The organism is Streptomyces iranensis, from assembly GCF_017874715.1.
GTDB lineage: Bacteria > Actinomycetota > Actinomycetes > Streptomycetales > Streptomycetaceae > Streptomyces > Streptomyces iranensis.
This window is the reverse complement of sequence record NZ_JAGGLR010000005.1, coordinates 112,818-170,488: the sequence shown is the minus strand read 5'-3', so window position 1 is coordinate 170,488 and position 57,671 is coordinate 112,818. Positions and strand designations below refer to the sequence as shown.

48 protein-coding genes (2 of these 48 cut by a window edge) are annotated in these 57,671 nt (G+C 71.9%); 27 read left to right on the top strand and 21 right to left on the bottom strand.

Annotated features, from left to right (window positions below):
- Positions 1 to 427, bottom strand: partial view of a succinate--CoA ligase subunit alpha gene (gene sucD / locus J2Z30_RS10925; protein ID WP_044568916.1) — the 5' portion only. 470 nt of this gene lie to the left of the window's left edge; only the first 427 of its 897 coding nucleotides appear in the window; its start codon is at positions 425 to 427; its stop codon lies beyond the left edge, outside the window.
- Between the two features lie 13 nt (positions 428 to 440).
- Entirely contained in the window at positions 441 to 1,631 is a 1,191-nt protein-coding gene (gene sucC / locus J2Z30_RS10920) for an ADP-forming succinate--CoA ligase subunit beta (RefSeq protein ID WP_044568917.1), read from the bottom strand.
- A gap of 183 nt (positions 1,632 to 1,814) precedes the next feature.
- Between sucC and J2Z30_RS10915 the strand changes: the two genes are divergently transcribed.
- From J2Z30_RS10915 to J2Z30_RS10900, 4 genes are all read left to right on the top strand, one after another.
- Positions 1,815 to 3,497 carry a thiamine pyrophosphate-binding protein gene (locus J2Z30_RS10915; RefSeq protein WP_044568918.1) on the top strand — a complete coding sequence of 561 codons (1,683 nt, stop codon included), beginning with the start codon at positions 1,815 to 1,817 and terminating at the stop codon, positions 3,495 to 3,497.
- A gap of 12 nt (positions 3,498 to 3,509) precedes the next feature.
- The gene (frc, locus tag J2Z30_RS10910; RefSeq protein WP_044568919.1) at positions 3,510 to 4,766 is read left to right on the top strand and encodes a formyl-CoA transferase; all 1,257 of its coding nucleotides are present in this window, start codon (positions 3,510 to 3,512) and stop codon (positions 4,764 to 4,766) included.
- 2 nt (positions 4,767 to 4,768) lie between these two features.
- Positions 4,769 to 6,904 (top strand): acetate--CoA ligase family protein, encoded by a 2,136-nt coding sequence (locus J2Z30_RS10905; RefSeq protein ID WP_044568920.1) that lies wholly within the window; start codon positions 4,769 to 4,771, stop codon positions 6,902 to 6,904.
- Positions 6,905 to 7,132: 228 nt separating this feature from the next.
- Positions 7,133 to 8,524: an OFA family MFS transporter gene (locus J2Z30_RS10900; protein WP_044568921.1), complete on the top strand. Its 1,392-nt coding sequence runs from the start codon at positions 7,133 to 7,135 to the stop codon at positions 8,522 to 8,524.
- A gap of 22 nt (positions 8,525 to 8,546) precedes the next feature.
- Here J2Z30_RS10900 and J2Z30_RS10895 read toward each other — a convergent pair whose 3' ends face one another.
- The 16 genes from J2Z30_RS10895 to J2Z30_RS10820 form a co-directional block, all read right to left on the bottom strand.
- A complete protein-coding gene (locus J2Z30_RS10895; protein WP_044568922.1) occupies positions 8,547 to 9,593 on the bottom strand; it encodes a sugar phosphate isomerase/epimerase family protein in 1,047 nt (348 codons plus the stop codon).
- Positions 9,590 to 11,029 carry an alkaline phosphatase family protein gene (locus J2Z30_RS10890; protein ID WP_044568923.1) on the bottom strand — a complete coding sequence of 480 codons (1,440 nt, stop codon included), beginning with the start codon at positions 11,027 to 11,029 and terminating at the stop codon, positions 9,590 to 9,592. Before J2Z30_RS10890 ends, J2Z30_RS10895 begins: the two co-directional genes overlap by 4 nt.
- The gene (gene eboE, locus J2Z30_RS10885) at positions 11,026 to 12,204 is read right to left on the bottom strand and encodes a metabolite traffic protein EboE (protein WP_044568924.1); all 1,179 of its coding nucleotides are present in this window, start codon (positions 12,202 to 12,204) and stop codon (positions 11,026 to 11,028) included. Before eboE ends, J2Z30_RS10890 begins: the two co-directional genes overlap by 4 nt.
- Positions 12,205 to 12,214: 10 nt before the next feature.
- On the bottom strand, positions 12,215 to 13,099 hold the full coding sequence (locus tag J2Z30_RS10880; protein ID WP_044568925.1) for a TatD family hydrolase: 885 nt from the start codon (positions 13,097 to 13,099) through the stop codon (positions 12,215 to 12,217).
- Positions 13,099 to 13,815: an EboA domain-containing protein gene (locus tag J2Z30_RS10875; RefSeq protein ID WP_078957278.1), complete on the bottom strand. Its 717-nt coding sequence runs from the start codon at positions 13,813 to 13,815 to the stop codon at positions 13,099 to 13,101. The genes J2Z30_RS10880 and J2Z30_RS10875 overlap by 1 nt, the downstream gene beginning before the upstream one ends.
- Positions 13,816 to 14,024: 209 nt before the next feature.
- Entirely contained in the window at positions 14,025 to 14,927 is a 903-nt protein-coding gene (locus J2Z30_RS10870; RefSeq protein WP_044568926.1) for a sugar phosphate isomerase/epimerase family protein, read from the bottom strand.
- Complete coding sequence (locus tag J2Z30_RS10865; protein ID WP_044568927.1) at positions 14,924 to 16,225, bottom strand: SCO3242 family prenyltransferase; 1,302 nt, start codon at positions 16,223 to 16,225, stop codon at positions 14,924 to 14,926. Before J2Z30_RS10865 ends, J2Z30_RS10870 begins: the two co-directional genes overlap by 4 nt.
- A complete protein-coding gene (locus tag J2Z30_RS10860) occupies positions 16,222 to 17,427 on the bottom strand; it encodes an inositol-3-phosphate synthase (protein ID WP_372453260.1) in 1,206 nt (401 codons plus the stop codon). Before J2Z30_RS10860 ends, J2Z30_RS10865 begins: the two co-directional genes overlap by 4 nt.
- Positions 17,428 to 17,711: 284 nt before the next feature.
- On the bottom strand, positions 17,712 to 19,241 hold the full coding sequence (locus tag J2Z30_RS10855; RefSeq protein ID WP_245387853.1) for a ThuA domain-containing protein: 1,530 nt from the start codon (positions 19,239 to 19,241) through the stop codon (positions 17,712 to 17,714).
- Positions 19,242 to 19,333: 92 nt separating this feature from the next.
- Positions 19,334 to 21,787, bottom strand: coding sequence for a carbohydrate-binding protein (locus J2Z30_RS10850; RefSeq protein WP_044568929.1), 2,454 nt, complete (start codon positions 21,785 to 21,787; stop codon positions 19,334 to 19,336).
- 337 nt (positions 21,788 to 22,124) lie between these two features.
- Positions 22,125 to 23,132, bottom strand: a complete 1,008-nt coding sequence (locus tag J2Z30_RS10845) for a sugar phosphate isomerase/epimerase family protein (protein WP_044568930.1) — start codon at positions 23,130 to 23,132, stop codon at positions 22,125 to 22,127.
- Positions 23,133 to 23,145: 13 nt separating this feature from the next.
- Complete coding sequence (locus tag J2Z30_RS10840) at positions 23,146 to 24,336, bottom strand: Gfo/Idh/MocA family protein (protein WP_044568931.1); 1,191 nt, start codon at positions 24,334 to 24,336, stop codon at positions 23,146 to 23,148.
- A 60-nt stretch (positions 24,337 to 24,396) separates the two neighbouring features.
- Positions 24,397 to 25,455 (bottom strand): substrate-binding domain-containing protein, encoded by a 1,059-nt coding sequence (locus tag J2Z30_RS10835; RefSeq protein ID WP_044568932.1) that lies wholly within the window; start codon positions 25,453 to 25,455, stop codon positions 24,397 to 24,399.
- Positions 25,452 to 26,453: an ABC transporter permease gene (locus J2Z30_RS10830; protein WP_044581214.1), complete on the bottom strand. Its 1,002-nt coding sequence runs from the start codon at positions 26,451 to 26,453 to the stop codon at positions 25,452 to 25,454. Before J2Z30_RS10830 ends, J2Z30_RS10835 begins: the two co-directional genes overlap by 4 nt.
- 71 nt (positions 26,454 to 26,524) lie before the next feature.
- Complete coding sequence (locus J2Z30_RS10825; RefSeq protein WP_044568933.1) at positions 26,525 to 28,054, bottom strand: sugar ABC transporter ATP-binding protein; 1,530 nt, start codon at positions 28,052 to 28,054, stop codon at positions 26,525 to 26,527.
- A 381-nt stretch (positions 28,055 to 28,435) separates the two neighbouring features.
- Positions 28,436 to 29,617 (bottom strand): ROK family transcriptional regulator, encoded by a 1,182-nt coding sequence (locus tag J2Z30_RS10820; RefSeq protein WP_044568935.1) that lies wholly within the window; start codon positions 29,615 to 29,617, stop codon positions 28,436 to 28,438.
- A gap of 222 nt (positions 29,618 to 29,839) precedes the next feature.
- Between J2Z30_RS10820 and J2Z30_RS10815 the strand changes: the two genes are divergently transcribed.
- The gene (locus J2Z30_RS10815; RefSeq protein ID WP_044568937.1) at positions 29,840 to 30,121 is read left to right on the top strand and encodes a ribosomal protein L7/L12; all 282 of its coding nucleotides are present in this window, start codon (positions 29,840 to 29,842) and stop codon (positions 30,119 to 30,121) included.
- A 49-nt stretch (positions 30,122 to 30,170) separates the two neighbouring features.
- Here the strand turns inward: J2Z30_RS10815 and J2Z30_RS10810 are convergent, their stop codons facing one another.
- Positions 30,171 to 30,848 carry a GntR family transcriptional regulator gene (locus J2Z30_RS10810; RefSeq protein WP_044568938.1) on the bottom strand — a complete coding sequence of 226 codons (678 nt, stop codon included), beginning with the start codon at positions 30,846 to 30,848 and terminating at the stop codon, positions 30,171 to 30,173.
- A gap of 158 nt (positions 30,849 to 31,006) precedes the next feature.
- On the opposite strand from J2Z30_RS10810, the gene J2Z30_RS10805 reads away from it, so the two are divergent.
- From J2Z30_RS10805 to J2Z30_RS10750, 13 genes are all read left to right on the top strand, one after another.
- On the top strand, positions 31,007 to 32,395 hold the full coding sequence (locus tag J2Z30_RS10805; protein ID WP_044568939.1) for an L-lactate MFS transporter: 1,389 nt from the start codon (positions 31,007 to 31,009) through the stop codon (positions 32,393 to 32,395).
- Positions 32,392 to 32,514, top strand: a complete 123-nt coding sequence (locus J2Z30_RS50845) for an MFS transporter small subunit (protein WP_268981280.1) — start codon at positions 32,392 to 32,394, stop codon at positions 32,512 to 32,514. The genes J2Z30_RS10805 and J2Z30_RS50845 overlap by 4 nt, the downstream gene beginning before the upstream one ends.
- Positions 32,515 to 32,668: 154 nt before the next feature.
- Positions 32,669 to 33,667 carry a 2-dehydropantoate 2-reductase gene (locus tag J2Z30_RS10800; RefSeq protein ID WP_044568940.1) on the top strand — a complete coding sequence of 333 codons (999 nt, stop codon included), beginning with the start codon at positions 32,669 to 32,671 and terminating at the stop codon, positions 33,665 to 33,667.
- A gap of 27 nt (positions 33,668 to 33,694) precedes the next feature.
- Entirely contained in the window at positions 33,695 to 35,644 is a 1,950-nt protein-coding gene (locus tag J2Z30_RS10795) for a molybdopterin oxidoreductase family protein (protein ID WP_044568942.1), read from the top strand.
- A 2-nt stretch (positions 35,645 to 35,646) separates the two neighbouring features.
- The gene (locus J2Z30_RS10790) at positions 35,647 to 37,509 is read left to right on the top strand and encodes an NADH-ubiquinone oxidoreductase-F iron-sulfur binding region domain-containing protein (RefSeq protein ID WP_044568943.1); all 1,863 of its coding nucleotides are present in this window, start codon (positions 35,647 to 35,649) and stop codon (positions 37,507 to 37,509) included.
- On the top strand, positions 37,506 to 38,378 hold the full coding sequence (locus tag J2Z30_RS10785; RefSeq protein ID WP_044568944.1) for a 2Fe-2S iron-sulfur cluster-binding protein: 873 nt from the start codon (positions 37,506 to 37,508) through the stop codon (positions 38,376 to 38,378). Before J2Z30_RS10790 ends, J2Z30_RS10785 begins: the two co-directional genes overlap by 4 nt.
- A gap of 5 nt (positions 38,379 to 38,383) precedes the next feature.
- Positions 38,384 to 39,250, top strand: coding sequence for a formate dehydrogenase accessory sulfurtransferase FdhD (gene fdhD, locus J2Z30_RS10780; RefSeq protein WP_044568946.1), 867 nt, complete (start codon positions 38,384 to 38,386; stop codon positions 39,248 to 39,250).
- 167 nt (positions 39,251 to 39,417) lie between these two features.
- Complete coding sequence (locus tag J2Z30_RS10775) at positions 39,418 to 40,002, top strand: TetR/AcrR family transcriptional regulator (protein WP_044568947.1); 585 nt, start codon at positions 39,418 to 39,420, stop codon at positions 40,000 to 40,002.
- Between the two features lie 80 nt (positions 40,003 to 40,082).
- A complete protein-coding gene (locus J2Z30_RS10770) occupies positions 40,083 to 41,558 on the top strand; it encodes an MFS transporter (protein WP_078956560.1) in 1,476 nt (491 codons plus the stop codon).
- Positions 41,555 to 42,313, top strand: a complete 759-nt coding sequence (locus J2Z30_RS10765) for an SDR family NAD(P)-dependent oxidoreductase (RefSeq protein WP_044568948.1) — start codon at positions 41,555 to 41,557, stop codon at positions 42,311 to 42,313. Before J2Z30_RS10770 ends, J2Z30_RS10765 begins: the two co-directional genes overlap by 4 nt.
- Positions 42,314 to 42,464: 151 nt before the next feature.
- Positions 42,465 to 43,748, top strand: coding sequence for a serine hydrolase domain-containing protein (locus J2Z30_RS10760; protein WP_372453259.1), 1,284 nt, complete (start codon positions 42,465 to 42,467; stop codon positions 43,746 to 43,748).
- Between the two features lie 61 nt (positions 43,749 to 43,809).
- Positions 43,810 to 44,172, top strand: a complete 363-nt coding sequence (locus tag J2Z30_RS10755; protein ID WP_044568950.1) for a MerR family transcriptional regulator — start codon at positions 43,810 to 43,812, stop codon at positions 44,170 to 44,172.
- Positions 44,173 to 44,434: 262 nt separating this feature from the next.
- The gene (locus J2Z30_RS10750) at positions 44,435 to 46,408 is read left to right on the top strand and encodes a sialidase family protein (protein ID WP_245387852.1); all 1,974 of its coding nucleotides are present in this window, start codon (positions 44,435 to 44,437) and stop codon (positions 46,406 to 46,408) included.
- Here the strand turns inward: J2Z30_RS10750 and J2Z30_RS10745 are convergent.
- Positions 46,405 to 46,863: a VOC family protein gene (locus J2Z30_RS10745; protein WP_044568952.1), complete on the bottom strand. Its 459-nt coding sequence runs from the start codon at positions 46,861 to 46,863 to the stop codon at positions 46,405 to 46,407. The two genes, J2Z30_RS10750 and J2Z30_RS10745, sit on opposite strands and share 4 nt — an antisense overlap.
- 529 nt (positions 46,864 to 47,392) lie before the next feature.
- Between J2Z30_RS10745 and J2Z30_RS10740 the strand changes: the two genes are divergently transcribed.
- On the top strand, positions 47,393 to 48,085 hold the full coding sequence (locus J2Z30_RS10740) for a class I SAM-dependent DNA methyltransferase (RefSeq protein WP_044568953.1): 693 nt from the start codon (positions 47,393 to 47,395) through the stop codon (positions 48,083 to 48,085).
- Positions 48,086 to 48,087: 2 nt separating this feature from the next.
- Here the strand turns inward: J2Z30_RS10740 and J2Z30_RS10735 are convergent, their stop codons facing one another.
- Positions 48,088 to 49,179: a bile acid:sodium symporter family protein gene (locus J2Z30_RS10735; RefSeq protein ID WP_044568954.1), complete on the bottom strand. Its 1,092-nt coding sequence runs from the start codon at positions 49,177 to 49,179 to the stop codon at positions 48,088 to 48,090.
- Positions 49,180 to 49,390: 211 nt separating this feature from the next.
- Between J2Z30_RS10735 and J2Z30_RS10730 the strand changes: the two genes are divergently transcribed.
- From J2Z30_RS10730 to J2Z30_RS10695, 8 genes are all read left to right on the top strand, one after another.
- Positions 49,391 to 50,284, top strand: coding sequence for a LysR substrate-binding domain-containing protein (locus tag J2Z30_RS10730; protein ID WP_044568955.1), 894 nt, complete (start codon positions 49,391 to 49,393; stop codon positions 50,282 to 50,284).
- 186 nt (positions 50,285 to 50,470) lie between these two features.
- Positions 50,471 to 52,297: an AMP-dependent synthetase/ligase gene (locus J2Z30_RS10725; protein WP_107073264.1), complete on the top strand. Its 1,827-nt coding sequence runs from the start codon at positions 50,471 to 50,473 to the stop codon at positions 52,295 to 52,297.
- Between the two features lie 19 nt (positions 52,298 to 52,316).
- The gene (locus tag J2Z30_RS10720) at positions 52,317 to 52,991 is read left to right on the top strand and encodes a hypothetical protein (RefSeq protein WP_044568957.1); all 675 of its coding nucleotides are present in this window, start codon (positions 52,317 to 52,319) and stop codon (positions 52,989 to 52,991) included.
- Between the two features lie 57 nt (positions 52,992 to 53,048).
- Entirely contained in the window at positions 53,049 to 53,870 is an 822-nt protein-coding gene (locus J2Z30_RS10715) for an effector-associated domain EAD1-containing protein (protein WP_044568958.1), read from the top strand.
- A gap of 79 nt (positions 53,871 to 53,949) precedes the next feature.
- The gene (locus tag J2Z30_RS10710; RefSeq protein ID WP_044568959.1) at positions 53,950 to 54,780 is read left to right on the top strand and encodes an aldo/keto reductase; all 831 of its coding nucleotides are present in this window, start codon (positions 53,950 to 53,952) and stop codon (positions 54,778 to 54,780) included.
- A 296-nt stretch (positions 54,781 to 55,076) separates the two neighbouring features.
- The gene (locus tag J2Z30_RS10705; protein WP_044568961.1) at positions 55,077 to 56,252 is read left to right on the top strand and encodes a S1 family peptidase; all 1,176 of its coding nucleotides are present in this window, start codon (positions 55,077 to 55,079) and stop codon (positions 56,250 to 56,252) included.
- A 203-nt stretch (positions 56,253 to 56,455) separates the two neighbouring features.
- Positions 56,456 to 57,040, top strand: a complete 585-nt coding sequence (locus J2Z30_RS10700; RefSeq protein ID WP_044568962.1) for a sigma-70 family RNA polymerase sigma factor — start codon at positions 56,456 to 56,458, stop codon at positions 57,038 to 57,040.
- Positions 57,037 to 57,671 carry the 5' portion of an anti-sigma factor gene (locus tag J2Z30_RS10695; protein ID WP_044568963.1) on the top strand. It continues 142 nt past the right edge of the window, so 635 of the gene's 777 nt are visible here — the first part of the coding sequence; it begins with the start codon at positions 57,037 to 57,039; its stop codon lies off the right edge, out of view. Before J2Z30_RS10700 ends, J2Z30_RS10695 begins: the two co-directional genes overlap by 4 nt.

Below are 57,671 nucleotides of genomic sequence, written 5' to 3'. Positions count from 1 at the left end.
GGATGATCCCGGCGTTGGACTGGCCCGGGGAGATCAGCCCGGGGCAGTTCGGGCCGATGACCCTGGTGGCGCGGGCTCGGGCGTACGCCTGGAAGGCGACCGCGTCATGGACCGGGATGCCCTCGGTGATGACGACGGCGAGCGGGATCCGGGCGTCGGCGGCCTCGGTGACGGCGGCCTTGGCGTGGGGCGGCGGGACGAAGAGGACGCTCACATCGGCGCCGGTGGTGTCCATGGCCTCGCGTACGGAGCCGAAGACGGGCACCGTACGGCCGTCGATGTCGACCCGGGTCCCGGCCTTGCGCGGATTGACACCGCCGACGACGTCGGTGCCCGCGGCGAGCATCCGCCGGGTGTGCTTCATGCCTTCCGCGCCGGTCATGCCCTGGACGATGACCTTGCTGTCCTTGGTGAGGAAGATGGCCATGCGAGGAGCCCCCTTATGCGGCTGACGTATCGGACGACGCGGCGGATGTATCGGCCGCGGCGGACGCAGCGGACACCGCGAGTTCGGCGGCGCGCGCGGCCGCCCCGTCCATGGTGTCGGCCTGGTGGACGAGTGGATGAGCCAATTGGCCAAGGATGGCCCGGCCACGTGCGGCGTTGTTGCCGTCGAGCCGGACCACGAGCGGTTTGGTGAGGGTCACTGTGTCCAGGGCGCGCACGATGCCGTCGGCCACCGCGTCACAGGCGGTGATGCCGCCGAAGACGTTGACCAGGACGGAGCGCACATCCGGGTCGTCGAGGACGAGGCCGAGACCGTCGGCCATCACCTGGGCGGAGGCGCCGCCGCCGATGTCGAGGAAGTCGGCGGGGCGGGCGCCGCAGCCCGCGACGACGTCCAGCGTGGACATCACCAGGCCCGCGCCGTTGCCGATGACGCCCACCTGGCCGTCCAGCTTCACATAGCCGAGCCCGGCGGCCGCGGCCCGGGTCTCCAGCGGGTCCCGGGCGCGGTCGTCGGCGGCGTCCCATGACGGCTGTGACGGCTGCCGGAAGCGGGCGTTGTCGTCCAGGGTGACCTTTCCGTCCAGGGCCACGATCGCGCCGCTACGGGTCACCACCAGCGGGTTGACCTCGACGAGGAGGGCGTCGTGCGCGGTCAGGACGGTCCACAGCCGGCGGATGGTCTCGGTCGTCTCGCGCGGCAGTCCCCCGGCGACGGCGATCTCGGCGGCCTTCGCCTCGGTCACCCCCTCGGCCGGGTCGACGGCGATCCGGGCCACCGCCTCGGGGCGGCGCGCCGCGACCTCCTCGATCTCCATACCGCCCTCGGCGGAGGCGATGGCCAGGAAGCGGCCCGCGGCCCGGTCCAGGGTGAAGCCGAGGTACATCTCCCGTGCCACCTCGACGGGTTCGGCCACCATCACCCGGTGGACGGTGTGGCCCTTGATGTCCATGCCGAGGATCCGGCGTGCGGTCAGCTCGGCCGCGGCCGGGTCGTCGGCGAGCTTCACCCCGCCCGCCTTGCCCCGGCCTCCGGTCTTCACCTGGGCCTTGATGACGACGCGGCCGCCGAGCCGTTCGGCGGCCGCGCGGGCGGCTTCGGCCGTGTCCACGACCTCCGCTCTCGGCACCAAGACGCCGTTGTCATGAAGGAGTTCCCGTGCCTGATGTTCGTACAGGTCCATGTGTCAGCTCCCTGATGGCCCGTCAACAGTGCTTGATCCAGCACTGGTTCGAACGAGTGGCGCACGCCCCCTGGACATCGCTCGGCCGATGGTGGGATAACAAAGTTCATACCGCATAACGTCGACTGTATGCAATCTACCCGCGAGGCAGCACCGAACCCCTACGAAGGGACGCGATTCGCCATGCCCGACGACAGCCAGGAACTCATCTCCGGCGGGCACTTGGTCGCCAAAGCACTCAAGGCAGAAGGCGTCGAGGTCATCTACACCCTCTGCGGCGGCCACATCATCGACATCTACGACGGCTGCGTCGACGAGGGCATCGATGTCATCGACGTACGCCATGAACAGGTCGCCGCCCACGCCGCCGACGGCTACGCCCGGATCACCGGCAAGCCCGGCTGCGCCGTCGTCACCGCCGGCCCCGGCACCACCGACGCGGTCACCGGTGTCGCCAACGCCTTCCGCGCCGAGTCACCCATGCTGCTCATCGGCGGCCAGGGCGCCCACAACCAGCACAAGATGGGCTCCCTCCAAGACCTTCCGCACGTGGACATGATGGCGCCGATCACCAAGTTCGCCGCCACCGTCCCGGACACCGCCCGCGCCGCCGACATGGTCTCCATGGCCTTCCGCGAGTGCTTCCACGGCGCCCCCGGCCCCTCCTTCCTGGAGATCCCGCGCGATGTGCTGGACGCCAAGGTGCCGGTGGACAAGGCCCGCGTCCCGCAGGCCGGGCACTACCGTGCCTCCACCCGCAACGCCGGCGACCCCGAATCCGTCCAGAAGCTGGCCGATCTGCTGGTCCAGGCCGAGAAGCCGGCGATCCTGCTGGGCAGTCAGGTGTGGACCACCCGCGCCACCGGTGCGGCCACCGAGCTGGTGCGCACCCTGAACGTGCCCGCGTACATGAACGGCGCGGGGCGCGGCACCCTGCCGCCCGGCGATCCGCACCACTTCCAGCTCTCCCGCCGCTACGCGTTCTCCAATGCCGACCTCATCGTCATCGTCGGCACACCCTTCGACTTCCGGATGGGCTACGGCAAGCGGCTCTCCCCCGATGCCACCGTGGTCCAGATCGACCTCGACTACCGCACGGTCGGCAAGAACCGGGACGTCGACCTCGGCATCGTGGGCGACGCGGGGCTGATCCTCTCCGCCGTCACCCAGGCCGCCTCCGGCCGCATCAACGGGGGAGCGGCCAAGCGCAAGGAGTGGCTGGACGAGCTGCGCGCCGCCGAGCAGGCGGCGATCGAGAAGCGGCTGCCCAACCTCCGGTCCGACGCCTCCCCCATCCACCCCTACCGCCTGGTCAGCGAGATCAACGACTTCCTCACCGAGGACTCGATCTACATCGGTGACGGCGGCGACATCGTCACCTTCTCCGGCCAGGTGGTCCAGCCCAAGTCGCCGGGCCACTGGATGGACCCGGGCCCGCTGGGGACGCTCGGCGTCGGGGTGCCGTTCGTGATGGCCGCCAAGCAGGCCCGCCCGGACAAGGAGGTGGTGGCACTCTTCGGCGACGGCGCGTTCTCCCTGACCGGCTGGGACTTCGAGACGCTGGTCCGCTTCGACCTGCCGTTCGTCGGCATCGTCGGCAACAACTCCTCGATGAACCAGATCCGTTACGGCCAGAAGGCCAAGTACGGCGAGGAACGCGAGCGGGTCGGCAACACCCTCGGCGATGTGCCCTACGACCAGTTCGCGCGGATGCTCGGCGGCCACGGCGAGGAGGTCCGCGACCCGGCGGACATCGGCCCGGCGCTGCGCCGCGCCCGGGAGTCCGGCAAGCCGTCGCTGATCAACGTCTGGGTGGACCCGGACGCGTACGCCCCCGGAACCATGAACCAGACCATGTACAAGTAGGGAGGCGCCACCATGTCCCAGGCTCTCGAGGCCAATCAGGCTCTGTCGGGCATTCGCGTCCTCGACATGACGCATGTGCAGTCCGGTCCCTCCGCCACCCAGTTGCTCGCCTGGCTCGGCGCGGATGTGATCAAGCTGGAGAACGTCACCGGCGACATCACCCGCAAGCAGCTGCGCGACCTCCCGGACGTGGACTCGCTCTACTTCACGATGCTCAACTGCAACAAGCGGAGCATCACCCTGAACACCAAGAGCGAGCGCGGCAAGGAGCTCCTGACCGAGCTGATCCGCCGCAGCGACGTCCTGGTGGAGAACTTCGGTCCGGGCGCGGTGGACCGCATGGGGTTCTCCTGGGAGCGCATCCAGGAGATCAACCCCCGGCTGGTCTACGCCTCGATCAAGGGGTTCGGCGACGGCCCGTACACCAAGTTCAAGGCGTACGAGGTGGTCGCGCAGGCCATGGGCGGGTCGATGTCCACGACCGGCTTCGAGGACGGTCCGCCGCTGGCCACCGGTGCCCAGATCGGCGACTCCGGCACCGGGGTGCACTGTGTGGCGGGCATCCTCGCCGCGCTCTACCAGCGCACCCACACCGGGCGCGGTCAGCGGGTCAACGTGGCGATGCAGCACGCGGTGCTCAACCTGTGCCGGGTGAAGCTGCGCGACCAGCAGCGGCTGACGCACGGGCCGCTCGCGGAGTATCCCAACGCGGAAAACACGTCTGAGGCCGACGAGGTGCCGCGCAGTGGCAACGCCAGCGGTGGCGGCCAGCCCGGCTGGGCGGTCAAGTGCGCGCCCGGCGGGCCCAACGACTACGTCTACGTCATCGTGCAGCCGGTCGGCTGGGAGCCGATCACCCGGCTGATCGGCCGCCCCGAGCTGGCCGATGACCCGGAGTGGGCCTCGCCCGAGGCGCGGCTGCCGAAGCTGGCCAAGATGTTCCAGCTGATCGAGGAGTGGTCCAGCACGCTGCCGAAGTGGGAGGTGCTGGAGCAGCTCAACGCCCACAACATCCCGTGTGGGCCGATCCTGTCCACCAAGGAGATCGTCGAGGACGCGTCGCTCGCGGCCAACGAGATGATCGTCGAGGTCGACCACCCCGAGCGCGGCGCCTTCACCACGGTCGGCTCCCCGCTGAAGCTCTCCGACTCCCCGGTCCGGGTCGAGCGCTCCCCGCTGCTGGGTGAGCACAACGAAGAGGTGTACGTCGGGGAGCTGGGGCTCGGCGACGAGGAAGTGCGGCTGCTCAAAACGGACGGAGTGATCTGACGGTGACGTATGACAACGATGCCGTGCGCGCGGTGCTGGACGCCGCCCGCGCCGAGGGGCGCACGGCGCTGACCGCCCCCGAGGGGAAACGGATCACCGACGCGTACTCCATCCCGACCCCGGCCGAGGGGCTGGCGGAGACCGCGGACGAGGCGGTGGCGCTCGCCGACCGGATCGGCTTCCCCGTCGTCCTCAAGATCGTGTCCCCGGACATCCTGCACAAGACCGACGCGGGCGGGGTGCGGGTGGGGCTGACGTCCTGCGCCGAGGTGCGGAGCGCGTTCAGCGCGATCGTCGGCAACGCCCGTGGCTACGACGCGAAGGCCCGGATCCAGGGCGTCCAGGTGCAGCAGATGGTCCCGGACGGCGGGCAGGAGGTCATCGTCGGCGCGGTCACCGACCCCACCTTCGGGAAGGTCGTGGCGTTCGGGCTCGGCGGGGTGCTGGTGGAGGTGCTGAAGGACATCACCTTCCGGCTGGCCCCGGCGACCGAGGACGAGGCGCTGTCGATGCTGGACGGGATCCGCGCCGCCGAGGTGCTGCGCGGGGTGCGCGGCGGGGAGGCGGTGGACCGCGCGGCGCTCGCCGATCTGATCGTGCGGGTCTCCCGGCTGGTGGCGGACTTCCCCGAGATCACCGAGGTCGACCTCAACCCGGTGTTCGCCACCGCGAGCGGGGTGCTCGCCGCCGATGTGCGGCTGCTGATCGGGGATCCGGCCCCGCGGACGCGCCGCCGCTACTCGCGCGAGGAGATCCTGGGCTCGATGCGCCGGCTGATGCAGCCGCGCTCGGTGGCGGTGGTGGGCGCCTCCAACGAGCCGGGCAAGATCGGCAATTCGGTGATGCGCAACCTCATCGACGGCGGCTTCCCCGGCGAGATCCACCCGGTGAACCCCAAGGCCGACGACATCCTGGGCCGCAAGGCGTACAAGACCGTCACGGACGTCCCCGGCGAGGTGGATGTGGCGGTCTTCGCGATCCCCGCGAAGTTCGTGCCCGCCGCGCTGGAGGAGGTCGGCCGCAAGGGCATCCCGAACGCGGTGCTGATCCCGTCCGGCTTCGCCGAGACCGGTGAACACGAGCTCCAGGACCGGATCGTGGCCATCGCCGAGGAGCACGGGGTGCGGCTGCTGGGGCCCAACATCTACGGCTACTACTCCACCTGGCAGGATCTGTGCGCCACCTTCTGCACCCCGTACGACGTCAAGGGGCCGGTGGCCCTCACCTCGCAGTCCGGTGGCATCGGGATGGCCATCCTCGGCTTCGCCCGGACGACCAAGACCGGTGTCTCGGCCATCGTCGGCCTCGGCAACAAGTCGGACCTGGACGAGGACGATCTGCTGACCTGGTTCGGTGAGGACGACCGCACCCAGTGCATCGCGATGCACCTGGAGGACCTCAAGGACGGCCGGGCCTTCGTGGAGGCGGCACGGGCCACGGTGCCCCGGAAGCCGGTGGTGGTCCTCAAGGCGGGCCGTACGGCCGCGGGTGCCAAGGCGGCCGGGTCCCACACCGGCGCGCTGGCCGGGGACGACGCGGTCTACGACGACATCCTGCGGCAGGCGGGAGTCATCCGGGCGCCGGGCCTCAACGAGATGCTGGAGTACGCGCGGGCGCTGCCCGTGCTGCCCGCACCCCAGGGTGACAACGTCGTCATCATCACCGGCGCCGGGGGCTCGGGCGTGCTGCTGTCGGACGCGATCGTCGACAACGGGCTGTCCCTGATGGAGATCCCGGACGACCTGGACGCCGCCTTCCGCCGCTTCATCCCGCCGTTCGGCGCGGCCGGGAACCCGGTGGACATCACCGGCGGCGAACCGCCGTCCACCTACGAGGCGACCATCCGGCTGGGCCTGGAGGATCCACGGATCCACGCCCTGGTCCTGGGCTACTGGCACACCATCGTCACCCCGCCGATGGTGTTCGCCGAGCTGACCGCGCGGGTCGTCGAGGAGTTCCGCGCCCGGGGCATCGCCAAACCGGTGGTGGCCTCGCTCGCGGGCGACACCGAGGTCGAGGAGGCGTGCGCGTACCTCTTCGAGCGCGGGGTCGTGGCCTATCCGTACACCACCGAGAAGCCGGTGGCCGTCCTGGGCGCCAAGTACCGCTGGGCCAGGTCGGCGGGGTTGCTCACCTAAGCGCTCCGCTGGAAGTGCCCCGACCTTGCCGTCGATCGTCTGCGGCGCCGTCGTGGCTGGTCGCGCCCGCGTGGCGGAGCCGCATATCGACACGGCCTCGCGCCCCTTCAGGGCGCCATCGAACCGCAACCGACTTCCACCGATCCGCATAGCAACCCGCGTTTCCCGGAGCACGAAGAGTTTGGACAGGGGGCGCTGGCCGGGTTCCTTCGAAGCCAAGGGGACGACATGAGCACAGCAGAACAGCCGGAAGGGGCCCTCCCCTTCCGGGAAGTGCAGGACAGCAAGGGACGTACGTATCGCATCGGCGAGACCGACCGCGACATCCTGGGCCACAGCCGGAAGCTGATGGTCTATCTGCCGTGGATCGCGATGATGGCCATCAGCGTGTCCGAGTACGCGTACGGCTCGGCGGAGGACACGCTCTCGGAGGCGCACGGCTGGACCCAGAGCAACACCTTCTGGATCCTGAGCATCTGGGTGTTCTTCCAGGCGGGTATCGCCTTCCCGGCCGGATGGCTGCGGGAGAAGGGGATCCTGACCGCCCGCAAGGCGATGTTCCTGGGAGCGGGGCTGTGCCTGATCGGCTTCCTGGCCCTCTCCCACGTCGACAACGTCTTCGGAGCGATCCTCGGCTTCGGCGTCGTCGGCGGGCTCGGCTCCGGGTTCGTCTACGCCACCTGCATCAACATGGTGGGCAAGTGGTTCCCGGAGCGGCGCGGGGCGAAGACGGGGTTCGTCAACGGAGGGTTCGCCTACGGCGCGCTGCCGTTCATCTTCATCTTCAACTACTGGTTCGACACCGGGAACTTCGACGAGATCCTGGACCTCATCGGGGTCTATGTGCTGATCGTCGTGGGGGTCTGCGCCTGGTTCTTCAAGGACCCGCCGAAGAACTGGTGGCCCGCCGACATCGACCCGCTGAGCTACGCCGGCAACGCCAAGAGCGCGGCGAGCCTGGCGAAGAACCCGCCGGCGGTGCGGCAGTACACGCCCAAGGAGGCCATCAGGACCGGGATGCTGCCGCTGATGTGGGTGTCCCTGGTGCTCACCGCGGGAGTGTCCATCTTCGGGATCTCCTTCCAGGTGGACTACGCCAAGGAGGTGGGCTTCGGCCCGCTGGTGGCGGCCTCGTCCATGGGCATCATGTCCGTCGTCAACGGTGTCGGACGCGGTGTGGTCGGCTGGCTCTCGGACCTGTGGGGGCGGAAGACGACGCTGGTGTTCGTCATCGTGGTGCTGGGCCTCGCCCAGTTCGGGGTGATCTGGGCCGGCAACATCCACAACGAGGTGCTGTTCCTCTTCTTCGCCTTCCTCTCCGGGTTCGGCGGCGGCGCCTTCTACCCGATGTTCGCGGCGCTGACCCCGGACTACTTCGGGGAGAACTACAACGCCACCAACTACGGCCTGGTGTACAGCGGAAAGCTGGTCAGCGGGCTGTTCGGCGGCGGCCTCGGCTCGATGGTGGTCGACGACTGGGGCTACGACGGCGCGTACGCGCTGGCCGGAGGCATCTCCATGGTGGCGGCCGCGGTGGCCCTGCTGCTGCGGCAGCCCGGCCGGCCGCGGGTCCGGGACATCGCCCCGAACCCGCAGCCGATCAGCCGCGAGGCCGTCTAGCCCACCCGCGAGGAACCCTCGCTCAGCCCCGTCCGCCGCAGCGCAACGACCGCAGATAGCGGGCGGAGCGGCGGGCGGTGGTGAGCGAATCGGCGGGCTGGTCGTGCTCCACCAGCCAGTGGTGGTCACGCCGCCCGCCGTGGGTCCTGCCGACCGCGCTCAGGAAGCGGCGGTAGTCGATGTCACCGTCCCCGACGTCCACCATCCGGTAGCCGTCGGGGACGGTTTCGTCGTGCTCCCCGTCCTTCACGTGGAAGAGCGGATAGCGGTGCGGGGCCCGCAGGACGTAGGTCAGCGGCTCGAAGGGCGCCGGGGAGCCGTCGGCCTTGCTTCCGAAGCGGTACTGGGCCACATACGCCCAGTAGATGTCCATCTCCAGGTGGACCAGCTCGGGGTCGGTCTCGGCGAGCAGCACGTCGTAGAGGCGGACGTCCGGCCGGTCGGTGGCGAAGGAGAACTCCTCGGCGTGGTTGTGCTGGTAGAACTTCATCCCGCGCGCCTTGGCCGCCGCTCCGTAGGCGTTGAACTCCTCCGCGCAGCGCTTCCAGCCGTCGACCGTGGAGCCGTAGCGCCAGGGCCCGGAGGCGGTGCCCACATGCGGCAGGCCGAGCGCCTCGGCGTCGTCCAGCACCTGGGTGAGGTTGGTGGCGAAGCTGTACGCCTTCGGGTCGTCGGAGTAGTAGCCGACGTGGCTGCCGATACCGCGCAGCCCGTTGTCCCGCATCAGCCGCTTGAGCTGCTTGAGGGTGATGTCGCCCGTGCCCTGGGTGTAGCCGGCGAACTCCACCTGGTCGTAGCCGTACCGGGCCAGTTCCTCGAAGACGCGGGCGAAGCCGATGGACTGCACCTGGTCGCGGAGGGTGTAGAGCTGGATGCCGAGGTGGCCGCGGGGCACCAGCGGGCCGCCCCGGCCGCTCTGGGCCGATGCGGCGGCGGTGCCGCCCGTCTGGGCGGCCGCGGCGGTGCCGGTGCCGAGCAGACCGGCGGCCGTGGCGCCCGCGGCGACGCCGAGGAATCTGCGGCGGCGGAGGGTCTCGGCGAGTTCGGGGTTGTCCTGGGCCCTCTTCACGGGGTGTCTCCTTCGGTTGCGTTCGTGAGGCCGGCGAGGTGGAGGAGCAGGTTCTTGACGTCGGTGGCGGCCACTTGGCCGCGCACCGCGCCGGGCCGGGAGCAGAGGAGGACGGGTCCGTCCTCCTCGCGTTCCGGGAGGCGGCCGTGGCTGCCGCGCACCGGGGACGGATCGAGCGGGACGACGGCCATGCGGTACCGCATCCCCGTCTTCTTGCGGGCCAGCGCGGTGGCGGCCCGCACCCGCACATAGGGGTCCTTGGGGTCCATGAACAGCTCGGCCGGGTCGTAGCCGGGCTTGCGGTGGATCTCCACCAGCTGGGCGAAGTCGGGGGCGCGGGCGTCGTCGAGCCAGTAGTAGTACGTGAACCACGCGTCCGGCGCGGCCACCGCGACCAGCTCCCCGGAGCGGGGATGGTCCAGGCCGTGGGCCTTCTTGCCCTCGTCGTCGAGGAGTTCGGCGATGCCGGGCAGTCCGGCCAGGGCGGCGCGGGTGGCGTCCAGGTCCTCCGCGCGGCGCACATACACATGGGCGAGCTGGTGGTCGGCGACCGCGAAGGCGCGGGAGGCGCCGGGGTCGAGGTACTCCATGCCGTCCTGGGTGTGCACCTCCAGCAGCCCGGCGCGGCGCAGCGCCCGGTTGATGTCCACCGGCCGGGAGACCCGGGTGATCCCGTACTCGGACAGCGCCACGACGGTACGGCCGCGGGCGGTGGCGTCGTCGAGCAGCGGGCCGAGGGCGGTGTCGAGCTCGGCGGCGGCGGAGTGGGCGCGGGGGTCGTCGGGGCCGTACCGCTGGAGGTCGTAGTCCAGATGCGGAAGGTAGGTCAGCACCAGGTCGGTGGGGCTGGTGCGCAGGATGTGGCGGGTGGCGTCGATGATCCACTGCGAGGAGACCAGATCGGCGCCCGGCCCCCAGAAGTGGAAGAGGGGGAAGGTGCCGAGCTTCGCGGTGAGTTCGTCGTGCAGGGCGGGCGGCCGGGTGTAGCAGTCCGGCTCCTTGCGGCCGTCGGCGTAGTAGACGGGGCGCGGGGTGACGGTGATGTCGGTGTCCGAGCCCATCGCGTACCACCAGCAGATGTTGGCCACGGTGTAGCCCGGGTGGGCGCGGCGGGCGGCGTCCCACAGCTTGTCGCCGCCGACCAGCCCGTTGTGCTGCCGCCACAGCAGCACCTCGCCCATCTCGCGGAAGTACCAGCCGTTGCCGACGATGCCGTGCTCGGCGGGGGTGGTGCCGGTCAGGAACGTCGACTGGGCGGCGCAGGTGACGGCGGGCAGCACCGTGCCCAGCGCGGCGCGGGAGCCGGAGCGGGCGAGGGCCTTGAGGCGGGGCATATGGTCCAGCAGCCGGGGGGTGAGCCCGACCACGTCGAGCACGAGGAGGGGGGTGGGGCCGGTCCCGGCGCTCCTGTCGGTCCGGTGGCTCGGGTCGCTCATGGCAGCTCCTTGAGGCCGAGGTCGGTCAGCAGGCCGCGGGCGAGGGCGAGTTCGGCGGCGATGCCGTCGGCGAGCCGGTCGCGGGTGCGGGGGCGCAGCTCGGGCGGGAGCGCCTGCCAGGTGTAGGTCTCCACTTCGAGGTGGCGGGTCAGCGGGGCGGGCCCGCCGACGAGACGGGCCAGGGCGTCGGCGAGCACCGGGAGGGTGGAGGTCAGCGGGGGCTCGGGCGGGGCGTGCAGCGGGACGTGGAAGTGGGACCGCCAGGGCGCGCTGTCCGCCAGCCCGCCGGCGAGCGCCTGGTCGAGGTCGTCGGTCCCGGTGACGCCGCCCCCGGGGGCCCGGGTGCGGGTCTGGTGAAGGAAGCGGGGCTCGGCGAAGGCCGCGAGGGCCTCCCGTACGGCGGGCCGCTCCGGGTTCTCGGCGTGCAGCGCGGCGGACAGTTGCGCCTTGACCACCGGGACCCCGGCGGCGGTGAGCGCGCCTGTGGCCGTGTGCGGATCCTCGAACTGCGTCGCCAGGTGGCAGGTGTCCAGGCAGACGCCGATGCGGTCCAGAGGCGGGCCGCCGGGCGCGGTGAGCGCCTCGATGGCCTGCGCGGTGGTCTCCACGGTGCAGCCGGGCTCGGGCTCCAGGCCGATGCGGACCGACCGGCCGGTGAGCTCCTGGATGGCGTCGAGCCGCTGGGCGAGGGTGGTGAGGTGGCGGCGGGCGGCGCGGGCGGCGTCGGCGTCGAAGGGGGCGCGCCACGCGAGCGGCAGGGTGGAGACGGAGCCGTCGGTGATGTCGTCGGGGAGCAGCGCGGCCAGCAGCCGGGCCAGATGGGTGGTGTGCTCCAGCCGCTCCGGGTCGGTCCAGTCGGGCTTGTAGACGCGGTACTTGACCTCCTGGGCGCCGAATCCCTCGTACGGGAAGCCGTTGAGGGTGACCACCTCCAGGCCTCGGGTGTCCAGCGCGGTGCGCAGCCTGCGCAGTTCGGCCGGGTCGGCGCTCAGGGTGCGGGCGGCGTCGCGGGCCAGCCACAGGCCGATGCCGAGCCGGTCGCGGCCGAGGCGGCGGCGGACCGGTTCGCAGTGCAGCCGGAGCTGCTCCACGACGCCGTCGAGGTTTTCGGCGGGGTGGACGTTGGTGCAGTAGGCGAGGTGGACGGTGGAGCCGTCGGGGTGGCGGAAGCGCATGGGGTCCTCCTCACCGTTCCGTCGGCGCGGCGGCCGGGGCGCCGCCGCGCAGGATGGAGTTGCCCTCGTGGGTGGCGGCGGCCTCGGTGTCCTCGACATCGATGTCCAGGTCCAGCCGGCCGCTGAGCCCGTAGAACGCCACCGGGTTGCGCCACAGCACCAGGTCGACGTCGTCCTCGGTGAACCCTTCGGCGCGCATCAGGTCGCCGACCTTGCGGGTCTTGAGCGGGTCGCTCCTCCCCCAGTCGGCGGCGGAGTTGACCAGGACCTTCTCGGGCCCGTACGCGCGCAGGATCGCGACCATCCGCTCCTCGTCCATCTTGGTGTCGGGGTAGACCGAGAAGCCCAGCCAGCAGCCGCTGTCCTTGGCCTCCTTGACGGTGGTCTCGTTGAGGTGGTCCACCAGGACCCGGTCCGGGGGCAGCGCGGACTCGCCGACGACATCGAGGGTGCGGCGCAGCCCGGCCAGCTTGTCGCGGTGCGGGGTGTGGACGAGGGCGGGCAGCCCGTGGTCGGCGGCGAGCTGCAGCTGGGCGGCGAGGGCGGTGTCCTCGGCGGGGGTCATCGAGTCGTAGCCGATCTCGCCCACGGCCACGACGCCGTCCTTGACGAGATAGCGCGGCAGCTCGTCCAGGACGGGGGTGCAGCGCGGGTCGTTGGCCTCCTTGGGGTTGAGCGCGAGGGTGCAGTGGTGGGCGATCCCGTGCTGGGCGGCCCGGAAGGGCTCCCAGCCGAGGAGGGAGTCGAAGTAGTCGTAGAAGCTGGCGGGCGAGGTGCGGGGCTGCCCGAGCCAGAAGGACGGCTCGACGAGGGCGCGCACCCCCGCGGCGTACATGGCCTCGTAGTCGTCGGTGGTGCGGGAGGTCATATGGATGTGGGGATCGAAGATGCGCATCAGGACTCCTCGCGGGTCAGGGCGCGGGGCGCGCAGGGCGCGTGGGGCGCACCGGACGCGTCGGGCAGGGCTTGGGTGACGGCCAGTACGCGGTCGAGATCGCCGGGCACGGGACGCCCGGCGGCGGTGCGCTCACGGGCGTAGTCGCCGAGCATGCGGCCCAGCTCGCCGTCCCCGTGCGCCCGCCGCTCCCAGTCGGCGACGGCGGTGAGGGGCACGCCCGTGAACAGGCACTTGAGCACGGCCTGCCGCCAGCTGTGCGGCGAGAGGTGCCGGGCGGCGTACGGCCCGACGGCGGCGGCCACGAGCCGGGTGTCGTTGGTCCGCAGGGCGTCCTCGACGAGCGGCACGGCGTCGGGCCCGGCGGAGAGCCCGAGATGCGGAAGCGCCCGCAGAACGGCCCGGCGCTCGGCGCCCGTGCCGTGCGCGTACAGCCTCACGACGGTGGGCGCGTCCGCGCGCGCGGCGTGCAGGATGAGGATGCGGGCGGCGTCGGGGAGGTCGTGGGCGGTGAGGTCGTCGGCGGCGAACCCCTCGGCTGGGGCGACCTGTGCGACCGGGTGGCCCCGGACGTAAGGGCCGCCGGGGGCGCGGGGACCGGCCGCGCTGGGCCCGTCGGCAGGAGCGGGCCCAGCAGCGGCGGCAGCGGGGCTATCGGCCGCGGGCCGCCCGATGGAGGCGGGTCCGTCGGGGGCAGGACGGTCGGCGGCAACCAGGCTATCGGGAGCAGGACGGTCGGTGACGGTGGCGGGGGACGCGGAGCGAGCGTGGCGGCCCGCGGAGGCGAAGTCCAGTTCCCAGCGGGCGGGGCCGGGAGCGTCCGGGCGCGGTCCGGCTTTCGCCGCGTCGGTCAGGGTGCTGTCCAGCCAGGCGCGGCCCGCCTGGTCCAGGCGCCGCTCCACGGCGGCGCGGAGCTCGGTCACGGTCAGCATCGGACGCCTCCCTCGCTCGCGGCCCGTTCGGCGTCCTTGAGGAACCGCAGGGAGGCGCGGGCCAGTTCGGGACCGGCGTGGGAGTGGCGGGGCAGTTCGACGCCGACGAGACCCCGGTACCCCGCCGCGCGCAGCGCCTCCAGGACCGGCGGGAAGTCGATCTCCCCCTCGCCGAACGGCAGATGCTCGTGCACCCCGCGCCGCATGTCCTCGATCTGCACATGCCGCACCCAGGGCGCCGCCGCGCGGACGCACTCGGCGGGCGGGTCGGGTTCCAGGCACTGGCAGTGGCCGATGTCGAGGGTGAGGCCGAGGGCGGGCGGATCGCCGAGCGCCGTGCGCAGCCGGTGGAAACCGGCGAGATCGGCGAGGAGATGCCCCGGCTCCGGCTCGATCGCGAGGGAGACGCCCACCGCCGCGGCGCCCACGACCACCGGCCCGAGGGCGTCCGCCAGCCGCCGCCACGCCGTCTCCCCGGACTCACCGGGCGGCAGCACCCCGCTGAAGCAGTGCACGGCCGGAGCCCCGAGGTCCCCCGCCACCCGCACGGCCCGCAGCAGCAGATCGACCCGGGCGCCACGGGCATCGGGGTCCGGATCGAGCAGGGTGGGGTGGTGTTTGCGCCGGGCGTCGAGCACGTACCGGGCGCCGGTCTCGATCGCGACACCCAGGCCGAGCCGCTCGAGGTCGCGGGCGACGCGGCGGGTGCGGGCCGTGAGGTCCGGGGCGAGCGGGTCGAGGTGCATATGGTCGAGGGTCAGCGAGACGCCGTCGTAGCCGAGGTCGGCGAGGAGTGCGAGGGCGTCGCTCAGGCGGAGGTCGGTCAGACCGTTGGTGCCGTAGGCGAAGCGGAGGGGTTCCGGGGTGGGGCGGCCGGGGTCGCCGGTGCGGCTCATGTCGCGCTGACCTTTCTCGACAGCCGTCGGGCGACGGGCATGAGCGCGAGCAACCCCGCGGCCGTACGGTGCGCCCCGGCGCGGGAGGCGAGCACGGCCTGAAGCGGGATCATCGCGCGGATGCCGCTGCCGACGGCACGCTGGAGGAGGTACGGGGACGGGTTGAGCGCGGCATGCGCCAACGGCCGGGCGATCGTGGCCACGTACCCGCCCGCGAGGGCGACCCCCGCGACGGCCGCGAAGCGGCTGACCGCCGCGCCGCGCGAGGGGACGCTCCGGGGCAAGGCGTCCCCGGCACGGCCGCCCGCGAGGGCGGCCCCGGCCGCGGTGGCAATGCGGCCGACCGGACGCGTACGCTCGGCCGCCGCGCCGCCCGAGGCGACGGTCAGGCGCAACCCCACCCCGACACGCGGCCCGCCCGGCAGACCGCCACGCCCGGTGGCCGCCGCGACCGCCGCGCGTCGGCCCGCCACGACCGTAGCGACGAGCCGCCTCGCCGGACCATCACGGCGTGACCCCGTGCGCGAGAGCCCCCCGGCGAGGGCCGCGATGGCACCACCGGCGGTCACCCCACCCACCGGAGCGCCGCTGGTGGCCCCGTTCACCATCGCGACCGGCGCGCCGTGGCCCACCCCAGGGCCGTGCCCCGAAGCGGGGGCCGGGCGCCTGGCGGTGGCCCAGGCGATCGCCGCACCCGTTGCGAGGGCGCCGAGGGGCGCCACCGAGGAGCCGCCGACCGCCTCGCGGCGGGAGACCATGGTCACCGCGAGGGTGTGGGCGCCCAGGAGGGCGGCCGGGCGGAGGGCCGGTCGTATGTGACCGGCGGAGGCCGTGGCGCCGAGGAGGAGGTCCAGCGCGCGGGCGGCGGCCATGGTGGGCGGGCCCGCGGGGGTGTTCTTCAGCCCCAGGTCGTACGCCCACACCGTGCTCGCCAGGGCCGTCGCCGTGGCGAGGGCCGGGCGGCCCGCCGCGGCCGCGCACAGCAGCCCGGCGCCGGTCAGCCCGGTCGCGGCGGTCAGCGCCGCGGCCGGGGCGATACGGCCCGACGGCAGCGGGCGGCCGGGGCGCTCCACGGCGTCGATGTCGCGGTCCGCCCAGTCGTTGAGCGCCATGCCCGCCTCGTACAGGCACAGCGAGGTGCAGACCGCGAGCGCCGTGCCCCGGTTGGGGCCGCGCCGGGCGGCGGCCGCGCCCGCCAGGGCGTCGCCGACCACGGTGAACAGGGCCGAGACCCTGAGGAGTTCGGCCCAGTCGCCCCACGTCCCGAAGGGGCCCCGTTCCCCCGCCTCGCCCGTCACGACCGGCCCCGCAGCCGTCCGGCGAAGCCGATGAGCGCCGCGTACTGGTCGGCGAGGGCGGCCGGGCCGCCGTCCGGGTCCTTGAAGTAGAAGCCGAGTTCGGGGAGCGGCCCGGTGAGGCCGGCCTCATGGGCGCGGGCGGTCAGCCGGGCCAGATCGAGGACGAGCGGTGCGGCGAGGGCCGAGTCGCAGCCCTGCCAGATGGTCTGCAGAACCATCCGCGAGCCGAGGAAGCCCTCGAAGGAGACGTGGTCCCAGGCGGTCTTCCAGTCGCCGAGCGCGGGCACGTTGTCGATGTGCAGCTCGCCGTCGGGGAGTTCGCCGAGGGTGTCGGAGAGGACCCGTGCCTTCCCCGCGTTCTTGGCCGCCGCGGCGCCCGGGTCGGCGAGGGCGGCGCCGTCGCCGCCGCCGAGGAGATTCGTACCGGACCAGCTCCGTACGGCCAGCGCCCGCTGGGCGAACATCGGCGCGAGGACGGACCGCAGCAGCGTCTGCCCGGTCTTGCCGTCGCGCCCCGCGTACGGCAGCCCGGAGCGCTCGGCCCGCTCGCGCACACGGGGGTGGTGGAGCCCGGTGGAGGGCGTGAAGTTGACGTACGAGCATCCGGCGCGCAGCGCGGCGGCCGCGTAGAGGGAGCTGGGCGGCAGCGCCCCGGCGTCCTCCGGGGCCGCTTCGGTGGAGGCGACGTTGACGACGACGGCGCGGGCGAGCTCGTGCGTACGGAGGAACTCGGTGAGGTCGGCCGCGAAGGCCGCGATCAGCTCCTCCTCGCCACGGCCGTCGCCGGGCTGTGGCCCGCCCGGACGGACGGCCGCGTCGGCGGCGGCGAGTTCGCCGCGCACGGCGGCGGGCAGTCCATGCGGCAGCACCCCGTCGGCGGCCAGCGCCTCGGCCCGCTTGGGCAGCGGGGTGGCGGCGGTGTCATGGCCGCCGAAGACGAGGTCGGCGAGCGCGGGCAGGCCGCTGTCCGCGAACGCCGCGGTCTCGGTGACCATTCCGGTCGCCGGCTGCAGCCCCCCGGCGACGGCGGCACAGCCCGCCACGGCGGTGGTGGCGACGGAACCGCGAGCGCCGATGAGCCAGACCCCCGTACGGGGTGCGTCGCGGAGTGGGGTGATGTCGTCGGGACGGGTGGTCACTGGCTGCCTCCCGGGGGCTGGGCGTGGGTTGCGCAGATGGTTCGGGGCTCCGCGGATCCGCATGGGCGGCGCCGGTTCGGTCGTGGCGTAGGGGTGGTGTGGTCGAGCGAGCGTGGCCGAGGCCGCCCCGCGCCCGGGAGTCGGGGCCGGGGCGGGGCGGCCGGAGCCGCCGGGTGGGTGACCCGGGGCCGTCAGGGTGCCGGCGCCGGACAGGGGGTGGCGGCGCTGGACAGGGGTGCCGGCGCCGGACAGGGGGTGGCGGCGGGAAGGAGGCGGCGTACTCCTGCCCGCCGCCACGCCGTCCCCACGGCTCCCCTCGGGCCGTCGGGACGGCGGACCGGGGGTGCCTAGCCGTCGTGGTGGTGCTGGTGGTGGCCGCCGCCCTTCGCCGGCAGGTCCTTGACGCGGATGTCGCGGAAGGAGACCTCGTCCCCCTCCCCGTGGTTCTGGATGCCGACGTAGCCCTGCAACAGGCTGCGCGCCGGGTCCTGGTTGGTGAAGTCGTTGATCTTCACGCCGTTGAGCCAGATCCGCAGCCGCTCGCCCTGCACCCGGATCTCGTACGTGTTCCACTCCCCCGGCGGGTTCAGCGCCGCGTCCCGCTTGGCGAGGTCCGCGGACTGGAAGCCGTAGACCGAGCCGGTGGTGTGATCGGGGGTGTCCGTGGCGTCGATCTGCACCTCGTAGCCGTTGTCGACCGCCGACCAGGGGTCGTCGGAGGCCGGGAAGCCGACGAAGACGCCGGAGTTGTCGTCGCCCGCCATCTTCCAGTCCAGCTTGAGCGAGTACGAGCCCAGCTCGCGCCCCTCGTACCAGAGCATCCCCATGCCGCCCGTCGAGGTGAGGGTCCCGGACGCGGTGTCGAGGGTGAAGCTCCCGGGGCCCGCCTGCTTCCAGCCGTCCGTCGAGGAGCCGTCGAAGAGCGGGCGGTAGCCCTGCTCGGGGCGGCAGTCGGCGTGGGCGGCGCCGGTGGCGTAGCGGATGCCGCCGAGCAGGTGCTGCCGGAAGGCGGGGTCGGCGTAGGACTCCTTGGTGTGGCCGAAGCCGGTGTAGAAGGCGCGGCCGCCCCGGTACTCCTGGCACCACGAGATGGGGTGGTCCTCACCCATCGCACCGCCCTGGTACGAGGATTCGTCGAGCGTGGCGAGGACCCGCACCCGCTCCCTCGGGTTGGTGCGGTAGTTGTACCACTCATCAGTCCGCTCCCACGTCGGCGCCAGATGCGCGGTCGCGGGATTGGCCCGATCCTCGACCTCCACGGTGGCCCGCTGGATCGCGGGGTGGGACTGGAAGTACGCCCCGGCCAGGCCCTCGTAGAAGGGCCAGTCGTATTCGGTGTCGGCGGCCGCGTGGACGCCGACGTAGCCGCCGCCCGCCCGCACATAGCCCTCGAACGCGGACTGCTGGGCGGTGTCGAGGACGTCGCCGGTCGTGGAGAGGAAGACGACGGCGTCGTAGCGGGCGAGGTTGTCGGGGGTGAAGGCGGCGCCGTCCTCGGTGGCGTCGACGGCGAAGCCGCTCTGCGCGCCGAGTTCCTCGATGGCGGCGATGCCGTCGGGGATCGAGTCATGGCGGAACCCGGCCGTCTTGGAGAAGACCAGGACCCGGTCGTCGGCGGCGCCGGACGCGGCGGCCCCGGACGCGGCGGCGGGCAGGGCCGTCAGGGCGAGCAGCAGCGTGGCCCCGACGGCGGCGAGGCGTGCCCCACGCCGGGATCCGGAGCGCCGCCCGGATGCGGGTCCGGATGCGGGTCCGGGCCCGGGGCGGCCCTCGGATCCGGTCCCGGCGACCCGCCCGAAGGCGGTCCCGAGCCCGCGCCCGGAAGGGGCCCCCGAGCCGGAGTCGGGTCTGGAGTGCGGAGAAGAGTGCGGGTGCATAACCGTCGTGCTCCTTCCTCCGGGCCGGGGGCGGCCGCGCGGCCGCCCCCGGCCCCGGTCGTCAGCGCTTCAGCGCGTCAGCGCCTCGCTCGTCAGCCGGTGCCGATCGTGAAGTCGTCCACGTCGAAGAGCGCTCCCGCACCGCCCTTGAAGACGAGGGACAGCGTGGTACTGCCGCCCGGGGGTTTCGTCAGCGTCGTCTTGACGTCCTGGAAGGTCTCCCAGTCGCCGGTCACCGGCACGGTGACGGTGCCGAGCAGCCGTCCGGTCGGGGAGCCGCTGTGGATCTCCAGCGTGCCGCCGGCGCCCGCCGAGGAGACCCGTGCGGTGAAGTCCTTGGCGTTGCCCAGCACATACGGGGTGAAGGAGATCCAGTCGCCGTTCTCGATGTTGCCGACCGTCTTGCCGCCGTTGGCCGGGGTGTGGGAGATCACCGAGACGCCCTGGCTGTCGTCGTAGTGCTCGGCCTGCCGGTGCTTGGGCTGGACGATGGACTGGTCGTGGGTGGTCAGCGGCGGCTGGCCGCCCCCGCCGCCGTCGGTGTACTCGGCGTCGAAGACCCCGAAGATGTTGGCGTTGGGGTCGTGCTCCCCGTCCGCGTTGGTCTTGATGGTGCCGGAGCAGCCGTTCGCCGTGGTGACGGGGTGGCCGTGGCTGTCATGGCCGAGGATGTAGGTGACCTTGACCTTGGCGCAGTCGACGGTCCCGTCCTCCGGGTCGGTCACCTCGACCTTGAACGGGACCTCGTCGCCGAAGCTGAACAGCTGGCCGTCGGCGGGCAGTTGCAGCGTCACCTTGGGCGCGGTGTTGCCCACCGTGAGGTGCACATTGGCGCTGGCGGTGCGGCCGGTGGGGTCCTTGACGGTGAGGGTCGCGGTGAAGGTGCCGTTCTTCTTGTACGTGTGGGTGGGGTTGGTGGCGGCGGAGGTCGTGCCGTCGCCGAAGTCCCAGTCGTAGGCGAGGGTGTCGCCGTCGGCGTCCGAGGTGCCCGCCGAGGAGAAGGCGACCTTCATGGGCGCTGTGCCGGAGGTGCGGTCGGCGCTCGCCTCGGCGATGGGCGAGTGGCCGCCGGTGGCGTTCTCGATCCGGTAGAGCGCGGAGTGCTCGTCGCCGTTGAAGTAGCCGAGACCGTAGTCGAGGACGTACAGCGCGCCGTCCGGGCCGAAGGCCGAGTCCATGACTTGGGTGCCGGACCACGGGAAGTCGTTGATCTTCTGCACGGCCCCGTCGGCGCCCTGCTCGATCCGCTTGATCCACTGGCGGCCGAACTCCCCCGCGAAGAAGTTCCCGTTGTAGGACTCGGGGAACTTCACCGGGGAGTCGAGCGAGGCGTCATAGCGGTATACAGGCCCGGCCATCGGGGACTCGGAGCCGGAGCCGAACTCGGGCACGGAGTCGTTGTCGTACGGGATCCAGGCGGGCTGGGCGGGCGGCAGATCGGTGAGCCCGGTGTTGTACCGCGAGGTGTTCTCGGGCGCGGCGCAGTCGAAGGCCGGGCCGGAGGTGCCGGTGGCGAAGTCGTAGTCGCGGTACGGCTTGTTGTCGGCGATGCAGTACGGCCAGCCGTAGTTGCCGGCCTTGGTCACCCGGGCGAACTCGACCGCGCCACCCGGTCCGCGCTCGGGGTTGGCGGCACCGGCGTCAGGTCCGTAGTCGCCGACGTAGACCGTGCCGGTCGGCTTGTCGACGCTGATCCGGAACGGGTTGCGGAAGCCCATCGCGTAGATCTCGGGCCGGGTCTTCTCGGTGCCGGGCGCGAAGAGGTTGCCGTCCGGGACGGTGTACGAGCCGTCGTCGGCCACCTTGATCCGGAGCACCTTGCCGCGCAGGTCGTTGGAGTTGCCCGCGGAGCGCCGGGCGTCGAAGGCCGGGTTGCGGTTGTCCCGCTCGTCGATGGGGGTGAAGCCGTCGGACTCGAACGGGTTGCTGTCGTCGCCGGTGGACAGGTACAGGTTGCCGTCGGCGTCGAAGTCGATGTCCCCGCCGACGTGGCAGCAGATCCCGCGGGACGCGGGGACGTCCAGCACCTTCTTCTCGCTGCCGGTGTTCAGGGTGCCGTCGGCGTCGAGGGTGAACCGGGAGAGTCGGTTGACGCCGTCGAACTTGGCGAAGTCGGCGGCCGTGCCCTGGGTGGGGGCGTCACCGGCGGGGGTGTCGAGCGGGGGCGCGTAGTAGAGGTAGATGGCGCGGTTGTCGGCGAAGCCGGGGTCGATGCCGACGCCCTGGAGCCCTTCTTCGTCGTGCGAGTAGACGGGCAGCCTGCCGGACACCTTGGTCTCGCCCGTGGCGTCGGTCAGCCACAGGGTGCCGTCGCGCGAGGTGTGCAGCACGGAGCGGTCGGGGAGCACGGCGAGCGTCATGGGCTCGCCGGTCTCCTCCACGCCCTTGGCGAGGGTGACCTGCTGGAACTGCTCGGCGGCCGGGGCGGGTTGATCCGCTTGATCCGCGCCCGCCTGGGGAGCGGTGAACGCGAGCCCCGCGCCGACGAGCAGTGCGCTCGTGACGAGCGCGAGGGGCCCGCGCAGTCGAAGCCTTTTCCTGTGCACGCTGATCCTCCGTGGAAAGAGGGGGTACGGGCGGGCCGTCAGGCCGCCGTGACTGGCACAGGCGCGCGCCGTCGCGCCGGGATGACCGGTCCGGGGCGAGGGGCCCCTATGTGACCGGTACATCTCAAGGACCGTAGCGGGGTTTGTCCGGTACGGAAACCCCTTTGACGCAAAACAGCTGTTGCTTCATCCACGGGCAGGACAAAGCTGGGTGGGGGCGCGGTGTGCGGTCCCCCACCCAGGGGCCCTCCGGGCGGGTCCTCGATGCCCGGCCGGGCCGGAGCTTGGCTGGACCCGATCCCGGCCGGAGCCGGACCTGATCCCGGCCGGAGCCGGGCTACTTGTCCGCGCCGCCGAAGGCCGCGTCGAACGACGCCGTCGGCGGGTCGAAGTCGAAGTGCTTCAGCCGGGCCAGCGCCTCCGGGGCGCCGGTGAGCCGGTCCATCCCGGCGTCCTCCCACTCGACCGACACCGGACCGTCGTATCCGATCGAGCGCAGCATCCGGAACACGTCCTCCCACGGCACATCGCCATGGCCCGCGGAGACGAAGTCCCAGCCGCGGCGGGGGTCGCCCCAGGGCAGATGGGAGCCGAGGCGGCCGTTGCGGCCGTCCAGCCGTTTCCGGGCCTCCTTGCAGTCCACGTGGTAGATCCGGTCCCGGAAGTCCCACAGGAAGCCGACCGGGTCCAGGTCCTGCCAGACGAAGTGGCTGGGGTCGAAGTTGAGCCCGAAGGCGGGGCGGTGGCCGACGGCCTCCAGGGCCTGGTGGGTGGTCCAGTAGTCGTAGGCGATCTCGCTGGGGTGCACCTCGTGGGCGAAGCGCACGCCCTCGGCGTCGAAGACGTCGAGGACCGGGTTCCAGCGCTCGGCGAAGTCCTCGTAGCCCCGCTCGATCATCCCCGGCACCACCGGCGGGAACATCGCCACCAGATGCCAGATGGAGGAGCCGGTGAAGCCGATGACGGTGCGCACCCCGAAGGCGGCCGCGGCGCGTGCCGTGTCGGCCATCTCGGCGGCGGCCCGCCGCCGTACGCCCTCCGCGTCGCCGTCGCCCCAGATCCGGGCGGGCAGGATGGCCTTGTGGCGCTCGTCGATGGGCGAGTCGCACACGGCCTGGCCGACCAGATGGTTGGAGATGGCCCAGCACTTGAGGCCGTACTTCTCCAGCAGCTCGCGCCGCCCGTCCAGATAGCCGGACTCGCCGAGTGCCCGGTCCACCTCGAAGTGGTCGCCCCAGCAGGCGAGTTCCAGGCCGTCGTAGCCGAAGTCACGGGCCAGCCGGCAGACCTCCTCCAGGGGAAGGTCGGCCCACTGGCCGGTGAAGAGCGTGAAGGGTCTGGGCATTCCGGCCTCCTCCTCAGACGGGTACGGGGGTGTAGACGCAGTTCTTCTCCGCGCTCTCCTCCACGGCGGCCAGCACCCGCTGCACCTGCAGCCCGTCCTCGAAGGACGGCTCGGGGCCGGTTCCGTCGGCGATCGCGAACACCATGTCCCGCGCCTGGTGGACGAAGGTGTGCTCATAGCCGAGGGCGTGGCCCGGCGGCCACCACCCCTCGAGGTAGGGGTGCTCGGGCTCGGTCACCAGGATCCGGCGGAAGCCGGAGTCGACGGCGGGCTCGGTGTGGTCGTGGAAGGACAGCTCATTGAGGCGTTCAAGATCGAAGGCGAGCGAGCCGCGATCGCCGTTGAGCTCGATCCTGAGCGAGTTCTTACGGCCCGCGGCGAACCGGCTGGCCTCGAACGAGGCCACCGCACCGGAGCCGAACCGCCCGGTGAACAGCGCCGCGTCATCGACCGTCACCGGTCCGCGCGCCGCCCCGCCCGCCCCGGCGCCGCCGAGCCCGGCCACCGCGCCGGCGGGCAGCGGCCGCTCCCGGATGAACGTCTCGGTGAGCGCCGAGACGCCGATCAGCCGCTCCCCCGCCAGATGCTGCGCCAGGTCGACGATGTGCGAGCCCAGGTCGCCGAGGGCGCCGGAGCCCGCGTACTCCCGCCGCAGCCGCCACACCAGGGGGAACTCCGGGTCGACGATCCAGTCCTGCAGATAGGTGACCCGGACGTGCCGCAGCACGCCGATCCGCCCGTCCGCCACCATCCGGCGGGCGTACGCGATCGCGGGCGCGCGGCGGTAGTTGAAGCCCACCATCGCCACCTGGCCGCGCTCCCGGGCCCGCCGGGCCGCCTGCACCATGGCCTCGGCCTCGGCCACGGAGTTGGCGAGCGGCTTCTCGCACAGCACGTGCTTGCCCGCCTCCAGGGCCGCGATGGCGATCTCGGCATGGCTGTCGCCTGGGGTGCAGACGTCGACCACCTGCACATCGTCCCGGGCGATCAGCGCCCGCCAGTCGGTCTCGGCGGCGGCCCAGCCGTGCCGGTCCGCGGCCGCCCGTACGGCATCCGCGTCGCGCCCGCAGACGGCGGACATCGCGGGGCGGGCGGGGAGGTCGAAGACACGGCCGACGGTGCGCCAGCCCTGGGAGTGGGCGGCGCCCATGAAGGCGTAGCCGACCATGCCGACGCCGAGTGTCTTCGCTTCAGGATTTTCCATGGGACTCCTTCTGACGATCGCAAACCGACGCGAGGTGGGGGGTCTGGCCCTCAATCGGGCTCAGCTGAATCCCGTGGGGAGGTACTCGTCCACGTTGTCCTTGGTGACGACGGCGGAGTAGAGGGTGAGAGAAGCCGGGATCTCCAGCTCCGCGAGCCCGCCGACGCCCTTGCCCTGCCCCAGTGCGCGGGCGAGGTCGATGGCGGAGGCGGCCATGGTGGGCGGGTAGAGCACGGTGGCCTTCAGCACGCTGTTGCCGGCCTTGATGGCGTCCATGGCGTGCTTTGCGCCCGCGCCGCCGACCATGAGGAAGTCATCGCGCCCCGCCTGCTTGATGGCGCGCTCGGCGCCGACGCCCTGGTCGTCGTCGTGGTTCCACAGGGCGTCGAAGTCGGAGTGGGCCTGCAGCAGCTGGGCCATCTTCGCCTGGCCCGACTCGACCGTGAACTCCGCGGCCTGGCGGCCGACCTTCTTGATGTTGGGGTAGTTCTTCAGGGCGTCGTTGAAGCCCTCGGTACGCTGCCGGGTCAGCTCCAGGTTGTCGATCCCCGCCAACTCGATGACCTTGGCGTTCTTCTTGCCCTTGAGCTGCTCGCCGATGTAGCGCCCGGCGTTGAGGCCCATGCCGTAGTTGTCGCCGCCGATCCAGCAGCGGTACGCCTGCGGGGAGGCGAAGATCCGGTCGAGGTTGACCACCGGGATGCCCGCCCGCATGGCCTTGAGCCCCACCTGGGTCAGCGCCTTGCCGTCGGCGGGCAGGATGACCAGGACGTCGACCTTCTTGTTGATGAGGGTCTCGATCTGGCCGATCTGCTGAGCGGTGTCGTTGGAGCCCTCGGTGGCCTCCAGGGTGACGTCCTTGTACTCCTTGGCGCGCCGCTTGGCCTGCTCGTTGATGGCGTTGAGCCAGCCGTGGTCGGCCTGGGGCCCGGCGAAGCCGATGGTGACCGCCTTACCGGGCTTGTCATTGGCCGTGTTCGCGGCCTGCTTGGCGTTGTCGCCGTCGTCGTTGTTCTCGTTGCTGGTGCACCCGGCGGCGAACATCGCGCCCGCCGCGGCGGTGCCCAGGAGGAGGTTTCTGCGACTGGTGGCGGCGGAGGAGCTCTTGGCATACCTCATGGCGTCGAACGACCCTTCTGTACCAGGACGGCGGCGACGATGATCGCGCCCTTGGCGATCTGCTGGACATCGCTCTGAAGGTTGTTCAGGGCGAACAGATTGGTGATGGTGGTGAAGATGAGGACGCCGAGGACGGAGCCGGTGATGGTGCCGCGGCCGCCGCTGAGCAGCGTGCCGCCGATGATCGCGGCGGCGATGGCGTCGAGTTCGTAGAGGTTGCCGTTGGTGTTCTGGCCGGAGCCGGTGAGGACGACCAGCATGAAGGCGGCGACTCCGCAGCACAGCCCGGAGAGCAGATACAGCATCAGCCGCTGCCGCCGGACGTCGATGCCCGCGAGCCGGGCCGCCTCCGCGTTGCCGCCGATGGCGACCGTGCGCCGGCCGAACGTGGTGCGGTTGAGCACCAGCCAGCCCACGACGGTGACGGCGGCGAAGATGATCACCAGCGGCGGTGTGCCGAGGACGTAGGAGTCCGGGAGCCCGAGGTCCAGGACGGGGTTGACGGTGACGACCTGGGTCTTGCCGTCGCTGATGTGCAGGGCGAGACCGCGGCCGGAGGCGAGCATCGCGAGCGTGGCGATGAACGGGACCATCCCGCCGTACGCGATGAGCACCCCGTTGACCAGTCCGCAGCCGAGCCCCACCAGGACCGCGCACAGCAGGATGCCGCCGAGCCCGTAGTCCTGGGTGGCCACCGTGGTCGCCCACACCGAGGCCAGGGCGACGATCGCGCCGACCGACAGATCGATGCCGCCGCTGGTGATGACGAAGGTCACGCCGACGGTGACGACGCCGATGACGGACGCCTGGGTGAGCACGAGCTGGAGGTTGTCGGTGCTGAGGAACTCATCGGGCTTGGTGAAGCCACCGACGGCGATCAGCACCGCCAGCACCCCGACGAGGGAGAGGTTGCGCAGGTCGGCGAGGCGCCGCAGCCTGCTCAGGGGATCGGTGCCGGTGCGGCCGGCCGGCGGTTTGCCGACCGGACCTGCCGTCAGCGTGGCGCCCGCGCCCGGTACCGGGGCGGGGTCGGCCGGAGGCGGGGACGCCGGCCTGCTCCCGGGTGAATTCACGACGGGCTCCCTTCCATGACGAGATCGAGGACGCGGTGCTCGTCCAACTCCCGCGCGGGCGCCGTATGGACGACGCGGCCCTCGCGGAGCACCAGCACCCGGTCGGCGAGGCCCAGGACTTCGGGCAGTTCGCTGGAGACGAGGAGGACGGCCATGCCGTCGTCGGCGAGTCGGCGGATCACGGCGTACAGCTCGGCGCGGGCGCCGACGTCCACCCCGCGCGTCGGCTCGTCCAGCAGCAGCACCCGGCAGCCGCGCAGCAGCCAGCGGGCCAGTACGGCCTTCTGCTGGTTGCCGCCGGACAGGGTGCGCACCGGCCGCTCCGGGTCGTCGGGGTGCAGCGACAGATCGCGGACGCAGCGGCGGGCCGCCGCCCGCTCCGCGCCGCGGTCCACCCACCCGGCGCGGGAGAAGCGGGTCAGCGAGGAGACCGAGACATTGCGGGTGACGGACTCCAGCATCAGCAGCGCCTGCGCCTTGCGCTCCTCGGGGGCCAGGCCGAGCCCGGCGCGCACGGCGGCGGTCACGCTTCCGGGGCGCAGCGGGCGGCCGTCCACCAGGACCCGGCCCGAGGTGGGGCGGCGGGCCCCGTAGACGGTCTCCAGGATCTCGGACCGCCCGGAGCCGACGAGCCCGGCCAGCCCGACGATCTCGCCGGGCGCCACCTCGAGGTCGATCGGCTCGAACTCCCCCGCCCGGCCGAGGTTCTCCAGCCGCAGCACGGGCGTCGCGGTGGCGACCGGAGGCGCCGTGGTGCGGCGCGGGAACGCGTACTCCACGTCCCTGCCCGTCATCAGCGCCACGATCTCGCGGGTCGGGGTGGTACGCGCGGGCAGCCCGCGGGCCGCGGCGCGGCCGTCCTTGAGCACGGTGACGCGGTCGCCGATCCGGCGGATCTCCTCCAGCCGGTGCGAGATGTACACGACGGCGACCCCGGCGGCGGTGAGATCGCCGACGATACGGAAGAGGTTGTCCACCTCGTCGGGGTCGAGGGCCGCGGACGGCTCGTCCATCACGATCAGCTGGACGTCGTGGGAGAGCGCGCGGGCCATCGAGACGATCTGCTGCCCGGCCGCGGAGAGGTCCCCCACCAGCCGCCCCGGGTCGATCTCGGGGTGCCCGAGCCGGGTGAGGAGGGCGGCGGTGGCGGTGCGGGCCGCGCGGGAGCGGACGAAACCGCCGGTGGCCACCTCATGGCCGAGGAAGACGTTCTCGGCCACGGACAGCCCCTCCACCAGGTCGAGTTCCTGGTAGATGGTGGCGATCCCGAGGCGCATGGCGGCGATGGGCGACTTGAGGGTGACCGGTTCGCCGCGCCAGAGGATCTCGCCGCTGTCGGGCTGATGCACCCCGGCGACCACCTTGATCAGGGTGGACTTGCCCGCGCCGTTCTGGCCGAGCAGACAGTGCACCTCGCCCGCTTCGACATCGAGGTCGACGCCGTCCAGGGCCCGTACGCCGGGGAAGGACTTGGTGATCGCGGACATGGTGAGGAGTGGGCGCGGGTCGGGTGGTGCCGGTGCCATGGCGGGCCTCCTCGGCGGGGTCGCTCGATGCGGTGCGGTCGCTCGTATGCGGTGCGGGTCGCTGGGTGTGCGGGGCGCTGGGCGTGCGGGTGCGCGGCGGGGCGGTGATGTGGTGGTGCCGTGGTGGGGCGGCAGGGCGCGACGGGGTAGCGGCGCGGCCCCGGTGGGAGTGGGGTGCCGGGTGGTGCGGCTCGGTGGTGCCGGTAGTGCGGCTCGGTGGTGCGGCTCGTGCCTCGACGTGGCGTACGCCGAGGTGCGGTGCGGTGCGGTGCGGATGCCGTGCTGCTGCTGCGCTGTGCCGAGGTACGGCCCCGCCGGGGCCGGGCGCGGGGTCAGGCGGTCATGCGGTCATGCGGTCATGCGGTCATGGCCATCAGGCGGTCATGCCGGTGAGAAGAGGTGGTCGCTGATCAGGCGGGCCGCTCCGGTGACCCCGGCGGCCGGGCCGAGTTCGCCCAGCACGATGGGGAGGTTGCCGGTGGCCAGCGGCAGGGACTGGCGGTAGACCTGGGTCCGTATGGCGGCGAGCAGCGTATGGCCGAGCCCGGTGACACCGCCGCCGATGACCACCAGACCGGGGTTGAAGAAGCTGACGAGCCCGGCGATGACCTGGCCCGTACGGGTGCCGCCGTCCCTGATGAGGTCGAGCGCGGTCGCGTCCCCCGCCGAGGCCGCCGCGGCGACATCGGTGGCGGCGAGGCTGCCCACATCCTCCAGCCGGGCGGCGAGTTCGGCGGACCGGCCGTCGCGGGCGGCCTCCTCGGCGTCACGGGCCAGCGCCGCGCCGCCGAAGTACGCCTCCAGACAGCCGTGGTTGCCGCAGGCGCAGGGGCGGCCGTCGGGTTCGGCCTGGATGTGGCCGATGTCGCCCGCGCTGCCCGTCGTGCCGCGGTAGACCTCACCGCCGACCACGATCCCGCAGCCGATACCGGTGCCGATCTTCACGCAGAGGAAGTCCTTGACGGAACGGGCGACTCCCGCGTGCTGCTCCCCCATCGCCATGAGGTTCACATCGTTGTCGACCATGACCGGGCAGCCGAGCTCCTGGCTGAGCGCCTCCCGTACGGGGAAGCCGTCCCATCCCGGCATGATCGGCGGCGCCACGGGCACGCCCTCGGGGAACCGCACCGGGCCGGGCACTCCGATGCCCGCCCCGTCGAACCCCTCGGCCACCCCGGACGCCCGGAGCTTCGCGGCCATGTCCAGCACCTGCTCGAAGACCGCGACGGGCCCTTCGCGCACATCCATGGGCTGGTTGAGGTGGCCGAGAATCTCCAGTTCGGCATTGGTCACGGCAACGTCCACGGAGGTGGCGCCGATGTCCACGCCGAGCAGCCGCAGCCCGGGTGCGAGCCGGATGTTGTGCGAACGCCGGCCACCCCGCGAGGCCGCCAGCCCGTCCGCGGCCACCAGCCCGGTCTCCAGCAGCCGGTCGATCTCCACGGCCAGCTTCGAACGTGACAGGTCGATCTGATCGCCCAGCTGAGCACGGGAGTTGGGGCCGCCGTCGCGCAGCAGGCGAAGCAATCGCGCCTGATGCGCGTTCGCCGGTCGTGCCGTCATGCGCCTCACGCTGCCCCTCCCGCCGTCATCGGCATCCACGTGGCCGGGCTTTCACGGGGAACGTAGCAGCGGTTGTCGGGAGTGGGAAGAACTTGCGCCGCAATTGGCTTCGACTTTCTCCTGTCTCAGGACAAAGCCACGTCGCTTTCGCGACAGCACGCGAAGGCGCCCCCTCAGGAGCCCATGCTCGGCGAAAGGGTTCGGCCACTACGATCACCGCTCATGGAGATAGCGGCGTACATCATGATCATGGCTCTCATCCTGCTGTATTCGCTGTTGGAGTCGAGGATTCAGAAGGTCCAGCGCAGGGCGGACCGCATCGAGCGCAAGCTGGATCTGATCCTCGGCCACCTGGACATCCAGGTGGCCGAGCCCGGCCTCGAGCGGGTGCTGGCCCTGGTGCGGCAGGGCAAGAAGATCGAGGCCATCAAGGTCTACCGGCAGCTCACCGACGCCGGCCTGAAGGAGGCCAAGGACGCGGTCGAGCGCATGGAGGTCGCCTGAGGGTCGCACCGCCGGGCGCGGGCCGCCGGGCGCGGACCGGCGGATCGGGTCAGGGACGCTCGCGGTCGTGGTAGGTACGGCGGGTGTGTTCGGTGTGGGCGCGCATGACGGCCGTGGCGCGGCGTTCGTCGCCCGCGGTGATGGCCGCGATCAGCTCGCGGTGCTCGATCCAGGACTGCTTGCCGCGCTGGCGGGCGACCGGGGTGTAGTACCAGCGGACCCTGCGGTCCACCTGGGCGGCCAGCTCGGACAGGACCGCGTTTCCGGCCAGTTCCATCACCTTGGCGTGGAATTCGGCGTTGGCCGCGACTGCGCCGTCCACGTCGTCGTCCAGGACCGCGCGCTCGCCCTTCGCGCACAGGCCCTCCAGGGCGTCGACACCGGCCTCGTCGGCCCCGGCGGCGGCCAGCCGGGCGGCCTCGGCCTCGAGGAGCGTGCGCACCGTAAGGAGCTGATCGGCCTCCTCCTCGGTGGGCTCGTGGACGAACGCGCCCTGGGCGGGCCGCAGATCGACCCAGCCCTCGGTGTTGAGCCGCTGGAGGGCCTCGCGCACCGGCTGGCGGGAGACCCCGAGCTGGCCCGCGAGTTCGCTCTCCACGAGGTGCTGGCCGGGGCGGAGGGCGCGGGTGGTGATGAGTTCGAGCAGCGCCTCGTAGACGCGCTCGCGGAGTGGTCCGGGCCGCTCCAGCTTCGGCACCGCGCCGTGCGGCAGTCCCCTGGACAGCATCGCGCCCCCTCTGGCTCACTGTTCACCGGATGTCCGGATTCACCGGATGCGTGAATTGGTTATTGTCTACAGTTTACCCAACCTGTCCATGGCGCCGACACATCCCAGGTGCCTTGACGTCTGGTCATTGACTCGTTGAATCCTTAAAGTCCGGGCACATGCTCACCAATGATCGTCTCGGCCCGCTCAGCCGCTCGCGCACCCTGGCCCCGCCGGGCTGGAGCCGCTGGCTGGTGCCGCCCGCCGCCCTGGCCGTCCATCTCTCCATCGGCCAGGCTTACGCGTGGAGCGTGTTCAAGCCGCCCCTGGAGTCCTCGCTGGACCTCTCGGGCACGGCCAGCGCGCTCCCCTTCCAGCTGGGCATCGTGATGCTCGGCCTGTCCGCCGCCTTCGGCGGCACGCTCGTGGAGCGCAACGGCCCGCGCTGGGCGATGTTCGTCTCCCTCGTCTGCTTCTCCTCCGGCTTCCTCGTCGCCGCGCTCGGTGCCGCCACCAGCCAGTACTGGCTGGTGGTCCTCGGCTACGGCTTCATCGGCGGGATCGGTCTTGGCATCGGCTACATCTCCCCCGTCTCCACGCTGATGAAGTGGTTCCCCGACCGGCCCGGCATGGCCACCGGCATCGCCATCATGGGCTTCGGCGGCGGGGCGCTCATCGCCTCGCCCTGGTCCAGCAAGCTGCTGGAGCACTTCGGCACCGACAACGGCGGCATCGCCGCCACCTTCCTGGTCCATGGCGTGACCTACGCGGTGTTCATGGCGCTCGGCGTGCTGCTGGTGCGCGTACCGCCCGAGGGCTGGCGGCCCGCCGGCTGGGAACCGCCGCAGGAACAAGGGCACATGATCAGCACGGCCGACGTCTCCGCGCGCAACGCCATCCGCACCCCGCAGTTCTGGTTCCTGTGGGTGGTGCTGTGCATGAACGTGACGGCGGGCATCGGCATCCTGGAGAAGGCCGCGCCCATGATCGGCGACTATTTCAAGGACACCGACACCCCCGTGACCGCCACCGCGGCGGCCGGATTCGTCGCCCTGCTGTCGGCGGCCAACATGGCCGGGCGGCTGCTGTGGTCGTCCACCTCCGACCTCATCGGACGCAAGAACATGTACCGGGTCTACCTGGGCGTGGGCGCGCTGATGTATCTGGCCATCTCGCAGCTCGGGGACTCCTCCAAGCCCCTGTTCGTGGTGTGCGCACTGGTGATCCTCTCCTTCTACGGCGGCGGCTTCTCGACCGTTCCGGCGTATCTGAAGGACCTGTTCGGCACCTATCAGGTGGGCGCGATCCACGGGCGGCTGCTCACCGCCTGGTCGGTGGCCGGGGTCCTCGGCCCCTACATCGTCAACAAGGTGGCCGACCACCAGGAGGAGGCGGGGAAGAGCGGCCCCGGGCTGTACTCGCTCTCGCTCACCATCATGATCGCGCTGCTGGTCGTCGGCTTCATCGCCAACGAGCTGATACGGCCGGTCCATCCGCGCTTCCACGAACCGGCCCCCGCGGCGGCCGAGTCCGAGGCGGCCCCCGCCGAGAAGGGAGGGGACCGATGACCGAGCCCACCAGGAACCGCACCGCGCTGACCGTGGCCGTCTGGGCCTGGGTGGTGCTGCCCTTCGGGTACGGGGTCTACGAACTCGTCCAGAAGGCCACCCAGCTCTTCACCGGCTGAGCTCGCTCCACCGTCCGAAGCCCCATCACCGGGATACCGAAGGGGGTTGAGGTGTCGTCCGACTCCTTGACCCTCTTCTCGGGCATACTGTATTCAATATTCAGTCGACGATACTCACACGCTCGGTCCCCTCAACCGAACGGAGAGTCCCACCATGAAAGTCGCAGTAGTCGGTGCCGGTGCGATCGGCGCCTTCGTCGGAGCCGCACTGCACCGCGCGGGCGCCGAGGTCCATCTGCTCGCCCGTGGCCCGCATCTGGCGGCGCTGCGGACCGGCGGCGTGGTGGTGCGCAGCCCCCGTCCGGACCTGGACTTCACCGCGCATCCGGCCGCCACCGACGATCCGGCCGACATCGGCCCGGTCGATTACGTCTTCCTGGGCCTGAAGGCCACCTCGTACGCGGCGTGCGGGCCGCTCGTACACCCCCTGCTCCATGACCGTACGGCCGTCATCGCGGCCCAGAACGGAATCCCCTGGTGGTATTTCCACGGGCTCGACGGCCCGTTGGCCGGCCACCGGATCGAATCCATCGACCCGGGCGGCGCGGTCTCGGCCACGCTCCCCCGAAGACGCGCGATCGGCTGTGTCGTCTACGTGGCCACCGAGATCGAAGCGCCCGGCGTCGTACGCCACTTGGAGGGCACCCGCTTCTCCATCGGCGAGCCCGACGGCAGCGTCTCCCGGCGCTGTCTCGAGTTCAGCGAGGCGATGTGCGCGGGCGGGCTCAAATGCCCTGTCGAGCGCGATCTGCGCAAGGACATCTGGATCAAGCTGCTCGGCAACATCTCCTTCAACCCGATCAGCGCGCTCGCCCGCGCCACCATGGGCCAGATCTGCCGCCACTCCGACACCCGCGCGCTCGTCGAGGCGATGATGCGGGAGACGCTCGCCGTCGCCGCCGCCGTCGGCTGCCACCCCGCCATCTCCATCGAGCGGCGGCTGACCGGCGCCGAGCGCGTCGGCGACCACAAGACCTCGACTCTCCAGGACCTGGAGAAGGGCAAGCCACTCGAACTCGACGTACTGCTCGCCGCCGTCGTCGAACTCGCCGGTCTCACCGACACCCCCGTACCCACCCTGCGCGCCGTGCACGCCCTCGCCGATCTGCTCTCGGCGACCAGCACCGGCGCCGGCCTTCCGGACGCCGCATGACGGCGTGACCGCCGTAAGGAGCCCGTCGTGGCCCGTAACCGCCAGCGCAACCGACAGCAGAAGCAGTACCCGCGGCTGACCCACCCCCTGGTGCGGGACTCAGTGAGCGGAGAGCTCCGCCGCGCCTCCTGGGACGAGGCGCTCAGCCGGGCCGCCGCCGGGTTCCGGGCCGTGACGGCGGCCCACGGGCCCGACGCGTTCGGCATGTTCTCCTGCGCCCGCGCCACCAACGAGATGAACTACGTGGCCCAGAAGTTCACCCGGGTGGTGATCGGCACCAACAACGTCGACTCCTGCAACCGCACCTGCCACGCGCCCAGCGTCGCGGGGCTGTCGGCCGTCTTCGGCTCCGGCGGCGGCACCTCGTCGTACGGGGAGGTCGAGGACACCGACCTCATCGTGATGTGGGGCTCCAACGCCCGCTTCGCGCACCCGATCTTCTTCCATCACGTCCTCAAGGGCATCCACAACGGCGCCCGGATGTACGCCGTCGATCCGCGCCGCACCTCGACCGCCGAATGGGCGGAGAGCTGGCTGGGGCTGAACGTCGGCACCGACATCCCGCTCGCCCACGCCGTGGGCCGCGAGATCATCCACTCGGGGCTCGCCAACCGGGCCTTCATCGAGCACGCGACCACCGGCTTCGAGGAGTACGCGGCCCATGTGGAGCCCTGGACGCCGAGCGTCGCGGAGAAGGTCACCGGCGTCCCGGCGGAGGCCATCCGCGATCTCGCGCACGCCTACGCCACCGCCGAGCGCGCCCAGCTGTGCTGGACGCTCGGCATCACCGAGCACCACAACGGCACCGACAACGTCCGGGCGCTGATCAATCTCTCCCTGCTGACCGGCCATATCGGCCGGTACGGCTGCGGGCTCCAGCCGCTGCGCGGCCAGAACAACGTGCAGGGCGGCGGCGACATGGGCGCCATCCCCAACCGGCTGCCCGGCTTCCAGGACATCCTGGACCCGCCCATCCGGTCCAAGTTCGAGCGCGCCTGGGACGTGGTCATCCAGCCGCGCTACGGGCTGAACCTCACCGAGATGTTCGAGGCCATGGAGGCGGGCGAACTGCGCGCCGTCTACTGCGTCGGCGAGAACCCGGCCCAGTCCGAGGCCGACACCGAGCAGGCCGTCCGGCGGCTGGAGTCGCTGGAGCACCTGGTGGTGCAGGACATCTTCCTCACCAGGACCGCCGAGCTGGCCGACGTGGTGCTCCCGGCGACCGCCGGCTGGTGCGAGACGGAGGGCACCACCACCAACAGCGAGCGGCGCGTCCAGCGGGTACGCAAGGCCGTGGAGCCGCCGGGCGAGGCGCGCGAGGACATCGACATCATCTGCGAGCTGGCGCGGCGGCTCGGCCACGACTGGAAGTTCGAGGGCGCGGAGGAGGTCTGGAACGAGCTGCGCGACGTCTCCCCGGACCACTTCGGCATGACCTACGAACGGCTGGAGGAGCACCAGGGCATCCAGTGGCCCTGCCCCAGCACCGACCGTCTCGAGCCCACCTATCTGCACAGCCGCCTGTGGGAGAGCGATCCGGCGCTGCGCGGCCCGCTCGCCCCCTTCGGCCCGGTGAAGCACGATCCGCCGGTCGATCTGACCGATGACGCCTTCCCGATCCGGCTCACCACGGGGCGCCGCCTGGACTCGTACAACACCGGGGTGCAGAGCGGGGGTTTCGCCTCTCCGCTGCGGCGCGGCGAGTACATCGAGCTGTGCCCGGAGGACGCGGCCCGCTACCGGGTGGAGGCCGAGGAGCGGGTGCGGGTCTCCTCGCGGCGCGGTTCGGTGGTGGCGCCGGTGTGGATCGATCCCGGGCTGCGGCCGGGGCTCGCCTTCATGACCATGCACTTCCCCGACGAGGTGGACACCAACTCCCTGACGATCGAGGCGAACTGCCCGATCGCGGGGACGGCGGAGTTCAAGGCGTCGGCCATAAGGATCGAGAAGATTCCCGTGACCGCCGTAAGGAGCTGATCGTGGATCTGCGGTTCGGTGACAGCAAACCCACGGACGAGGAGCGGGCGGCGATCGACGCGCTGCTCGGCCCGCCCGAATCCGCCTGGGAGGGCGCGGACGACCGTACGGACACGGATCTGCGCTGGGCGCGCGGCGGCCGCGAGGCACGGGAGCGGCGCGATCTGCTGCTGCCCGGCCTGCACGCCCTCAACGACCGGGTGGGCTGGATCAGCGAGGGCGGCCTGGACTATCTCTGCCGTCGGCTGACGGTCCCTCCGGCGGAGGGCTACGGGGTGGCGACCTTCTACGCGATGTTCGCGGTGAAACCCCGTCCGGCGACCGTCGTCCACGTCTGTACGGATCTGGCGTGCGCGGCCCGGGGCTCCGCGCAGGTGTGCGCGGACCTCGAACGGGACGTGGGCCCGGCGGGCTCGGCGGGGTCCGGGGCCGTCTGGCAGCCCAGCCCGTGCCTGGGCCTGTGCGAGCGCGCCCCGGCGGCCCTGGCGCTCCGCGCGGGCGAGACCCCGCAGGCCGCGGTCGTCGCCCCCGCCACCGCCGGGGCGGTCGCCGACGCGGCGTCGGCGCCGCACGAGGCGGCGGCCGAGCCGCCCGCGGTGGCCGCGGTCCCCCAGACCGGCGCCACATCCGCGCCCCTGGCCGGAGGCGACGGCCTGGTGCTGCTGCGCCGGATCGGAGTGGTCGACCCCGGGTCGCTCGACGACTACCGTGCCCACGGCGGATACGCCGCTCTGCGGCGCGCGTTCGCGCTCGGGCCCGCCGGGGTGATCCAGGAGGTGACCGAGGCGGGTCTGGTCGGACGGGGCGGGGCCGCGTTCCCGACCGGACGGAAGTGGTCGGCCACCGCCCAGCAGCCCGACCATCCGCACTATCTGGTCTGCAACGCCGACGAGAGCGAACCGGGCACCTTCAAGGACCGGGTCCTGATGGAGGGCGATCCCTACGCCCTCATCGAGGCCATGACCGTCGCGGGCTATGCCACCGGGGCCCACCGCGGCTATCTGTATCTGCGCGGCGAGTACCCCCGGGCGCTGCGCCGGCTGCGCACCGCCATCGACCGGGCCCGGTCCCGTGGCTTCCTCGGTAAGGACGTCATGGGCCAGGGGTTCGCGTTCGACATCGAGATCCGGCGCGGCGCGGGTGCGTACATCTGCGGCGAGGAGACCGCGATCTTCAACTCGATCGAGGGGCGGCGCGGTGAACCGCGCAGCAAACCGCCCTTCCCGGTCGAGAGGGGGCTGTTCGGCAAGCCGACCGCGGTCAACAACGTGGAGACCCTGGTCAATGTGTTGCCGATTCTGATCGAGGGCGCGCAGGCGTACGCCCGTACCGGCACCGACACCTCGACCGGCACCAAGCTGTTCTGCGTCTCCGGCACGGTCGCCCGGCCCGGCGTCTACGAGCTGCCGTTCGGGGCGACGCTGCGGGAGCTGCTGGAGCTCGCGGGGCCGCCCGAGAGTCTGCGCGCGGTGCTGCTCGGCGGCGCGGCGGGCGGTTTCGTACGCCCCGACGAACTGGACGTCCCGCTCACCTTCGAGGGCACGCGCGCCGCGGGCACCACGCTCGGCTCGGGGGTGGTGCTGGTGCTGGACGAGGGCGTCGAGCTGCCCCGCATCCTGCTGCGCATCGCGGAGTTCTTCCGCGACGAGTCCTGCGGCCAGTGCGTCCCCTGCCGGGTGGGCACCGTACGGCAGGAGGAGGCGCTGCACCGGCTCAAGGACCGTACGGGCGCCGCCGCGGCCGGGGACATCGCGCTGCTGCGCGAGGTCGGCCAGGCCATGCGGGACGCCTCGATCTGCGGTCTGGGCCAGACCGCCTGGAACGCCGTGGAGTCCGCCATCGACCGCCTGGGAGCCTTCAAGTGACCGCGATACCGCTGCGACCCCCACGCCGACTGGTCGACCTCACCCTGGACGGCGAGCCGGTCCGCGCCCCGGAGGACAGCACCCTGCTGGACGCGTGCCGCGCCGCGGGCAAGGACATCCCGACCCTGTGTCAGGGCGACACGCTCACTCCGAAGAACGCCTGCCGGGTGTGCGTGGTGGAGGTGGAGGGCGCCCGCACCCTCGCCCCCGCCTGCTCCCGCCGGGTGGAGCAGGGCATGGAGGTGCGCACGGACACCGAGCGGGCCCGGCACAGCCGTAAGGTCGTCCTGGAGCTGCTGGCCTCCTCCACCGACATGTCCACGACCCCGCGCGCCGCCGAGTGGATCGAGGAGTACGGGGCCGAGCCGGACCGCTTCGGCGCGGACGCAGCCCGGGTGGACGAGGAGCCGAAGGTCGACAACGACCTGTACGTCCGCGACTACGACAAATGCATCCTCTGCTACAAGTGCGTGGACGCCTGCGGTGAGCAGTGGCAGAACACCTTCGCCATCGCGGTCGCGGGCCGCGGCTTCGACGCCCGGATCTCCACCGAGCACGACGCGCCCCTCACCGACTCCGCGTGTGTCTACTGCGGCAACTGCATCGAGGTCTGCCCGACCGGCGCGCTGAGCTTCAAGACTGAGTTCGACATGCGGGAGGCCGGAACGTGGAACGAGGCGGCCCAGACGGAGACGACCACGGTGTGCGCCTACTGTGGTGTGGGCTGCAATCTCACCCTCCATGTGCAGGAGAATGAGATCGTGAAGGTCACCTCACCGCACGACAATCCCGTCACACACGGGAACCTGTGCATCAAGGGCCGTTTCGGGTACCAGCACGTACAGAACCACGCACAGAACCGGGACTGATCGACATGGGACGGGTCACCGAGCGACGCCGCGTCATCCGCATCCGGGACGGGGCGGTCAGCACCCGGCCGGACACCCTCGTGGCCGAGGAGCCGCTGGAGATCCGGCTGAACGGCAAACCGCTGGCCATCACCATGCGCACGCCGGGCGACGACTTCGCCCTCGCCGCCGGATTCCTGGTGAGCGAGGGCGTCCTCGGGCGCGCGGACGAGCTGGCGAACATCGTCTACTGCGCGGGCGCCACCCAGGAGGGTTCCAACACCTACAACGTGGTGGATGTGACGCTGGCGCCGGGCGTGCCGGTCCCGGACATCACCCTCGAGCGCAATGTCTACACGACCTCGTCCTGCGGTCTGTGCGGCAAGGCCAGCCTGGACGCGGTCCGGACGACCGCGCGCTGGCCGCTGGCGGACGACCTCGAGGACGCCGGGGGCTCCGCCGTCCGGATCGAGCCGGAGACGCTCTCCGTGCTCCCGGACCGGCTCCGCGCGGCACAGCGCGTCTTCGACCGGACCGGCGGTCTGCACGCGGCGGCGCTGTTCAGCCCGGACGGTGAGCTGCTGGACCTGCGGGAGGACGTGGGGCGGCACAACGCGGTGGACAAGCTGGTGGGGCGGGCGCTCCAGCAGGGCCTGCTGCCGCTGTCGGGGTCGGTGCTGATGGTCTCGGGGCGCGCCTCCTTCGAGCTGGCGCAGAAGGCCGTGATGGCGGGGATCCCGGTGCTGGCGGCGGTCTCCGCGCCCTCCTCGCTGGCGGTGGATCTGGCGGCGGAGACGGGGCTGACCCTGGTCGGCTTCCTCCGCGGCACCTCGATGAACGTGTACGCGGGCGAGCAGCGGCTCGCTCTGCGGACAGCGGTCGGCGGGGCCTGAGAAGCGGTCCGCCCGCTGCACGGGTTGGCGGGCCGGCCGACGGGGAGCGCCCCCTGCGTCGGCCGGCCCCTACCGGGCCCGGTAGCTCCGCACATACATTCCGCCTCGGGACCTTCACTCGAAAGTGTTCTTGACCGCTCGTTCTGGTTAGGTGCTACGGTTGGGTCATGGCCAGAACGAAGGAATTCGATCCAGAGGCCGCCCTGCAGTCGGCTCTCGAGCTGTTCTGGCAGCGCGGCTATGAAGCGACCTCGATGGCGGACCTCGTCGACTATCTCGGCATCGGCCGCGCCAGTATCTACGCGACCTTCGGCAGCAAGCACGAGCTGTACCTGAAGGCCATGGACCGCTATGCGGAGACGCGCGACCCGCCCCTGCTGGCCGAGCTGTCCCAGCCCGGCCCCGCGCTGCCCGCGGTGCGGGCGGTGGTGCGCCGCTTCGCCGAGGAGGCCGCCTCCCCGGAAATGCGGCTGGCCGGCTGTCTGGTGACCAACACGGCGGCCGAGCTGGCGCCGCACGACCCGGCGGCGGCCCGCCGGGTGGAGCTCAGCTGGGACCGCGTGGAGACCCCGCTGTGCTCCGCGCTGATACGGGCCCAGGCCCAGGGGGAGCTTCCCGAGGACCGCGACCCCCGCGCGCTGGCGCGGATGCTGTTCGTGCTGCTGCAGGGGCTGCGGGTGGTCGGCAAGGCGTCGGACGACCCGGCCCGGGTGCGGGACGCGGCGGAGCAGGCACTGGCACTGCTGGACTGATCCCTCACGACCACGGGAGTCACACAGAGCCCATTCGCATGCCCTCATATTAAAACGATCGGTCAAATATTGGGGGAGAAATGACCACCACCGACACCCCGTGCGACACCGATACCGACACCACCGCCAACGCCGACACCAACACCGACACAGGCACAGGCACAGGCACAGACCCCACCACCACGACCCACCATCGCCGGGCCTTCGCCCTGCTCGGTTCCGTCCAGATCACCCTGATCTTCACGCTCGCGGCGATCGCCGTGCCGCTGCCCGAGATCGGCCGGGCCTTCGGCCTGGAGCGGGCCGATCTGATTCTGCTCAGCGCGGCCTATGGGCTGACCTTCGCCGGGCTGCTGCTCTTCGGCGGGCGCCTCTCCGACCGCTACGGCGGGCGGCGGGCCCTCACCGCCGGGCTCATCCTCTTCGCCGCCGCCTCGGCCGCCGCCCCGTTCGCCCCCGGTATCGGGACCCTGCTCGCGGCCCGGTTCGCGCAGGGCGCGGGGGCGGCCCTGATAGCGCCCGCCGCCATGACCGTGCTGCGCGCCGTCTTCCCCGCTCCCGCCGCCTACGGCAAGGCGATGGCGACCTGGGGCGGGCTCTCCGTGCTCGGCGCGACCGCGGGCAATCTGCTCTCCGGCGTCATAGCCGAGCTGCTGTCCTGGCGCTGGAGCTTCGCCGTACCGCCGGCGGTGGCCGTGGCCGCGCTCGTCCTCGCGCCCCGGCTGCTGCCGGACACCCCACCGAGCCGGGGCCGGGCGCTCGATCTGCCGGGCGCGCTGCTGGCCACGGCCGGAATCACGCTCGCCAGTTACGGGCTCGTGGCCACCGACGCCCTGCCCTGGTCGTCGGCCGGGGTGCTGGTGCCCCTGCTCATGGGGGCCGCGCTGCTCATCGCGTTCTGGTACGCGGAGCGCCGGGCGGGCGATCCGCTGCTGCCGCCCCGCTTCCTGCTGGACCGGCGGCGGGCGCTCGCCCTCGCGGCCATCGCGTTCAGCGCCTGCGCGACCGCGATGACCTTTGTGACCCTCTCGCTCCATCTCCAGCAGGACCGTGACTGGTCGCCGCTGCGGACCTCGGCCGCCTTTGTGCCGTTCGCCATCGCCCTGCTCACCTCGGGGCGGGCGGCCGGGCCACTGATAGCCCGCTTCGGCCCCCGCGTCGTCACCGCCGCCGGGCTGGCCGCGGCCGGGGCCGGGCTGGTGCTGCTCGCCCTCACCGGCCTCGACCCGCACGCTCCTTACGCCTCCGCGCTGCTGCCGGGGCTGGTGCTGCTGCCGGCCGGTGCCGCCGCCTCCTTCGCCGGGGCCGCCGTGCTCACCACCCGCGGGGTGCCGAATGAGCGCACCGGGCTCGCGGGCGGGGTGCTGAACACCGCGATGGAGCTCGGCCCGACCGTGGTCTTCGCCATCGTGCTCACCTTCGGCAGCGATGCCGTCTCCCTCGCCGCGACGGGGGGCGCGCTCGCTCTCGTCGCCGCCCTGGACCTCCGCGTCCAGCGGAGCCGTCCGTCCCGTCCAGCACGTCCCTCCTCCGTTACTCAAGGAGCCACGCAGTGAACCGCTTCACCGGAAAGACCGCCCTCGTCACCGGAGCGGGCACCGGTCTCGGCCGTGCCATCGCGCTCGCCTTCGCCGCCGAAGGCGCCTCCGTGGTGGCCGCGGGCCGTACCGGATCCACCCTGGCGGAGACGGTCCGCCTCATCGAGGCCGCCGATGGCCGGGCCACCGCCGTGACCGCCGACGTGACCGACTCCGGGCAGCTCCGGGAGCTGGTGCACAGCGCCGTCACCCGCTTCGGCGGACTGGACATCGCGGTCAACAACGCCGGGATACTGCGCGGCAAGGGGCCCGTCGCCGAAGTCAGCGAGGAGGACTGGGAGGCGGTGCTGCGTACCAATGTCACCGGTGTCTGGCTGGCCATGAAGCACCAGATCGCGCACATGAAGGAGCACGGCGGCGGGGCGATCGTCAATGTCTCCTCCAACCTCGGCGCCCATCTGCGGGTATCGGGTCTCGGCGCCTACAGCACCTCCAAGTCGGCGGTCGCCACGCTGACCCGGATCGCCGCACTCGACCACATCCATCAGGGCGTCCGGATCAACGCGGTCAGCCCCGGCGCCTCCGACGGCCCCATGTCGCTGCGGCCGGGTGAGACCGAGGCCGACCGCGCCGAGCGGGCGAAGAGCGAGACTCCGCTGGGCAGGGTGGCGGAGGCGGACGAGATCGCGGCGGCCGTGCTCTACCTCGCCTCATCGGCGGCGGGCGCCGTGGTCGGCACGGATCTCGTGGTGGACAGCGGCTCGTCGGCCTGACCGGCCCGAGCGCCCGGCCAGAACCCGGCCGGAACCCGGGCGGAGCCCGGCCGGAACCCGGTCATGGTGCTGCCCCCACCCGAATCCCGGGGGCTTGCCGCATGGCCGGGGCACCACCACACCCGGAAGCTGGTGAGACATGAACGCACCCATGAAGCGCCCTCGCTTACGCCTCGTCACGGCCGCCGCTGTCACCGCCGCCCTGCTCGGCGGTGCGGCCGCGGTCCCGGCCGCCGCCACGGCAACGAAATCCGGCCCCGCCTCGTCCGCCACCGACTCCGCCAGCTCCGCCAGCTCCGCCACCTCCGCCGGTCACGGGCTCACCGAGGCCGAGTTGCGGCGCGCGGTGGCCCGGACGCTGGAGGACGCCGGATTCATCGGCATCACCGTGGAGGTGCGCGACGGGCACCGCCGGATCCACGCCCGCGCGGGCGAGGCGGAGCGCGACACCGGCCGCCCCATGCCGTACGGGGCGCACTACCGGGCCGCGAGCGTCACCAAGTCCTTCGTGGCCACCGTCGTCCTCCAACTGGTCGCCGAGGGGCGGCTCTCGCTGAGCGATCCGGTGGACAAGTGGCTGCCGGGCGTGGTGAGCGGCAATGGCAACGACGGCCGCCGGATCACCGTCAGGAATCTGCTCCAGCACACCAGCGGCATCCACAACTACGCCTACAGCGACGACACCGGCGACTCGGCGGCGGACTTCGAGCGGACCCGGTTCGACCATGTCTCCCCCGAGCGGGTGGTCGCCGGGGCGATGAAGCACCGGCCCGACTTCCCGCCCGCCCCGGCCGATGACCCCGAGCCCGACTGGAACTACTCCAACCCCGGCTATGTCCTCGCCGGAATGATCATCCAGAAGGTCACCGGACGCGCATGGCCGGAGGAGGTCCGCGACCGCATCATCCGCCCGCTGGGCCTGACCGGCACCTCCGAGCCCGGGGACGATCCACGGATCAAGGCCCCGTACGCCCATACGTATCAGCGCTTCCCCGGCTCCGGCAGCTGGACGGACACCACGCTGCGGAACGTCTCCTGGGGCGGTGCGGCCGGTTCCATCATCAGCACCGACCGCGATCTGGACCGGTTCTACACCGCCCTGCTGAGCGGCCGTCTGCTGCCCCCGGCACAGCTGGCCGAGATGCGCCGGACCGTCCCCGTCGGGCCGGACTTCGAGGTGGCCTTCCCGCACGCCCAGTACGGGCTCGGGATGATGCGCCAGCCGCTCAGCTGCGGCGGCCACCGCTGGGGCCACGGCGGCGACCTCGAAGGGGCCACGGTGCGCACCGGCTTCACCGAGGGCGGGCGGCGCTCGGTGACCATCAGCTCCAGTGGCAAGACCGCCGACGACGAGCAGCTGCTCCGGGCCGAGAGGGTCATGCAAAGCCTCATGGACCGCGTTCTGTGCGAGGGGATCGGAGGCCGTAAGCTCTGACATCCATTGGCCTGACACCCATTGGAGGGTTCGGAGAGTCATCGCCGCGAGGAGGAGGCCCATGCGGATCGGCGAGCTGTCCCGCCGCACCGGGGTGAGCGAACGGCTGCTGCGCTACTACGAACAGCAGGGCCTCCTCGGGCCCGAGCGGCTGCCCAGCGGCTATCGCGCGTACCGCGCGTCCGACGTGGCGGTGGTGCGGCGCATCCGCGCGCTGCTGGCGGCCGGGCTGTCGACGGCGACCATCTCCCAGGTTCTGCCTTGTCTCCGCGACAACGGGGAGCACCTCGTGCCCACCTGTCCGGATCTGCTGGGCGAACTGCGCGCCGAGCGGGACCGGATGACCTCGGCCATCGAGGAGCTCGAGCTGTCCCGGTCGCTGCTGGACCGGGTCATCACGGCGGGTCAGACGGCCATGGGCTGACCGAGGGGGGACGCCATCCGGGGGCGGGCGCCGTCCCCCTCGCGCCCCGCCCTCACCCCAACTGGCGCAGTGTCACGAGGATATGACGCACGGTCCTTGTCCCGGGCGACCGCAGGACGAGACACTTTCAGCCGCAGTCATGTGTGAGACATGGGATGTCTTGATGTCCTGACGGCATGATGCCTCATGGCGTGATGCCCGACGGCCTCGACGTCCAGATGCCGATGCCTCAACGAGGCAGTCTGAAGGGCAGGCCGTGACCATGGCGTCAGTTCTCCGCACACGTCCCCGCAGCAGACCACCCCGCTCCCGTACCAGACCGTGGCGGCGCCGCGCCTCCGTGCTCCTCACCGCCGCGGCGCTGGCCCTGATCCCGCTTCCGGTACGGGCCGCGGACACGGATTCCTCCGCGTCCGCGGCCCGCGCCGACTCCGGCTTCGAACAACAGGTCCTCTTCAAATCTGCCCAGGAGCAGGGTTACTCCTGCTTCCGGATCCCGGCGGTCGTCAAGGCCAAGGACGGCACCCTGCTGGCCTTCGCCGAGGGCCGGGTCGACAACTGCGGCGACGCCGGGGACATCGATCTGGTCCTCAAGCGCTCCACCGACGGCGGCCGTACCTGGGGCCCGCTCCAGGTGGTCAATGACGGCGCCGGTGACACCCACGGCAACCCCGCACCCATCGTGGACCAGCGCACCGGCCGCATCGTGCTCGCCAGCACCTACAACACCGGCCGCGACGACTCCCAGAGCTGCGACATCCCCTGTGACCGCTCCCCGCACCTGCAGTACAGCGACGACAACGGCGCCACCTGGTCGGCCCCGCGCGATCTGAGCTCCTCGCTGATGCCGGCCCAGTGGAACTCCTGGTACGCCACCGGCCCCGTCCACGGCATCCAGCTCCAGCGCGGACGCCACAAGGGCCGACTGGTCTTCACCCTCAACACCGAGACCTTCAGCGGCGGCCGCATCACCGACAACCACGCCGCGCTCGCCTACAGCGACGACGGCGGCGACCGCTGGCGCATCGGCGCGGTGGACAGCTATCCGCTCGCCGAGGACGGCACCTTCCGCCAGAAACCGTCCGAGATGACGCTGGTGGAGCGCGCCGACGGATCGATCTATGTCAACGGCCGGGAGCAGGACGGCACCGATCTCGGCCACCGCGACTACGCCATCAGCCGGGACGGCGGCCAGAGCTTCACCGCGTCCTTCCGCGCCATCCCCGATCTGCCCACCCCCCAGGTGCAGGGTTCGATCCTGCGGCTGCGCGACCCGGCCCACGACGGCTACGGCCGACTGCTCTTCGCCGCCCCCGCCGACCCCGACCGCCGCCGCACCATGATGGTCCGCTCCTCCTGGGACGAGGCCCGCACCTGGGACGGTGTCGACCGCGGCAAGGTCGTCACCACCGACTGGTCCGGCTACTCCGACATGGTCGCGGTCTCCCGCGACACGGTGGGGCTGCTGTACGAGGGCGGTGCGGTGGACGCGCGTGACGAGATCCGCTTCGCCCGCTTCACCGAGGACTGGCTGGGCTCCCGCCGGCCGTCCTCCCCCACCACCGACGACCGCGCGCCCGGCGCCCGGTCCGCGACCGTGCTCGGCGGCGCGGTGGGGCGCGACGACGGCCGCTTCGGCGACGCGCTGTCCTTCGACGGCACGGACGACGCCGTACGGGTCCCGTACCGGAACGCCCTGCCGCTGGGCACCCGCGACTTCACCGTGAGCCTGTGGTTCCGCTACTCGGCCGCCTCCGGGCAGCATCCGTTCCTGTGGATGGGCGGCATCGGCAACAAACAGCCACAGGTCTGGCTGCGGGGTGAGCCCGGGAGCAACCGGCTCCGGGCGCTGATGACCACGGTCAACGGCTTCGCCACCTTCACCAGCGCCTCGGTGTCCACCGACGCCGCGTACAACGACGGGCAGTGGCACCACCTCGCCCTGGTCCGCGGCGGCGGACGGCTCTCCCTCACCGTGGACGGCGGCACCGCGGTCACCGCCCCCGACGCCCCGGGCACCGTGAGCCGCACCGCGCCCTTCGCGCTCCACCTCGGCCAGGCCGTGGACAGCCGGTCCCATATGACGGGCGATCTCGATGAGTTCCGCCTGTACGCCCGTGCCCTGTCCGACACCGAACTGCGCCGTGTCCGCGAGTTCAACGCCCCGCTCGACGACCCCCACTCCGGCGCCCTCGTCCGCCTCCCCCTCGACCGCGTGCGGTCATCCCACGACTAGACGACACAGAACTCATTGCCCTCCGGGTCCTGGAGCACCACCGCGTAGTACTCCATCTCCGGCTCGTCCATGGTCCGCAGGACCGTGGCTCCGGCCTCCTTCAGCCGGTCCACGGTCGTGGTGACGCGCTCGGTGCGGACCGCGAGGGGCACATCCCGCCCACCCCCCACCTTCAGATCGAGATGCAGCCGGTTCTTGGTGACCTTGGACTCCGGAACCTGCTGGAACCACACCCGCGGACCCTGCCCCTCCGGATCCACGATGGACTCCGGGGTCTCCCCGGCCCCGGGGGGCAGCTCCGCCGCGGGCACCCCCATATCCGCCCAGTACTCCCGCCAGGTGGCGTGGCCGCCCGGCGGGGGCTCGGCCACATAGCCCAGGGCCTCGGACCAGAAGGCCACCATTCGGCGTGGCTCGGCACAGTCGATGGTGAGCTGCAGCGTGAGCGTCGTCATGTCCGAAGCGTCCCAGAGGGGTCTGACAACGGTGCCCGGTGCAGGTGCATCCCGCTTAAGGGGTGTCCGGCGGATCGTGTCGCCTGCGGCGGGCTGCTCCCCTCCCCGCCCCTTCCCACAACTGGGGCTCCGCCCCAGCCCCCGGGCGGGGCCCAGGGGCAAAGCCCCAGCCACGCGGCCGAACCACACCTCGACGCCCCGGGAAGCGACCACCCGCACCCAGGAGCACCCGACGGACCTTGACGCCCGGCGGCGGGCTGCTCCCCTCCCCGCCCCTTCCCACAACTGGGGCTCCGCCCCAGCCCCCGGGCGGGGCCCAGGGACAAAGCCCCAGCCACGCGGCCGAACCACACCTCGACGCCCCGGGAAGCGACCACCCGCACCCAGGAGCACCCGACGGACCTTGACGCCTCGCGGCGGGCTGCTCCGCTTCCCACCCCAGACCCGGGGTCCAGGGGCGGAGCCCTTGGTAGCGGGAAGGGGCGGGGAGGGGAAAGGTCCGCGGCGCGCCCCGCTAGGGTGTACGGCCGTGACCGAAGCCGACTTCCTCAACTCCACACGGGCGTCCTACGACGCCATGGCCATCGACTACGACGAGCGTTTCCGCGATGAGCTGGCGGCCCAGACGCTGGAACGGGCGGTGTTCGCCGGGTTCGCCGAGCTGGTACGGAACGCCGGGGGCGGACCGGTGGCCGATGTGGGCAGCGGACCGGGCCGACTGACCGCGCATCTCCACGGTCTGGGGCTGTCCGTGTACGGGATCGACCTGTCGCCGCGAATGGTGGAGCTGGCCCGGCGGGAGCATCCCGGGCTGCGGTTCGAGGAGGGGTCGATGCTGGCCCTGGACATCCCGGACGGCACCCTCGCCGCCGTGGTGGCGTGGTACTCCACGATCCACATTCCGCAGGAGCGGCTGCCGGATGTGTTCGCCGAGTTCCACCGGGTGCTGGCGCCCGGTGGATACGCGCTGGTGGGCTTCCAGGTGGGCGATGAGCCACGCGTCTACGCGGAGGCGTTCGGCCATGAGGTGTCGCTGACCTTCCGCCGCTGGCAGCCGGACCGGATCGCCGAGTTGCTGGCCGGGGCCGGACTGCCGGTCCACGCCCGGACTTTCCGTGAACCGGAGCGCTGGGAGCCCACCCCGCAGGCGTCCCTCATCGCCCGCAAGCCGCTGCCGTCTGCCGACGACCAGACCGCCGGAAAACCGGCCGCCACAAGCTGACGTCAGACGCGGGTCAGCGCGGCGTCGTCCGCGCTGTCCGTATCAGCCCGAGCCACGGACCGGGTCTCGGCTCCCGTCACCCCCGCTTCCGGCGCCCGCGCCGCGAAGCGGCGGGCCAGCACCGCGCAGACCATCAGCTGCATCTGGTGGAAGAGCATCAGCGGCAGCACCGCCAGGCTCGCCTGGGCGCCGAAGAGCACGCTCGCCATCGGCAGCCCGGCGGCCAGGCTCTTCTTCGACCCCGCGAACACGATCGTGATCCGGTCCTCGCGGACGAAGCCCAGCTTCCGCGAACCGTACGAGGTGAGCGTGAGCATCACCGTGAGCAGGACCGCCTCGACGCCGAGCAGGATCGCCAGCCGCGCCGGGGTCACCTGGTGCCAGATGCCCCGGACCATGCCCTCGCTGAACGCCGCGTAGACCACGAGCAGCACCGAGCCCCGGTCGACCAGCCGCAGCACCGCCCGGTGGCGCGAGATGAAGCCGCCGATCCAGCGGCGCAGCAGCTGCCCGGCGAGGAAGGGGGCCAGCAGCTGAAGCCCGATCTTGATCATTGAGTCGGCCGCGAAGCCGCCTCCGCTGCCGCCCAGCAACAGCGCGACCAGCACCGGGGTGACCACCACGCCGAGCAGGCTGGAGAAGGAGCCCGCGCAGATCGCGGCGGCCACATTGCCCCGGGCGATCGAGGTGAAGGCGATGGAGGACTGGACCGTGGAGGGCACCAGGCACAGGAAGAGCAGCCCGGTGTAGAGGGGATGCGTCAGCACGTACGGCACCAGCCCGCGCGCGGCCAGGCCGAGGGCCGGGAAGATGACGAAGGTGCACACCAGCACGGTCAGATGGAGCCGCCAGTGGCGCACCCCGTCCAGCGCCTCCCGGGTGGAGAGCCGGGCGCCGTAGAGGAAGAAGAGGAAGGCGACCGCGACCGTGGTGGCTCCGTCGGTGACGGTGGCGGCCTGGCCGCTGACCGGGAGCAGCACGGCGAGCGCCACGGTGCCGACGAGTCCGAGGATGAAGCCGTCCAGGGGGAGCCAGGAGGGAAGGGCAGGAAGGGCGGGAAGGGCGATCTTGCGGACGTGCGGGCGGTGCGACATGCGTTCTCTTTCTCGCTCTTTCTGACCTGGCTTCTCGGTCTTTCCGGCCTGGCTTCTCGGTCTTTCCCGGCTGGCTTCTCGCTCGTTCTCGTCTGGCATGGACACGGACGGAGCCCGTTCCATAGTGCTCCCGATCAAGGCCATCGGGAATCCCGTATACCGCTCTGACTGTCATCGCCTTCCGTGATGGCCTCGGCGTACAGTGGCCGCCATGTACGACCCCGCCCAGCTCCGGACGTTTCTCGCGGTGTCCCAGACCCTCAGCTTCACCCAGGCCGCCGACCGCCTCGGGGTGCGCCAGTCCACCGTGAGCCAGCAGGTGCGCAAGCTGGAGGCGGCCGTGGGGCGGCAACTCTTCGCCCGCGACACCCACGGGGTGGAGCTGACCGAGGACGGCGAGGCGATGCTGGGGTTCGCCCGCTCCATCCTGGAGGCGAACGAGCGTGCGGCGAGCTGGTTCCGGGGCACCCGGCTGCGCGGCCGGCTGCGCTTCGGCGCGTCGGAGGACTTCGTGGTGACGCGGCTGCCGGAGATCCTGGAGGGGTTCCGCCGCGATCACCCCGAGGTGGACCTGGAGCTCACCGTCGAGCTTTCGGGCACGCTGCACGAGCGGCTGGAGGCGGGCAAGCTGGATCTGGTGCTGGCCAAGCGGTCCGAGGACCGGCCGGGCGGGCAGCTGGTGTGGCGGGACCGGCTGGTGTGGATCGGCGCCGAGCGGCTGCGGCTGGATCCGGACCGTCCGCTCCCCCTGATCGTCTTCCCGCCACCCGGACTCACCCGGGCCCGCGCACTCGATGTGCTGGAGCGGCACGGCAGGTCATGGCGGATCGTGTGCACCAGTGGCAGTCTCAACGGCCTGGTCGCGGCGGCCCGCGCCGGGCTCGGGGTGATGGCCCACACCCATGGCCTGATTCCGCCGGGCCTGGCGCCGGTCCCCGAACGGGCCGGGCTGCCGGACCTCGGCCCGGTGGATTTCGTACTGCTGTACGGAAAGCGTCGGCAGGAGGGCGCCTCGCACACCGCCGCGGAGCGACTCGCCGCCGCGATCCTGGCGGGGCCTGTGCCACGATCGGAGAGATTTCGTGCAGAAGACCGTTACATATAAGCCACACACGCGGCGCATAGGACCAGACTCCACGCAATCCGCCCTCGTCGACGCCTGATTGATACCCTTTCACCTCACTGTCCGCCCGGCATTCCGTACGTTCCGGGCACAAAACACCTCTCCCGCATCGGGGGCCGGATCGGGTACGGTCGCGGCGCTGTGCCCAGCGGCTTCAAGGAGCAGGTATTGCGCGAGTTCACCGTCCCCCCGTTGGCGACGCCGCCTCAGGCCGGAGGACTGGCGGACGCCGTCTTCGACCATGCGGACTCCGACCCCCTCCGGGTTGCACTGGCGCGCAAAACGGCGGACGGCGGCTGGCAGAACGTGACCGCGGGCCAGTTCCGGGACGAGGTGATGGCTCTCGCCAAGGGCCTGCTGGCCCATGGCGTCCGATTCGGCGATCGCGTCGCCATCATGTGCCCCACCCGCTATGAGTGGACGCTCTTCGACTTCGCCCTGTGGACCATCGGCGCCCAGAGTGTCCCGCTGTACCCCACCTCCTCCGCCGAGCAGGTCTGCTGGATGCTGCATGACGCGGGGGTCTCCGCCTGTGTGGTGGAGCATGAGGACCATGCGATGACGGTCGGCTCGGTGGTCGGCCGGCTGCCGCATCTGAGGCAGCTGTGGCAGCTGGACGTGGGGGCGCTGGAGGAGCTGCTGGCGGCCGGGGAGTCCGTCGAGGACGATCTGGTGGAACGGCACCGGCTGGCCGTGACCCCCGAGCAGCCCGCGACCATCATCTACACCTCGGGCACCACCGGCCGCCCCAAGGGCTGTGTGATCACCCACGCCAATCTGATGGCGGAGTGCGACAACATCGTCGAGCGGTACGAGGAGGCCTTCCACTCCAAACGGGGCGACGAGGCCGCCACCCTGCTCTTCCTCCCGCTCGCCCATGTCTTCGGCCGGATGGTGGAGGTCGCCGCCATCCGCGGCAAGGTCAAGCTCGGTCACCAGCCCAAGCTCTCGGCAGCCGCGCTGCTGCCCGATCTGAAGACGTTCCGGCCGACCTTCATCCTCGCGGTGCCGTACATCTTCGAGAAGGTGTTCGCGGCGGCGCGCCGCAAGGCCGAGGCGGAGGGCAAGCTGGGGGTGTTCGACAAGGCCGTGGACGTGGCGGTGCGGTACGCGGAGGCGCAGGAGGCCAAGGCGTTCGGCACCGGGCCGGGGCCGGGCGCCGCGCTGCGGGTGCAGCACCAGTTCTTCGACAAGGCCGTCTACGGCAAGGTGCGCGCCGCGATGGGCGGCCGGGTGCGGCACGCGATGTCGGGCGGTTCGGGCATGGAGCGGCGGCTCGGCCTGTTCTTCGCGGGCGCGGGCGTCATCATCTACGAGGGCTACGGCCTCACCGAGTCCACCGCCGCCGCCACCGCCAACCCGCCCGAGCAGACCCGCTTCGGCACGGTCGGCGTGCCGATCCCCGGCACCACGGTGCATATCGCGGACGACGGGGAGGTGTGGGTGCGCGGCGGCCAGGTCTTCGACGGCTACCTCGGCGACCCCAAGGCGACCGACGCGGTGCTGCGCGACGGCTGGCTGGCCACCGGCGACCTGGGCACGCTGGACGACGAGGGCTATCTGACCATCACCGGGCGGAAGAAGGAGATCCTGGTGACCTCCGGGGGCAAGACCGTCTCCCCGGTGGGCCTGGAGGAGCGGGTGCGGGGGCATCCGCTGGTGGCCCAGTGCATCGTGGTGGGCAATGACCGCCCGTATGTCGCGGCGCTGGTCACCCTCGACCCGGAGGCGGTCGCGCACTGGCTGACGATGCGCGGCAAACCTGCGCTGCCGCCGGGCGAGCTGGTCCGGGACCCCGATCTGGAGACCGAGATCCGGCGTGCGGTGGTCGCGGCGAACACCACCGTTTCCCAGGCGGAGTCGATTCGCACCTTCCGGATACTTGCCGCGCAGTTCTCCGAGGAGCATGGTCTGCTGACGCCGTCGCTGAAATTGAAGCGAAAGGCCATCGAACAGGCGTACGCCGTCGAGGTCGAGGCGCTCTACAACACCTGAGCCGCGAAGGGGGCACGAAATGATCGATGTCATTCTCCCCGAACTTCCCGAACGCGAACTGGCCCTGCTCTCCGAGGAGACACCCCAGCCCAGCGGCCCGAGGCTGGCCGGGCGCGTGGTCCTGGGCGGGCCGGTGGCCTTACCGGTCACGGCCGACCTCGTCGGACCGGATCCGGAGCTGCTGGACTTCCTTCGTACCGAGGCGGACAACGCCGTCTACCACCTGGTGCATCTGTCGGTGACCTGCGCCCGGGACGCGCCGGACCCCGCCCTGCACTCGGTCAATCTCGATCTCAGCCTCACGGCCGAACCGGTGGGGCGGGGCACCACGGTCTTCCAGCCGGTGGCCTGGTCCATGACCCCGCGCCAGCTCACCGCCGAGGTGACGGCATCGGCCCCGGCGGCCCACCTCGGTCCGCGGCTCGGATTCCAGGACGGTGCGGACTCCGACTTCGGCGAGCGGGTCTGTCTGGAGGCGCGGCGTGAGCTGCGCTCCGATCCGGGCTGGGAGATCCGGCACACCTCCGCGGTGCGCATCGGCGGGACGTACCGGCTGGCCATGGTGGTGCGGGCACCGCGCGGGGCGGTGAGCCGGGCGGCGGTCGCGGTGGGCGCCACGGTGCGCGAGGGGCACACCCTGCACCGCTTCCGGGAGGAGCTCGAGGAACCGCTGCGCCTGGCCGCGCTTCAGTAGGGACGGAAGCGGGGGGCACAGAGCGGTACGAGCACAGGCGAGGAGCGACGGAACACGGTGGACGGCCAGGACGGGGACGGGCATCCGGCGCTGACGCCCGAGGAAACCGAGGAGTTGGCGCGGGTCTTCCCGCCCGGCCCGTCCACCGTGGCGCTGCTGCGCAGAGCGGGCTTCCCCGCCGAACACACACCGGCGGCCGCCACGACCGCCGGGGAGTTCTGGTCCGCGGTGGCCGGCGCGGTCGCCGCGGGCCGGGTCGCGGACGGCAGGCTGCGCGTTCTGGCCGCCGCCTGCGTCTCCTATCCGCACAACGAGGTGTTCCGCGCCGCCTTACGGGAGCGGCCGGGCGGGGGCGGGATCCGGCGGGTGCTGGTGACCGGCGCCGCTCCGGGCGGCCAGGAGTTAGCCGCGGTCCAGCGGGCGGCCCGTGGCGTCCTGACGGTGGACCGGTGCCCCGCCGCGGCCGCCACCGATCTGCGGCGGATCCTCACCGTACGCCCGGATGTGCTGCATCTGGTCTGCCGCCGTGAGGGGCGCACGCTGGTCTTCGAGGACGGCGACGGGCGGGCGCATCACACACCGGCCGCACGCCTGGCCGAGCTGCTGACCGCCTACCGCCGGCTGACCGGCGCCCCGCTGCCCGGTGTGGTGCTCGGCTGCCCCGAGGGCGCGCCGCTGGCCGCGCTCTTCGACGGGGCGGCCGAGGTGGTGGTCGCCCACCGCGGACCGCTGGACGGCGCGGCGTCGGCGGCCTTCGCGGGCGGGCTCTACGGCCTGCTGGGCGAGGCGCCCACGCTGGAGCGGGCGGCGCGGCGGGCGGCGGAACGCCTCGGGCGGGACGGGGACGGCGTGGTGATCCTGCGCGGGCGACCCTGGTGAACGGGAATGACGGCAGGCCGTTGATCGTTGTATGGGTTGAAGCACGTAATCCATAATCCGACGTAAGGATCGACTGCTCGTGAGCAAGGTCCCCTTCATCACGCTCAACAACGGCGTACGGATGCCACAGCTCGGCTTCGGTGTCTGGCAGGTCCCGGACGACGAGGCGCAGGTCGCGGTGCGCAACGCACTGGACGCCGGGTACCGCAGCATCGACACGGCCGCGATATACGGGAACGAGGAGGGCACGGGGAAGGGGCTCGCCGCGTCGGGCGTCGCGCGCGACGAGCTGTTCGTCACCACCAAGCTCCAGAATGCCGACCAGGGGTACGACTCGACCCTGCGCGCCTTCGACGCCTCGCTGACCCGGCTGGGCCTGGAGTATGTGGATCTCTACCTGATCCACTGGCCGCTGCCCGGGGTCGACAAGTACGTGGACACCTGGAAGGCGTTCGAGAAGATCTACTCCGAGGGCCGCGCCAAGGCCATCGGCCTGTCCAACTTCCACTCCGCCCACACCCAGCGGCTGCTCTCCGAGACCTCGATCGTCCCGGTGATCGACCAGATCGAGCTGCACCCGCAGCTGCCGCAGGCGGAGCTGCGCGCCTTCAACGCCCGCCACGACATCGCCACCGAGGCGTGGTCCCCGCTCGGCCAGGGCAAGGGCCTGCTGGCGGACCCGAAGCTGGCGGAGATCGCCGAGAAGCACGGGAAGACCCCCGCCCAGGTGGTGCTGCGCTGGCATCTGGACCTCGGCAATGTGGTGATCCCCAAGTCCGTGACCCCGTCGCGGATCAAGGAGAACATCGACGTCTTCGACTTCCAGCTGGACTCCGAGGACCTGGCGGCGATCGACTCCCTCGAGACCGGCAACCGTCTGGGCTTCGACCCCGAGACCTTCAACGGCTGAGCCCGGTACCTTCGACGGCCGAGACCTTCAACGGCTGAGACCTTCACGGCTGAGACCTTCAACAGCCGAGCCCGAGCGCTCCACCGGCTCCACCGGCTCCGCCGTTCCGCCCCGCCGCGCCCCGCGCGGCGGGGCGGACCCGTATCCGCCGCCACTCACCGTCCTGGCATATCCCGGGCGCATGACCCCCGCGCGGGGCAGATGCGGCCCACCGAGCGAGGCACGTCCCCGGCAATTACGCTTGGCGCCCAGATGGGCACGCAGCGTGACCACTTCCCTAGCCGAGGAGACCGAAGATGTCCCGCAGACGCCGTCACGGCCTTGAGCTGGCCGCCGGTTGCACCGTCGCGATAGCCGCCCTCTTCCTGGGGAGCGGCATACCCGCGGTGGCCGATCCCGGTGAACCCTCCCCCCGCCCCCGGAGGGAGGTGCCCCCCGAGATGCTGGCCTCGATGCAGCGCGATCTGGGCCTGACGGCCGATGAGGCGCGGATGCGGATATCCAACGAGTACCGGGCCGGAGAGGCCGAACCGGGGCTGCGCAAGAGCCTGGGCAGCTCCTACGGCGGCGCGTGGGTGTCCGGCAACACCGCCGAACTCACCGTGGCCACCACCGACGAGGGGCAGAGCGCCACCATCACGGCCGGCGGCGCCAGGGCCGCCGTCGTCAAGCACAGCCTCAAGGCCCTCGTCGACGCCAAGCAGGCCCTGGACCGTGCCGCCTCCGAGCGCCCCCCGGCCGCCGATGTCGCCTCCGCCTGGTACGTGGACGTCAAGACCAACGGCGTCGTGGTGCAGTCGGCCGAGCCCACCGAGGCGGCCGCCTTCGTCGCCGCGAGCGGTGCGGACCGCGAGGTGGTACGGGTCGTGGAGTCGGCCGAGCGGCCGAGCCCGCTGTACGACCTGCGCGGCGGCGAGGCGTTCTACATCAACGACGCCGCCCGCTGCTCGATCGGCTTCTCGGTGGCCAAGGCCGAGCAGAACGGCTTCGTCACCGCCGGCCACTGCGGCAGCCAGGGCGACACCACCGCCGGCTTCAACCGGGTGGCGCAGGGCACCTTCCAGGGCTCCAGCTTCCCCGGCAACGACTACGCATGGGTGGCCACCAACGCCGACTGGGCCCCGCAGCCGTGGGTGATCGGCCCCCAGGGCACCAACGTCACCGTCACCGGCTCCCAAGAAGCGCCGGTGGGCTCGTCCGTCTGCCGCTCCGGCTCGACGACCGGCTGGCACTGCGGCACCATCCAGCAGCACGACACCAGCGTGCAGTACCCCCAGGGCACGATCCGGGGGGTCACCCGCACCAATGTCTGCGCCGAGCCGGGCGACTCCGGCGGCTCGTTCATCTCGGGCAGCGAGGCGCAGGGCGTCACCTCCGGCGGCTCCGGCAACTGCACCGTCGGCGGCACGACGTACTACCAGCCGGTGAACCCGATCCTGACGACCTACGGGCTCACCCTCACCACCGGCTGACGCCGGGCGCCGAGGCCGCCGCGGTCGAACGGACCGCGGCGGCCTCACGCATGTCCGGTACACCTTGATGTGACCGGCACACCTCGGCGTCCACCGGCACGCCTTGATGTGTTCGGAGCACCTTGACCAATCCGCACCCGTCCGGGCGACGAATGAGGTACGACACCTCCGTGTGCGCCGCATCGTTCCCGGAAGGACGGCCCGTGAGAGAACCCGTGTACATCGGCGGACCCGCCGCGCGCGGACCGGACCTCGAAGAGTTGCTCCAGATGGTGGCCCGGGGGGACCAGAACGCGTTCGGAGCCCTCTACGACGCCGTCAGCGGGCCGGTCCTCGGGCTGACGCGCAGTCTGCTGCGCGACCCGGCCCAGGCCGAGGAGGTCACACAGGAGGTCCTGGTCGAGGTGTGGCGGTCCGCGGCGCGGTTCGAACCGGGCCGGGGCAGCGCCATGTCCTGGATCATGACGGTGGCGCACCGGCGCGCCGTGGACCGGGTGCGCTCGGCGCAGGCCGCCTCCGACCGCGAGGAGCGCGCCGCGCTGCTGTCCCGCACCCCGGCGTTCGACGAGGTGACCGAGCAGGTGGAGGCCAGGCTGGAGCGCGAGCAGGTGCGCCGGTGCATGCGGACGCTGACCGAGCTGCAGCGGCAGTCGGTGACGCTCGCCTACTACCGGGGCCGCTCCTACCGTGAGGTGGCGGAGCTGCTGTCGCTGCCGCTCGGGACCGTGAAGACCAGACTCCGGGACGGGCTCATCCGGCTCCGGGACTGCATGGGGGTCGGCGCATGACCAGAGCGGATCTGCACACCTTGACCGGGGCGTACTCGGTGAACGCCCTGTCGGGTCGGGAGTTGACCGAGTTCGAGCGGCATCTGGCGGTCTGTGACGCCTGCCGTCAGGAGGTACGGGAGCTGCGGGAGACCGCCGCCAAGCTGGCGGTGGCCACGTCCCTGACCCCGCCCCCGACGATGAAGGACGATGTGCTGCGGCGGATCGCCACCGTCCGCCAGGAGCCGCCGCGGGTGGCGGCGCGGGAGGCCCGGGAGTCCCACGCGGGCCCCCGGCGGCGCACCGGGCGGCGGGCGATGAACTTCGCGCTGGCGGCCTGCGTCGCCGCGGCCGCCGTGTGCGGCGGGGTCGCGATGTGGCAGTACCGGCAGGCGTCCGACGCCCGAGACACGGCCCGCCGCTCCGAGCAGCGGGTGGCCCAGGCGGAGGAGCTGACCCAGGTGCTGGCCGCGCCCGACGCGCACAGCCGCAGCGGCCGGATGACGGACGGCTCGACGGGCACGGTGGTGGTCTCGCGCGGGCTGAACAAGGCGGTGTTCCTCGCCTCCGGGCTGCCCGAACCGCCCGCCGGGCGGATCTACCAGCTGTGGTTCAGCGACGGCGGCACGATGCGCCCCGCCGGTCTGGTGGA

Bases quoted from the DNA above. Each gene is read 5' to 3' on its own strand.
- J2Z30_RS10915 (WP_044568918.1), top strand. From the start codon at position 1,815: ATGCCCGACGACAGCCAGGAACTCATCTCCGGCGGGCACTTGGTCGCC.
- J2Z30_RS10720 (WP_044568957.1), top strand. From the start codon at position 52,317: ATGATCGATGTCATTCTCCCCGAACTTCCCGAACGCGAACTGGCCCTG.
- J2Z30_RS10845 (WP_044568930.1), bottom strand. From the start codon at position 23,132: ATGCCCAGACCCTTCACGCTCTTCACCGGCCAGTGGGCCGACCTTCCC.
- J2Z30_RS10755 (WP_044568950.1), top strand. From the start codon at position 43,810: ATGCGGATCGGCGAGCTGTCCCGCCGCACCGGGGTGAGCGAACGGCTG.
- J2Z30_RS10810 (WP_044568938.1), bottom strand. From the start codon at position 30,848: ATGCTGTCCAGGGGACTGCCGCACGGCGCGGTGCCGAAGCTGGAGCGG.
- J2Z30_RS10745 (WP_044568952.1), bottom strand. From the start codon at position 46,863: ATGACGACGCTCACGCTGCAGCTCACCATCGACTGTGCCGAGCCACGC.
- J2Z30_RS10750 (WP_245387852.1), top strand. From the start codon at position 44,435: ATGGCGTCAGTTCTCCGCACACGTCCCCGCAGCAGACCACCCCGCTCC.
- J2Z30_RS10820 (WP_044568935.1), bottom strand. From the start codon at position 29,617: ATGACGGCACGACCGGCGAACGCGCATCAGGCGCGATTGCTTCGCCTG.
- J2Z30_RS10815 (WP_044568937.1), top strand. From the start codon at position 29,840: ATGGAGATAGCGGCGTACATCATGATCATGGCTCTCATCCTGCTGTAT.
- J2Z30_RS10760 (WP_372453259.1), top strand. From the start codon at position 42,465: ATGAAGCGCCCTCGCTTACGCCTCGTCACGGCCGCCGCTGTCACCGCC.
- J2Z30_RS10705 (WP_044568961.1), top strand. From the start codon at position 55,077: ATGTCCCGCAGACGCCGTCACGGCCTTGAGCTGGCCGCCGGTTGCACC.
- J2Z30_RS10835 (WP_044568932.1), bottom strand. From the start codon at position 25,455: ATGAGGTATGCCAAGAGCTCCTCCGCCGCCACCAGTCGCAGAAACCTC.
- J2Z30_RS10800 (WP_044568940.1), top strand. From the start codon at position 32,669: ATGAAAGTCGCAGTAGTCGGTGCCGGTGCGATCGGCGCCTTCGTCGGA.
- eboE (WP_044568924.1), bottom strand. From the start codon at position 12,204: ATGCGCTTCCGCCACCCCGACGGCTCCACCGTCCACCTCGCCTACTGC.
- frc (WP_044568919.1), top strand. From the start codon at position 3,510: ATGTCCCAGGCTCTCGAGGCCAATCAGGCTCTGTCGGGCATTCGCGTC.
- J2Z30_RS10730 (WP_044568955.1), top strand. From the start codon at position 49,391: ATGTACGACCCCGCCCAGCTCCGGACGTTTCTCGCGGTGTCCCAGACC.
- J2Z30_RS10900 (WP_044568921.1), top strand. From the start codon at position 7,133: ATGAGCACAGCAGAACAGCCGGAAGGGGCCCTCCCCTTCCGGGAAGTG.
- J2Z30_RS10890 (WP_044568923.1), bottom strand. From the start codon at position 11,029: ATGAGCGACCCGAGCCACCGGACCGACAGGAGCGCCGGGACCGGCCCC.
- J2Z30_RS10805 (WP_044568939.1), top strand. From the start codon at position 31,007: ATGCTCACCAATGATCGTCTCGGCCCGCTCAGCCGCTCGCGCACCCTG.
- sucC (WP_044568917.1), bottom strand. From the start codon at position 1,631: ATGGACCTGTACGAACATCAGGCACGGGAACTCCTTCATGACAACGGC.
- J2Z30_RS10880 (WP_044568925.1), bottom strand. From the start codon at position 13,099: ATGCGCATCTTCGATCCCCACATCCATATGACCTCCCGCACCACCGAC.
- J2Z30_RS10735 (WP_044568954.1), bottom strand. From the start codon at position 49,179: ATGTCGCACCGCCCGCACGTCCGCAAGATCGCCCTTCCCGCCCTTCCT.
- J2Z30_RS10860 (WP_372453260.1), bottom strand. From the start codon at position 17,427: ATGCGGATCCGCGGAGCCCCGAACCATCTGCGCAACCCACGCCCAGCC.
- J2Z30_RS10775 (WP_044568947.1), top strand. From the start codon at position 39,418: ATGGCCAGAACGAAGGAATTCGATCCAGAGGCCGCCCTGCAGTCGGCT.
- J2Z30_RS10840 (WP_044568931.1), bottom strand. From the start codon at position 24,336: ATGGAAAATCCTGAAGCGAAGACACTCGGCGTCGGCATGGTCGGCTAC.
- fdhD (WP_044568946.1), top strand. From the start codon at position 38,384: ATGGGACGGGTCACCGAGCGACGCCGCGTCATCCGCATCCGGGACGGG.
- J2Z30_RS10855 (WP_245387853.1), bottom strand. From the start codon at position 19,241: ATGCACCCGCACTCTTCTCCGCACTCCAGACCCGACTCCGGCTCGGGG.
- J2Z30_RS10870 (WP_044568926.1), bottom strand. From the start codon at position 14,927: ATGAGCCGCACCGGCGACCCCGGCCGCCCCACCCCGGAACCCCTCCGC.
- J2Z30_RS50845 (WP_268981280.1), top strand. From the start codon at position 32,392: ATGACCGAGCCCACCAGGAACCGCACCGCGCTGACCGTGGCCGTCTGG.
- J2Z30_RS10770 (WP_078956560.1), top strand. From the start codon at position 40,083: ATGACCACCACCGACACCCCGTGCGACACCGATACCGACACCACCGCC.
- J2Z30_RS10825 (WP_044568933.1), bottom strand. From the start codon at position 28,054: ATGGCACCGGCACCACCCGACCCGCGCCCACTCCTCACCATGTCCGCG.